This is a genomic window from Leptothrix ochracea (assembly GCF_041083635.1).
Lineage (GTDB): Bacteria > Pseudomonadota > Gammaproteobacteria > Burkholderiales > Burkholderiaceae_C > Sphaerotilus > Sphaerotilus ochraceus.
The window spans coordinates 1-53,397 of the sequence record NZ_JBFPHB010000022.1 but is presented as its reverse complement, the minus strand read 5'-3'; the positions used below and the strand labels follow the sequence as shown (position 1 = coordinate 53,397).

Sequence of the window (53,397 nt, the reverse complement as noted above, 5' to 3'; positions counted from 1 at the left end):
TCGCATCCCCCAGATCCACCGTTCGCAATTCCTCTGCTGCCCACGTCATCACCACACTCCTGCTGCCCTCTGTTCAGCTTAGACACTTCGCCACAGAGTTCAATCAACTTGTGGGTAATGGATAGCTCCCCCAAGGGGCGAGGGGCCTTCATGTCACCGCTCAAAGCGGCGATCAAACCTCTTTGGCCAACCACTGCTCCAGCGCCTGCGCCATCACGGCGTTGAGGCCACCGTCTTGGGTGACGGCGCGGTCGCGGACGCGGCTGAGGAGGTCGGCGGGCAGGCGGCAGGCCACGGGGATGAGCTTGGGCGCGGCGGGGCGCGGCTCACGTTTGTCGGCCGATGGGGCTGCTGCTTGGGCTGAGCCTTGGGCGAAGCGGTGGGGCACGCCCGTGGCCTTCATCTTGCCCTCAAGTTTTTTGGCGAGGTTTTTGACGAGGCCGGTGTTTTTTAAGCTCATGCGCTATCTCTTGAAGTTTTTGAAACGTGGGGCGCATTGTCCGCTTTATCCCCCACGCTATCCCTGCCACTACCCCCCACCCATCGCCTTCCACAGCGTCAGGCGGTTGAGCTGTTCGGCCAAACGGGTTTGGACGAGGGCTTGTTCGGCGGCGAGGAGGTTGCGCTGGGCGTCCTGGCGTTCGAGCTCGCTGGCGGCGCCCCGGCTGGCGCGCAGGTCGGTCAGGCGGGCGATCTCGCGGGTGGCGCGCAGTTGCAGCTCTTGAGCGCTGCGCTGATCGCGCCAACTGGCTTGGGCGGCCAAGGCGTCGGCTGTGTCACGGAAGGCGTTTTGCACCGCCTTTTCGTACTGCGCCACCGCGATCTCGCGGTTGATCTTGGCGATCTCTAGGTTGGACTGGTTGCGACCGGCATCGAAGATCGTCATCAAGGCCTGCGAGCTGAGCGTCCACGCGAAATGACCCGGCTGGAGCAGATCGCTGAAGACGTTGGCGACCTGACCGGCGCTGGCGGTCAAGGTGATGCGCGGGAAAAACGCCGCTCGGGCGGCACCGATGTTGGCGTGGGCCGCGATCAGGGCCTGCTCGGCTTGGACCACGTCGGGGCGGGCCAGCAAGGCCTCGGACGACAGTCCACCGGGCACTTCGGCCAAGCCGCCCACATCAGTGGCGTCGGTCGTGGCGTTAGCAGCATCTGCTGCCGCATCCATGCGCTCGGGGCTCGGCACCGGCGGCAAGGCATCGGTCGGCACCGGGCCGCCCACCAGCACGCTGAGGTTGTTCAGCTCTTGGGCACGCGCCCGGCTGAGTTGCGCGACCGCACTTTGGGCTTGGGCCACCAAGCTTTGGGCCGAGACCAGCTCAAGCTGGGTTGCTGCGCCCACATCGGCCTTGAGCTGCGTGAGCTTGAGCGTGTCGCTGCGGCTGCTCAAAGCACGCTCGGCCATGGCGAGCTGCTCGATGTTGGCGGCCAAGTTCAGGTAGCTCGTCACCACCGCAGCCACCAGCGTCAGCTCAGCACTGCGCCGACCGGCTTCGGTGGCGAGCAACTGGGCTTTGGCGGCTTCGCTCAAGTTGGCGATGCGGCCGAAGAAGTCCAGCTCCCAAGCGTTGAACTGCACCCCGGCGTTGATCAAGGTGACTTCCTTGCCCGTCACCAGACTCGGGCTGCGCGTGGCCGAGAGCCCCGCGCCCAAGGTCGGATAACGATCCGCCTGCACGACGCCCAACTGAGCACGGGCGCGCTCGACGCTCAGCAGCGCCACACGCACATCGCGGTTGTTCGCCAGCGCCTGCTGCACCAAGGGTCGCAACTGCGGTGAACGGATCAAAGCGTCCCAAGCCAGCGGGGCCGACGTTGTGTTGGCCGAAGCCGATGAAGCGGCAGGCTCAGCCGACATCACCACCGTGGAGGGCACAGCCGGGCGTTCGTAGCTCGGGGCCAGATGGGTACAACCCGCCAAACCGGCCAAGGTCACGGCGGTCAGGGCCGCGATCCAAGATGAGCCAAGGGCTTTTTTCATCAGTGTTCCCCTTCTTGCTGGGCCGGCTTCAACATCACCGCCACCGCATCGGTCGCGGGTGAGGACAGCGCCGTGGCGTGCGGTGCGACGTGCTTGCTCGGAAACAAGCGCCGAATGACGACAAAGAACACCGGCACCAAAAACACCGCCAGCACCGTGGCGGTGATCATGCCGCCCATCACGCCCGTGCCGATGGCCCGCTGACTCGCCGAGCCCGCGCCGGTGGCGATCGCCAGCGGCAGCACGCCCAAGATGAAGGCGAAGCTGGTCATGATGATCGGCCGAAAGCGCAGGTGGCAGGCTTCGAGCGTGGCTTCGAGCAAGCTCTTGCCCTCGGCCTGCAAGTCCTTGGCGAACTCGATGATCAGGATGGCGTTCTTGGCCGACAGACCAATGATGGTGATCAGCCCGACCTTGAAGTAAACGTCGTTGGGCATGTCGCGCAGCCAAACCCCCGTGAGTGAGCCCAGGATGCCCAGCGGCACCACCAGCAACACCGCCACCGGGATGCTCCAGCTCTCATAAAGCGCTGACAGACACAGAAACACCGCCAGCATCGAGAACGCCAGCAAGACCATCGCTTGCGCGCCCGAGAGCTTTTCTTCGCGCGATTGGCCGGTCCACTCATAGCCAAAGCCTTGCGGCAACTGCGCGGCCAAGCGTTCCATTTCCGCCATCGCATCCCCCGTGCTGAAGCCCTTGGCGGCGTCGCCAGCGATCTTCATGGCCGAGTAGCCGTTGTAGCGCACCGTCTGCACCGGGCCCTTGATCCAGCGCGTGCTGGCAAAGGCCGAGATCGGCACTTGCTGGCCCCGGTTGTTGGGCACGTGCAGCTTGAGCAGATCCTCGGGCTGGCTACGCAGTGCCTCATCGGCTTGCACCACCACGCGCTGCATGCGCCCGGCGTTGGGGAAGTCGTTGACGTAGGTCGAACCAAACGCCGTGGCCAGCGTGCCGGCGATGGCGTCAAACGACACCCCCAAAGCGGCGGCGCGTTCGCGGTCGATGTCGAGCTTGAGCTGCGGCGCGTCTTCCAGACCGTCCGGTCGCACCCCCGCCAGCACCTTGCTTTGGCTGGCCATGCCGAGCAACTGATTGCGCGCCGCCAGCAAAGCGTCATGGCCCAAACCGGCGCGGTCTTGGAGACGGAAGGTGAAGCCGGTGGCGGTGCCCAGTTCAGGAATCGGCGGCGGCGAGAGCGGGAAGATGAAGCCATCGCGCACTTGCATCATGGCGCCAAAGGCCCGGCCAGCCACGGCCTGCGCGGTGTGATCCGCACCCGGACGCAAGCTCCAGTCCTTCAACGGCACGAAGGCCAAGCCGGCGTTTTGGCCCGCACCGGCAAAGCTGAAGCCCATCACGCCGATGATCTTTTCGACCTCGGGCTGCTTCATGAAGTAGCCCTCGACTTGCTGCATGACCTTTTCGGTACGGTTGACCGACGCGCCCGGCGGCAGCTGCACGTTGACCAGCAAATAGCCTTGGTCTTCGTTGGGCAAGAAGGAGGTCGGCAGGCGGTTGTAGAGGAAGGCCACGGCGCCCAAGACCGCGGCGTAGATCACCAGATAGCGTCCCGCCTTGCGAATGATGCGCGCCACCAAGCCTTCGTAGCCGTGGGTGGTGCGCTTGAAGGCGCGGTTGAAGGCGCCAAAAAAGCCCTTCTTCGCGTGATGGCCCGGATCGACGGGTTTAAGCAGCGTGGCACAAAGCGCCGGCGTGAGCGACAAGGCCATCAGCGCTGAGAACAGCATCGACGACACCATCGAGAGCGAGAACTGGCGGTAGATGTTGCCCACCGAGCCGCTGAAAAACGCCATCGGCACGAACACCGACACCAGCACCACGGTGATACCGATGATGGCGCCGGTGATCTGGCCCATCGCCTTGACGGTGGCGTCACGCGGCGAGAGCCCTTCCTCGGCCATGATGCGTTCGACGTTTTCCACCACCACGATGGCGTCGTCCACCAAGATACCGATCGCCAGCACCATGCCAAAGAGCGTGAGCACGTTGATCGAAAAGCCGGCCGTCAGCATCACCGCAAAGGTACCCATCAGGGCCACCGGCACCACGATGGTCGGGATCAGCGTGTAGCGCAGGTTTTGCAGGAACAAGAACATCACCACAAAGACCAGCGCGATGGCTTCGAGCAGGGTGTGGATGACCTTCTCGATCGAGATGCTGACGAACTTGGAAGCGTCATAGGGCACTTCGAAGCTCACGCCTTCGGGAAAGTACTTCTGCAACTCAGCCAGCCGGGCCTTGATCGCGTTGGCCGTGGCCAGCGCGTTGCCGGTGGGCGAGAGCTGGATACCGATGCCGGTGGCGGTCACACCGTTCAGGCGTGATGACGTGGCATACGCCGCGCCGCCCATCTCGACCCGCGCCACGTCACGCACCCGCACAGCGGAGCCGTCGGGGTTGGTGCGCAGCTGGATCTGACCGAACTCAGCCGGGGTGCTGAACTGACCGGCCACGTTGACGGTGGCAAACATGCTCTGTTCACGCGGGCTGGGCGTGCCGCCCACCGTGCCGGCCGAGACTTGCAGGTTTTGCGCCCGGATCGCCGCCACCACGTCGTTCATCGACAGGCCATAACCCACCAACCGGGCCGGATCGACCCAGATGCGCAGCGCACGCTCAGTGCCAAACAGCGTGGCTTGACCGACACCGTCGATGCGCAGGATTTCAGGCTGGACGTTGCGCGCGGCGTAGTCACCCAAAGCAATCGGGTCAAAGGCCGGGTTGCGCGAGGTGATCATGGCGATCATCAAGAAGTTGGAGCGGGCTTTGTCCACCCGCACGCCCAGCTGCGTGACCACTGCGGGCAAGCGCGGCGTGGCACGGCTCAGGCGGTTTTGCACCTCGATCTGGGCAATCGCCACGTCGGTGCCGGGCTGGAAAGTCGCATTCAGCGTGCCCGAGCCGTTGGCGTCGGTGCTCGACTCCATGTAGATCAGGTTGGGCGCACCGTTCAACTCTTGCTCAATGACGGCGAGCACCGTGTCTTCCAGCACCTGCGCCGAAGCGCCGGGGTAGTTCATGCTGATGACGATCGAAGGCGGGGCCACCGTCGGGTACTGCGCCACCGGCAACTTGGTGATCGCAGCGGCGCCCAAGACAAGGATGAACAGCGCAATCACCCAGGCAAAAATCGGCCGGTCGATGAAAAAACGTGAGGACATGGCTCAGGCCTCCGGGTCAGCGGCTGGCAGCCGCAGAGGCTGAGGGGGCCGAGGCCGGTGCAACCGACGCAGCAGGGGCGGACGGTGCCGCGCCGCCCGGGGTCCACGGCACCGGGCGCACCGGCGACTTGGGCCGCATCTTCTGGAAACCGTCCACGATGACTTGCTCACCCGGCTTCAAGCCGTCCAGCACCACCCACTGCGAGCCTTGGGCAGAGCCGATCTTGACCGGACGCGGCATGGGCATGTTGCCCTCGCCCACCACCAGCACCGTGTCGCCCGTGGCGGCGCGGGTCACCGCTTGTTGCGGCACCAAGATGCCGGCATCGGTGCGCGCCAGCGCCAGCCGCACCTTGACGAACAGACCCGGCAGCAGCACGCCATCGGGGTTGGGCACTTCAGCGCGCAGGGTCACTTGGCCCGAGGTGGCATCGACCGTCAGATCAGAAAACAGCAGCTTGCCGGGGCGCGCATATTCGCTGCCATCGTCCAGCACCACCTTCAGTTCGGCCCCGCCGCCGCCCGCAGCGCCCACGCGCTTGAGCTGACCGGACTCGAAAGCGCGGCGCAGGCGCAGCACTTCAGAGGCGGGCTGGGTGAAGTTGACGTACATCAGGTCGGTCTGCTGGATCGTGGCCAGCAGCGTGGCCTCGCCCTGCCCCACCAGCGCCCCTTCGGTGACCAGCGAGCGGCCGATGCGGCCGTTGATGGGCGCTTGCACGGCGGCGTATTCAAGATTGAGCTTGGCGGTTTGCACGCTCGCCTTGGCGGTGGCCACGTCGGCCTCGGCCAGCTTCAACGCGGTTTGCGTGCCCACCCATTCGGTCTGGCTGATGGCCTTGGCCGCCACCAGCGGCTCGTTGCGCTCAAAGGTGGCGCGGGCCTGCGCCAGATTCGCTTCGGCCTTGGCCTGCGCGGCCTGCGCGCTGTCAAGCGTGGCGCGATAGAGCGAAGCATCCAACTGGAACAGCGACTGCCCGGCCTTGACCAACCCACCCTCATTGAACAAGCGCTTATGCACGATGCCCGGCACCCGAGCCCGCACCTGCGCCGTGCGCCAAGCCTCCAAGCGACCCGGCAGATCGGTCGCCAAGGCCACCGAGGTCGGCTGCACCGTGATCACGCCCACAGCGGGCGGCGGTGGCATGGCCGGTGCCGAAGCCCCCGCACCCATACCGGCAGCAGCCCCACTGGCCCCGGCCGATGCAGCACCCGCAGCACCACCGGCGGCCCCACCACCACCGTCACCACAAGCCGCCAAGATCAACGCCGACACCACCAGCAAGGCGCGCCCGGCGTAGGCCATTCGAAACGAAACGGGGAGATGAGACAGGGACATCGTGGGCCTCGACTGGGAAAACAGGGCTGGAAAGGGGTGGCATCTTACATACAATCGTGCATGTATGTTTGAAGGGCCTCCATGGTTCGCCGCACCAAAGAAGACGCCGCCGCCACCCGCGAGCAGTTGCTCGACACCGCTGAAACCCTTTTCTTGCACCAAGGCGTGGGCCGGACCTCGTTGCACGAGATCGCCAGCGCCGCCGGGCTGACACGCGGCGCCATCTACTGGCACTTCAAAGACAAGGCCGACCTGTACTGCGCCATGATGGACCGGGCCACCCTGCCCTGCGAACAAGCCGCTCAAGCCATCATCGGCCAACGCGCCAGCACCGACCCAGCCGCCGCACTGCGCGAACTGGCCCAAATGCCCCTGCAACGCCTGCGCAACGACGCACGCACCCGGCGCGTGTTCTGCATCGCCATGCACCGCACCGAACACAACGAAGAACTGGCCCCCTTGCGCCAACGCCAACTCGACGGCGTCGGCCGCTACACCCAGCGCCTGCGCCAACTGATGGCCGACATCCACCCCACCGCCCCGCCCGCAACCCTCGACGCCGCCGCCTTGGGCCTGTACGCCTTGGTCGATGGCTTGCTCAAACACGCCACCCAAATGGATCACCCCGACCTAGTCCTGACCGCCGGCGAACGAGCGCTGGAGATTTATGTGGCGGGGTTAACGGGTTACCTGCTGCTAGCCCGTTCGGGTTGAGCTTGTCGAAACCCGTGCTCGGTGCTGGCCGGCCCTTCGACAAGCTCAGGGCGAACGGGTCATCCACAGGGAATCGACAAGGCATCAACGGGGATAGGATCGCCCCCATGCCAACACGTCCTGCGCACACCCCCGCCCTCCTCGCCTCTTGGCTCTCCGAAGCTCAGTCCGTCGCTCGGCAGGCGCTGGCCGGTGGGCATCATCCGTTTGGGGCGGTGTTGATCGGGCCGGATGGGCGCACGGTGTTGTTGCGGCAGGGCAATGTGAGCACGGTCAATCATGCGGAGGCGGTGCTGGCACGGGCGGCGGCGGAGCGGTTTGAGGCAGACCTGCTTTGGCAATGCACGCTGGTGACCACGGTGGAGCCGTGCGCGATGTGTGCGGCCACGCAGTATTGGGCGCACATCGGCCGGGTGGTTTACGGCATGAGCGAGGCGCGCTTGCTGCAACTCACCGGCAACCACGCCGACAACCCGACGCTTGATCTGCCGTGCCGCGAGGTGTTTGCGCGCGGCCAAAAGGCCATTGAGGTGATCGGCCCGGTGGCGGCGATGGAAGAGGAGATCGCGGCGCTGCATGTTGATTTCTGGACGAATCGCCCCCAATCGGCGTAGTCTGGGCCTGTCTAAACCTAGGCTCTCTCATCATGATCAGTCCCGTCTCCAAGAGCAGTGCCCGTGCGACCCGTTCCCAGATCGCGATCCGCAACCTTGCCTTGGTTGGCCCGAGTGCGGCTGGCAAGACCACCTTGGCGGAGGCGCTTTTGCAGGCCGCCAGCATGATCGGCGCGGCGGGGTCGGTGGAACGGGGCAGCACCGTCAGCGACTTTGATGCGCTGGAGCAGCGCATGCAGCACTCGCTGCTCACCAGCGTGTTGCACCTCAGCCATCAAGACACCCGCATCCATTTGCTCGACACGCCCGGCAGCGCCGACGGCCTTGGCCAGTCGCTACCCGCGCTTGAAGCGGTGGAAACCGCCGCCATCGTCATCAACGCCGCCACCGGCATCGAGCCCATGGCGCTGCGCATGATGGCTTGGGCAGCAGAGCGCCAGCTCGACCGCCTCATCATCGTCAACCGCATCGACGCCGCCGGGGTGGATCTGCAAGCGCTGCTGGCCGACATCCAAGCCGCCTTTGGTCGTGAATGCCTGCCGCTGAACCTACCAGCGCGGCAAGGTCAGGAAGTGGTCGATGGCTGGTTTGCCCCTGAGGCCACCGCCGGTCACGAGGCCGATTTTTCCTCCGTCGCTGCCGCACACCGTGCGCTGGTGGAACAGGTGGTGGAAGTCGATAGCGCGGTGGTCGAGCGCTACCTCAACGAGGGCGACGTGCCCGCCACCGAACTGCACGCGCCGCTGGAGCAGGCGCTGCGCGAAGGCCACCTGATCCCCGTGGTGTTTGTGTCGGCCAAAACCGGGGCCGGCGTGAAGGCGCTGCTCGACGTGATCGTGCAGTTGCTGCCGGACCCGTCGGAAGGCAACCCGCCGGCCTTCCTCAAGGGCGAAGGCGAAGCCGCCACGCCGATGGTGGCGCGTGTCGATGCCGGCGCCCATGTGCTGGCCCATGTCTTCAAGGTCAGCATCGACCCCTACGTCGGCAAGCTCGGCGTCTTGCGCGTCCACCAAGGCACCGTGACACCGAACAGCCAGCTCTACATCGGTGATGGTCGCAAGCCCTTCAAGGTCGGGCACCTGTTCCGCCTTCAAGGCCGGGAGCATGTGGAGGTGAACCAAGCGGTTCCGGGCGACATCGTGGCCGTCGCCAAGGTCGATGAGATCGCCTTCGACGCGGTGCTGCACGACGCCGCCGAGGACGATCACATCCACTTGAAGCCCCTGCCCTTCCCGGTGCCGGTGCATGGTCTGGCGCTGAAACCCAAGCGCCACGGCGACGAGCAGCGTCTGGCGGAAGTGTTGGCCAAGCTGACCGCCGAAGACCCGTGCCTGAAAACCGAGCACGTCGCCAGCACGCACGAAACCGTGGTCTATGGCTTGGGGGAACTCCATCTGCGCGTGCTGCTGGAGCGCCTGCGCGAGACCTATCGCGTCGAAGTCGATACCGCACCGCCACGCATCGCCTACCGCGAGACCGTCACGGTGGCCGCGCAGGCGCAGTACCGCCACAAGAAGCAAAGCGGCGGCGCGGGCCAATTCGGCGAGGTCCACCTGCAAGTCGAGCCGTTGCCGCGCGGAGCGGGTTTCGAGTTCGTCAGCGCGGTCAAGGGCGGTGCCATTCCGGGGCAGTTCATGCCGTCGGTGGAAAAGGGCGTGCGCTTGGCGATGGCAGCCGGCGTCATCAGCGGTCACCCGGTGGTGGATGTGCGCGTCACGGTGCTCGACGGCAAACACCACAGCGTCGATAGCAAGGACATCGCTTTTGTGACCGCCGGCAAGAAAGCCTTCATCCAAGCCCTGCGTGAGGCCACACCCGTGGTGCTGGAGCCCATCGTCGATGTCGAAATCAGCGCCCCCGAAGCGGTGCTGGGCGACGTGACCGGCGACCTATCCTCGCGCCGTGGCGAGGTGCGCGCCACCGACGCCCTCCCCACCGGCCAAGCCGTGGTTCGCGCCCGCGTCCCCTTGGCTGAACTCACCAGCTACCAAACTCGCTTGAACGCCCTCACCCGTGGCGAAGGCCACTACACCGTGGCCCTATCGCACTTCGACGCCGTGCCGCCGAACGTGCAGGCAGAGATGGTGAAGGGGTATCAGGTGCGGGATGAGGATTGATTGGAGGAACAGTCGTAGCGGCATAAAGGGGTCAGCCGCTACACTTGCCCGGCATGAAAACGACCCTCCGACTGTTCGGCGCGCTGTTGATCACCGCCATCGTCGTCGGTGCTGCCTTGGCCATCAACGCACTGCGCAACAAGGACATTGAGGACTGGCGCCGCAACCTGCGGGGCATGACCTTCATCCTCTCAGAGCACACCGGTCAAACCGTCTTCGCTGCCCAGCAGGTTTTGAACACCCTCAGTGAACGGATTCAGCAGGCCCACATCCAAGATGAGGCCGACTTCCGGGCCAAGCTATCAACGCCCGAGGTGTATCAGCTGCTGCACGACAAGATTCAAGGCATGCCACAACTGGATGTGGCCACTTTGGTGGCAGCCAATGGCGACAACATCAATTTCAGCCGCTCTTACCCGGTCTCCGGCATCAATTTGGCGGAGCGTGATTACTTCAAGGCCCATCGCAACAATCCCGAACTTGGCGACTACATCAGCACCTCGGTACGCAACAAGGGCAACGGCAAATGGACCTTCTATGTCACCCGGCGCGTCAACAATGCTCAGGGCCAATTCATGGGGTTGATCCTGGTGGGGCTGTCGGTGGAGGCGATCACTGGGATCTATGACCGAGTCGTGGAGAGTTTCGGCGAAGGCGCGGGCATCACCCTGTTCCGATCGGATCGGACTGCGCTGGCGCGCTCCCCCAGACAAGACGAGGTGATCGGTCGCATCAGTCAGTCCGGCCCAGCGCACAACGTGCTGACCGGCAAGGCTTCCGGCGAGAACGTGATCTTGAGCAACGCCCCCCGCTTCACCACCGGAGAGCCGGAGCTGCGCTTGACGGCCGTGCAGCAAGTGGAGCGTTACCCCTTGGCGGTGGCCGTGATCGTGCCGGAAAGCATCTTCTTGGCCGATTGGCGGCGCACCGCATGGATGATCGGCGGGGTGGGGTTGATCAGCATCGCCTTTGTGGTGGCCGGGATTGGGGGGCTGACGCGCAGCATGACGCGGCGGGAACAGACCGAAGAGAACTTGCGCCTGAGCGAAACCAAGTTCCACACCATGCTCGATTGGGCCATCGACTGGGAATACTGGATCCGCGAGGATCAAAGCATCCATTACATGACCCCCTCGGCCAAAGCCTTCACGGGGTACTCCGTGACCGACTTCGTCCGTGATCCCCACCTCCTTGAAACGGTGATTCACCACGAAGACCTTGAGCGCTGGCAGCAACACACCCAGCAAGCCCATCACCACCGTCATCACCCCCGTGATCACCACCGCGATCATCCGATGGGTGAAGCCTTGGATCTGCGCATCGTGCACCGCGACGGCTCGCTGCGCTGGGTCAGTCACCTGGATCGGCCGGTTTACGGCGCGCAGGGGGACTACTTGGGTCGTCGGGTCACGATGCGTGACATCACCGAGCGCAAGGCCTCAGAGACTGAAATCCGCCAACTGGCGTACTACGACCCCTTGACCCATTTGCCCAATCGTCGGCTCTTCATGGATCGGCTCAGGCATGCGCTGATCGCCAGTGCCCGCAACCAGAGCTATGGCGCGTTGATGCTGTTGGACTTGGATCACTTCAAAAAGCTCAACGACACCCAAGGCCATGATGTGGGCGACCGGTTGCTGATCGAAGTCGGGCGACGCTTGGCACTCTCGGTCCGCGAGGCCGATACGGTGTCACGCCTCGGCGGCGACGAATTCGCGGTGATGATCGATGGGCTTGATGCGGACGAGACCGTGGCCGCTCGGCAGACTGAACAGGTGGCTGAAAAAATCCATGCCACGCTCCATCAACCCTACAACCTCAGTGTGCGCAGCGACATCCAGCCGGATCATCGCAGCAGCGCCAGCATCGGTGTGGCGCTGTTCAGCGGGGAAAACGTCTCCATCGAAACCCTGATCAAGCAAGCCGATGTGGCACTTTACCAAGCCAAGGATGCGGGTCGCAGCGCCATCCGGTTTTTCAATCCAGCCATGCAAGCGGCCATCAACACGCGTATCGCGATGGAGTTGGCGCTGCGCCAAGCGCTCAAGGACGGTGAATTCCGCATCCACTATCAGCCACAAGTCGATGCGCAGGGTCATGTGATCGGGGCTGAAGCCTTGATTCGCTGGGACCATCCCGTGCAAGGACTGCTGTTGCCCGATACCTTCATCCCGCTGGCCGAAGAAACGGGGCTGATCATTGACATCGGCCAGTGGGTCTTGGACAACGTCTGCGCGCAACTCAAGCTCTGGCAGGATGACCCTGCCCATCGGTGCGCACGCATCGCCGTCAATGTCAGCGCCCGCCAGTTTCATCAACCCGACTTTGTGGATCGGGTTCGTCGCAGCTTGGCTTCGAGCGGTGCCAACCCTCAAGGGCTCAAACTGGAACTGACCGAAACCATCGTGGTCGAGCGTATTGACGAAGTGGTGCAACGGATGGAGCAGTTGCATCTGCTGGGCGTGACGTTCTCTCTGGACGATTTCGGCATCGGCTATTCGTCGCTGTCTTATCTGAAACGCCTGCCCTTGGATGAAATCAAGATCGATCAAACCTTTGTCCGCGACGTGATGGATGACAGCAATGACGCGGCCATTGTTCAGGCCATCTTGGCGATGAGTACGTCGCTGGGACTGCGCGTCATTGCCGAGGGGGTGGAGAACACGGCGCAGCGCGATTTCCTCAAAGAACATGGCTGTCAAGGCTATCAAGGCCATTTGTACAGCCGCCCAGTGCCCATCGCTGACTGGAGCGACGCGGACTTCGCGTAAAGCTTGGGGTGCCTCTCCTTCGCCGTAACGACCCATGTACCTGCCGTCCTCCTTCCACGAAACACGCCTTGAGGTCTTGCACGCCCTGATGCGCGCCCACCCACTGGCAACACTCGTCACCGGCGGCGCTCTCGGCGTTGATCCCCTTGACGCCGATCACTTGCCGTTGTCGCTGATCACCCAGCCAGCGGCGAATACCGCAGCGGATGACCTAGGCGTGTTGCGTGCGCACGTGGCGCGGGCCAATCCCCTTTGGCACAAGGTCGCCCAAGCCCCGGCTGGGGTGATGGATGTTTTGGCGATCTTTCATGGCCCTGAGGCCTACGTCACGCCCTCGTGGTATCCCAGCAAGGCGGACACCGGCAAGGTGGTACCGACATGGAACTACGCGGTGGTCCACGCCCATGGGCAGGCGCGTGTCATCGACGACCCGGCGTGGGTTCGCGCCCAAATGCATACCCTGACTCACCACCAAGAGCAAGCTCGGCCCACACCATGGCAGATGCTGGATGCGCCCAGCGAGTACATCGAGCGCATGGTGTCGGCGGTGGTGGGCATCGAGATCACCATCACGCGACTCACCGGCAAGTTCAAGCTCAGCCAGAACCAGACCGCCTCCAACCGGGCCGGCGTGATCCACGGTCTGGAAGCCGAAACAGCGCCCACACAGGGCACGAACGAGGCCCTGACAAAGCTCATGCGCAACGCTGGGTAGCACTTACCAACATTTCGTATTACGGGAAATCCTTGAGGCGAACAAGGATGAGAGGCGGTTACGCTCGGGCCGCCTTCAGGGATCCATCACAAAAGACGTGGCCGCCACATCTCCACCAGCGAGACGCCGTGCCACCTCGGAGAGTCCGATGCTCAAGTTTTTCTTTCTCGTTTTGATGGTCGTCGTTGCGCTGTTGATCTACACCGCCACCCGACCGGATACCTTCCGCATCACCCGCGCCACCTTGGTCAAAGCCCAACCTGACACCCTCTTCGCACTGATCAATGACTTGCGCCGCCACGCTGCTTGGGGGCCGTGGGAATCGCTCGACCCGGCCATGAAACGGGTCTACAGCGAGAACAGCCGAGGCGTGGGTGCCAGTTATGCCTGGGTCGGCAACCACCAAGCCGGCACCGGACGCATCGAAATCACCGAGTCCGTGCCCGACGAGCGAGTGCGCATGAAGCTCGATTACCTCCAGCCTTTCGAAGCCCACAACAGCGTCGAATTCACCCTCGACCGCCAAGGCGAGACCACCTTGGTGACGTGGTCCATGCAGGGCACAAACAACTTCATGGGCAAGTTGATGGGTCTGCTGTTCAGTGATCGCCTGATCGGCGGCATGTTTGAAAAGGGCCTGAGCAACCTCAAAGCGCTGGCCGAGAGTGCGACGCCTGCAGTGCTTGCGCCGTGAGTTGAAGGGCTCGTGATAGATTCAATCGATTCATGAATCTATTCATCGAGCTATTCACTCGCCCCGGCCAAGCGTGACAACCCACGACGACCACCTTCGACGATATCTGGCACAAGGGCCGACCAGCCCACGCCAACTCCTTGAAAAAACAGGGATCAGCCAGCCGACGCTCTCACGAGCGATATCGGTGATGGGCGATGCCGTCGTGCGCATCGGTGCGGCCAGATCCATTCAATACGCTCTGCGCGACCCACAACGCGGACTCAACGACATCCCCGTCTACCGCGTCGGTACGGACGGCAAGATCCGGCTGCTGGGGGAACTGATCCCCGTTCGCCCCGATGGCTTCGTCATGCGCCAAGCCGACGGCAAAACGCTGCATACCGACAGCCTGCCGTGGTGGCTGCTCGACATGCGCCCCCAAGGCTTCCTTGGACGAGCCTACGCGGCACAACATGCCGACATGCTGGGCCTGCCGACCAAACTATCCGACTGGAGCGATGCCGACGCGTTGCGCGCCCTGATCGCACATGGTCACGATGCAGTGGGCAACGTGCTGCTGGGCAACCGCGCCCGTGACCACTTCCTGAGCACACTGCCCCCGGCAGCAATACCGACGCGTCAAAAGGGTGCGACCTACGCCCGTCTGGCCCAAGAAGCCACCAGCAGTGATCGGCCCGGTTCATCCGCTGGTGGCGAACAACCCAAGTTCACCGCCTTGGTTCAAACCCCCACGAACCCGTGCCATGTGTTGGTCAAGTTCACCTTGCCAGAAGCCAACCCCGTGACCGAACGGTGGCGTGATCTGCTGTTGGCTGAACACCATGCCCTTGAGACGCTGCGCGCCGCAGGCTTGCCGGCGGCCCGCTCTGGCGTCATCGACCACGCCGGCCAGCGCTTTTTGGAGCTTGAACGCTTTGATCGGGTCGGCACCCACGGGCGGTGCGGTCTGTGCTCCCTCAGTGCCCTCGAAGCCGAGTTCGTCGGCGACGCCACCGCACCGTGGCCCGCCCTCGCGGCACGACTGGCAGCCGGCCGGCACATCCGGCACGCAGCGGTCCACGATGCAGCGCGGCTCTACGCTTTTGGGACGCTGATTGGCAACACCGACATGCACAACGGCAACCTCTCCTTCGTCAGCGACCACGGTCGCCCCTACGCGCTGGCCCCGGCCTACGACATGCTGCCCATGGCCTTCGCCCCCCGGGCGAGCGGCGGCATGCCTCATGATGTGCCGGCGGCCCACCTCCACGCCAGCGTCCCCCACCCCATTTGGGGCCAAACGCTGGGTTGGGCCAGCGATTTTCTGGCTCGCCTTCGGGCTGATTCCCGGTGCTCAGCCAACTTCCAGCCTTGCCTCCAAAGCCTCGCCCAACATCTTGACGTCGCCAGCACAACCATCGCCCGTCTCGGGTGATCTCCCCGCCACAACCCCATGACCCCATGACCCCATGAGCCGATTGCAGACCGAATTTCAGCGCCTCTACCGTCCTCTTCGACCCACCACGGTTGAGACCCTCGGTCAAGGATCGGTGGCCGTCGCCCGCGCCATGGTGTTCGAGCTGGCCCGACCGGCGGACTGGGAACAGCTTTCGACGGTTTGGCGCGGGGTGCAGCGTGATCTGGATCTGCCCGCACCCGCCATCGCCGCCTCCGGCCTCGACGGCCTGCAACTGTGGTTCTCGCTCAGCGAGCCGGTGAGCCTGGCGCAGGTTCAAAGCTTCCTCGACCATCTGCGCCGCCGCTACCTGCCCGAGGTCGCGGCCCGGCGCATCAAGCTGATGCCCACCGTGGACAACCCCTTGGACGACACCACCAGCGTGCCGGCGCTTCAAGCGGCCACCGGCAACTGGTCCACCTTCGTCGCCCCCGACTTGGCGCCGCTGTTTGCCGAAACCCCTTGGCTCGACATTCCCCCTGGCCGCGACGGCCAAGCGCACCTGCTCAGCGCCCTGAAAAGCATCCAGCCCGCCGCCTTCAGCACCGCCTTGGCCCAACTTCAAGCCGATCTCCAAGCCAATGAAGCTGCCGAGACCGCCGCTGCACAGCCCCCTGAGCCGCCTGAACCGCCGCACACCGCGCCAGCGATCACGACCACCGCAACCCAACCCCGCGACTACGGCCCCAACCTCGCTCCCCAAACCTTCTTGCTGGCCGTCATGAACGACCCCACCGCGCCCTTGGCACTGCGGATCGAGGCGGCGAAGGCGTTGCTGCCTGCGGAGAATACGGCCACAATCACCGCATGAAATGCGGCGATAACACGGGTAACACATACATTTGGCAGGCCAGCGACTGGCCAAGTTGGCGCTTCGACGTGGCGGCTTTGGCCCAGCCCTTGGCCAACGTCAGCCGCGCTCAGGGCCTGTTGATGGGCCGACTGGCCGATGTCGGCATGGCCTTGCGCGATCAAACCAGTCTGTCCGCACTCACCGATGACGTCATCAAAACCAGCGAGATGGAGGGTGAGCAACTCGACGTCTTGTCTGTACGCTCCTCCATCGCCCGCCGCCTTGGCGTGGACATCGGTGCCTTGGCTCCGGTGGATCGACACGTTGAAGGTGTGGTCGAAATGGTGCTCGACGCCACAGCGCACTGCGATGCCCCCATCACGCGGGAGCGCTTGTTCGGGTGGCATGCCGCGCTCTTCCCCACAGGCTATGCGGGCTTGGTCCGCATCAACGTGGGCTGCTGGCGTGACGACGCCACCGGACCAATGCAGGTGATCTCTGGCCCTCTGGGTCACCCAAGTCGGCAGCGTGTGCATTTTGAAGCGCCCCCCGCTGACCGACTGGCCACCGAGATCGACCGTTTTCTGGCCTGGGCCAACAGCACGTCGGGCGAACCGGCCCTGATCAAAGCCGGCCTGGCCCACTTGTGGCTCGTCACCTTGCATCCGTTTGATGACGGCAACGGCCGCATCGCCCGCGCTATCGGCGACCTGTTTTTAGCCCGTGCTGACGGCAGTACCCAGCGCTTTTACAGCTTATCAGCGCAAATCCAGCGCGAGCGCAAGGCCTACTACGACATCCTAGAGCGGACCCAGAAAACCTCGCTGGATGTCACCGAGTGGTTGGCTTGGTTCCTCCACACACTCCATTTGGCCGTCGATCAGGCACAGCACACGCTCAACGCGGTACTTGCCAAGGCCCAGTTCTGGCAACGCTGGGCGACACCCGATTCGGCACCGCCCAACGAGCGACAGGCGAAGCTGATCCATCGACTGCTCGACGGCTTCGACGGCAAACTCACCAGCAGCAAATGGGCCGCCATCGCCAAATGCTCACCCGACACCGCCCTGCGCGACATCACCGATTTACTGGCTCGTGGCGTCTTGCAAAAATCAGAAGCAGGTGGGCGTAGTACAAGCTACGAACTGAGCGGCTTGGGCGGGGCATCGCCTTCAGTCTCAAAGATCGGATAGTGCCGCCACCCTCACAAACCCAAACCGCTGCGGCAGCTCTGCGCTGTGCAGGGTGGTGAAGGGCCACGCCAAGGTTTCCAAGGCGTCCAAGGCGGCGTGCATGTCCATGGAGCGGACGAGGCCGAGGCCGTGTTCGGTGTGGAGGTAGAGGCGGCCTTGTTCGTCTTGGATGGCTTGGTGGACGTGGGCCACAGTCAAGCCGGTGTGGGTCTGGATGAGGGTGTGGCTTGGTTGCTGCTGCACGCCCAGCACCCACGGCGCGGCTTCGAGGGTGACGTAGACCCGTTGCGGGCCGTTTTGGAAGAACCATGCGCCCTCGGCATCGACGCTGTAGTTGCGTTCGATGAAACCAAGCAGCTTCTCGTGGCGGATCAGGCTGCCTTTGACCTGCGGAAAAGGCCCTGCCGCTTGGGTGGCGTCGTCACGCATCCACCACTGGCCGCGCATGTCCAGCGCCAACCAACCGTAGCAGGCCGGCACGTGGGGCCATTTGCGCAAAGCGGCTTCAACGATCTCATCCATGGCGCGATCTTGCCATCCCCATGGGGTGAGCCCACCCCACCCAATCCATCACCGCCTGCGGCAGCGCTTGGGTATCACGCGGGAAACGCGCTGCCGGAAAGCCCACATGGCCGCCGTGGCGCGGCTGGCAAAGCGTGACTGCGGAGCTGACATCCATCGGCTTGGGCAAACAGGCCGCTGGCACAAAGGGATCGTTGAGCGGGTTGAGCACCAACGTCGGCACGTGGATGCGGTGCAAATGCGGCTTGGCCGAAGAGCGGCGCCAGTAATCGAGGGCATCGGCAAAACCGTGCAAGGGTGCGGTGAACACGTCGTCGAACTCGCCCAAAGTGCGCGCCGAGCGCAGCCGCTGAGCGTCGAAAAGCCCGGGGTACTGCACCAGCTTGGCCAAGGCCTTGGGTTTCATGCTGCGCAGGAACATCGGGGTGTAGGTCCAGCGCCCCAAGCCCCGGCTGATGGCGCCCGCGCTGGCAGCCAGATCAAGCGGTGCACAGATGGCGGCCACCGCGTCCACCCGCTCAGTCGCCGCTAAACCGGCCTCAGCGGCCCAGCGCAGCAAGGCATTGCCACCCAGCGACACCCCCACCGCCACCACCCTGGACACGCCCGCGCTTTGACAGGCGTGCGCCAGCAAAGCACCGATCTCGGCATGATCGCCCGAGTGATAGGCCCGGGGCGCGCGATTGAGCTCCCCCGAGCAACCCCGGAAATGGGGCACCACCAAGGCCCAGCCGTGGCTTTGGGCCCAAGCGGCAAAAGCGCGGGCGTAGTGGCTGCCAGATGAGCCTTCCAAGCCGTGAAACAGCACCAAGCAGCGCGCAGCAGCTGCGTTTGCCGAGCTTGCTGAACTGATTGCGGGCGGATCGAGCCAATCGGCATCGACGAAATCGCCGTCAGCCAAGGTCCAGCGCTCGCGCCGCCAAGCCAAGGCGTGGGCGGGACCCAGCAGCGCGGGGATGATGGTTTGGGCGTGGCCCCCGGGCAGCCACCACGGGGCTGCCGAGGTCAGCGGGATCAATGCAAGGTGGACGGCGCTTCGCCGCCTTCATGATGCTCACGGCCCGAGCCGGGGCTGGCGTGATGCACCATCAGGCGCCAACCTTCGGGGGTCTTGAGGTAGAGATGCGTGGCCAGCACCCAGATCAGGCGTGGGCCCTCGGCGGTATTGACCTGCACCCGCTCGACCACATGGTGCAACACCGTGCCGCCACCGGGCAGTGTGACGCGCTGCACCGACATCGGCCGCACATCAATGCCCTGCCCTTGGCTGAAGAGCTGTTCGTAAGCGGCGCGAATCGCACGCTTGCCGCTCAATCGCCCGGAGCCGGGGTGGATGCAGCAAGCGGCTTCATCGTCGTCCAGCCAGACCGCCATCATGCGTTCCAAGTCGCCATGCTGAAGGGCTTCGTAGAACTGAGCTTCGGTTTCGTCGGGCGTGGCCATCAAAACGGCCTGGAGATGGGTCTTGGGCATGTTCATCGCAGCACCACCGTTTTGCGGCCATTGAGCAGCACCCGGTGCTCAATGTGCCAGCGCACCGCGCGCGCCAGCACCACACATTCGACATCCCGCCCCACGGCGGTGAAGTCTTCGGGACTGAGGGTGTGGTCCACACGCTCCACGTCTTGCTCGATGATCGGACCTTCGTCCAGATCGGCGGTGACGTAATGCGCGGTGGCGCCAATCAGCTTCACCCCGCGCTCGTGCGCTTGGTAGTAGGGCTTGGCGCCCTTGAAGCTCGGCAAAAAGCTGTGGTGGATGTTGATCGCCCTGCCCGCCAAGAACTTGCAGAACTCGGGGCTCAAGATCTGCATGTAGCGCGCCAGCACCACCAAATCGATGGCTTCAGCGTCGATCAACGCTTCAATCTGCTGCTCTTGGGCCCGCTTGGCCTCGGCGGAGCTGCCGGTCGGCAAAGGCAGATGGTGGAAAGGGATGCCGTAGCTGGCGGCCAGTTCGGCAAAGTCAGGGTGATTGGAGACGATGGCCGGAATATCCAGATCCAGCTGCCCGCTGCGCCAGCGAAACAGCAGATCGTTCAGGCAATGCCCATGCTTGCTGACCATCAAGAGCAGGCGCGGCTTGCGGGCCAGATCGTGAATCTGCAAACGCATCTCGAACTGATCGCGCACCGAGACGAACAAGCGCTCCAGCGTCTGACGATCCGAGAGGTGCACCGGCGCTTCGAAGTGCACCCGCATGAAAAACAGACCGGTCGCATCGTCGCTTTGCACATCACCAAACTGCTGCGAGTCGATGATGTTGCAGCCCGCTTGGTAAAGCAGACCGGAGACGGCGTAGACGATGCCTTTGGCATCGCGACAGGACAGGCTAAGGACGAATTGACGTTGACTGGGCATGGTGGCGCGGATTCTACGCAGGCCCACCCGTTCCGACTGTGGCCTGTTACCGGATCTGACCCTCTGCCATCAACGTGAGGGCTTTGAGAGCGACGGATCTAAGGCTGTCTCCAGCGCCGACAACACCCGCTCAGGGGCGACTTCGGTCAGGCAGCGGTAGTGGCCGAACTTGCAGGTGCGCTCAAAACATGGGGCGCAATCGAGTTGCAATTCGTCTTTGAGCCACAGCACCCGGGCGCGCTCGTTGATGGGTGGCGTGTGGTGCGGGCTGGTGGAGCCAAACACCGCCACTTGCGGCAACCCAAAGGCAGCGGCCACGTGCATCAGGCCAGAATCGTTGCTCACCACCCCGCGTGCGCCGGCAATCAAAGCCATGGCCACATCGAGCGAGGTGCGCCCGGCCAAGGCGATGCAGGCCTCGGGGGCTTCGGCGGCGATGCCGTCGATCAAGGCCGCTTCCTTGCCAGAGCCCAGCAAGACCACTTTGGCGCCGTCACGGGCATGCAGACTGCGCGCCAAAGCCGCGTAATGGGTCGCCGGCCAGCATTTGGCCGGACCATATTCCGCACCTGGCGCAAACACCCAATATGGCGTAGGCGGCGTGTTCAAACCCTGTTCGCCATCCGCCAAGGAGGCCAACAGAGCCGCAGCCTCGGCCCGGCGCTCAGCCGACACTTGCATCTGCGGACGCAAGACACCGGGATCGAGCGCCGATTCGGTCAGATCTGCCCGAGGTCCGAGCGAAGCCAACGTGGCATAAAACGGCACCATCGGTGGCCGCCCTTGCGGACTGGGCAGACGCCGATTCAGCAAGCCCCAACGGCCTTCACCGTGATAGCCAATGCGCACCGGCACCGCCGCGAACCAAGGCAGCAAAGCCGCTTTGATCGAGTTGGGTAGCACGTAGGCCACATGGAAGCGACCCCGCAGGGATTGCCCCAAGACGCGCCGCGCCGACCAGTCGAGCCGGCCGTGGGCGAAGGGCAAGGCGATCACCTCGGCCACCTCGGGCATGGCGCGGTACACCGGCGCCACCCACGGCAAGGCGGCCACGGTGATCACCTCACCGCGCTCGGCAAGGATCGCCATCAGGGGTTGAGTCATCACCGCATCACCAATCCATTGCGGCGCGATGACCAGCGTTTGCTTGCGACTCATCCGCGATGATCCGAACAACAACTCAGTGATGACCGGCGATCTTCTCACCGGCCTTGAGGTGGTAGCCGGTACCGCAGTAGGGGCAGCGCCCCTCGCCGTGATGGCTCAAGTCGATGAACACCTTGGGGTGCGAACTCCACTGGGTCATCTTCGGATTGGGACAGAAGACCACGCCGGGGCCTTGCAAATCAGCCGCAGTCACTTCGATCGAAGCGATCGAAGCGATCGAAGCAGCAGCGCGGTCAGCGGAGACGGAAGAGGTGCTCATCGGACGAGATCCTTTAAACGGCGGTCAGCCAATCGGCGTACTTGGGATTGCGGCCGTTGACGATGTCAAAGAAGGCCGCTTGAATTTTCTCGGTGATCGGGCCCCGTGAACCGATCCCGATTTCGATGCGATCGAGTTCGCGGATCGGCGTGACTTCAGCGGCGGTGCCGGTGAAGAACGCTTCGTCAGCGATATAGATCTCGTCGCGGGTGATGCGCTTTTCCACCACCTTCAGGCCCAGATCGGACGCGATGGCGAAGATCGTGTTGCGGGTGATGCCGTTCAAAGCGCCGGCCGACAAGTCGGGGGTGTAGACCACGCCGTTCTTGACGATGAACAAGTTCTCGCCCGCACCTTCGGAGACAAAGCCGGAGGCGTCGAGCAGCATGGCTTCGTCGTAGCCGTCATCGGTGGCTTCGAGGTTGGCCAGAATCGAGTTGGTGTAGTTGCTCACCGTCTTGGCCTGCGTCATCGTGATGTTGACGTGGTGACGGGTGAAGCTGCTGGTCTTGACGCGGATACCGCGCTTCATGCCTTCTTCGCCCAGGTAAGCACCCCAGGTCCAAGCCGCGACCATCAGATGCACCTTGGCACCCTTGGGGCTGACGCCGAGCTTTTCCGAGCCCAGCCAAACCAGCGGACGGATGTAGCCGCTTTCGAGCTTGTTTTCACGCACCACGGTGCGCTGCGCTTCCATCACCTCGTCAAAGGCGAAGGGGATCTTCATGCGCAAAATCTTGGCGCTGTTGAAGAGGCGCTCGGTGTGCTCACGCAGACGAAAAATCGCCGGACCCTTCTCGGTGTTGTAGGCCCGCACGCCTTCGAAGGCGCCGCAACCATAGTGCAGTGTGTGGGTCAGAACATGGATCTTGGCATCACGCCAATCCACCAGTTGACCATCCATCCAGATCGTGCCGTCACGGTCGTCCATCGACATGAGAAACCTCGGTATTGCTAGCTTGCAAAGGGGCGAATTCTAGTTCGGCCACGCTAAGCGCGGTTGAAGAACACATCCATCACGTCAAACCACGGTCCTGCCACTGCTTGATGACCAACACCGCTTGCGTGCGTGTCTTGACCCCAAGCACTCGCAAGATGGTCGCCACGTGGTCTTTGACGGTTTCGACCGAGATGGCCAGTTCTGTGGCGATGATTTTGTTGGTCGCTCCTTGGAGCAACAAGCGCATCACGTCTTTCTGACGCGGCGTCAACCCCAAGGTTTCAAAGGCCCACCCTTGCGATGTGGCCGCCTCCGTTGAGCTGGCTGGTTCACGACTGTTGATCGAAGCTGGCAAAGCCACGCTACGCAGCCGGGCGGAATACGACACCAAGGAGAGCGGGTGATCCAAGGGATCGTCCGCACTGCCCAACGGCATGGGCGGTACATACACCCCCCCGGACATCACCAGATGCAGGGCTTCAAACAAAATTTCGTTGCTGGCTCGCTTGGGCACAAAGCCTGCGGCCCCGGCATCAAGCACTCGAATCACATCGCTGACCCGATCTGAGGCCGAAACCACAACCACCGGCAACTCGGGATAATCGCGACGCATTTCGACCAACAGATCAAAACCATCCGCATCGCCCAGTTGCAAGTCCAGCAGCACCAGATCAAGTTCCGCCTTGCACCGCAGCAGCTCCCGCGCTTCATACGCCGTTTCAACGCCCTGCACCGTCTGAACCCCCTCCAAACCACCCACAATATTTTTCATGGCAGAGAGGATCAGTGGGTGGTCGTCAATAAGAAGCACATTCATGGCTGTCCCCATTTTTTTATTGAACGCCTGTGATCCTACCGCTTCGCCATCGATTTCCAGTCGATACCCATGCGCCCACTGAAAGGCTTTTTATACTCGACCGTATGAAACATCTTGCTGACATGCGAAAGAGCTACGAAGCCGGAGCCTTGGACGAAACGCTCGCGGCGTCCGAGCCGCTGCGCCAATTCCAGACTTGGTTTGATGAGGCGATGGCCGCCAAGGTGCCCGAACCCAACGCCATGACCTTGGCCACGGTCAGCGCCGAAGGTCGGCCCTCGACCCGCGTGGTGCTGATCAAGGATTTCGATGCCCACGGCTTCGTCTGGTACACCAATTACGCCAGCCGCAAGGGTCAAGAGTTGGCGCAAAACCCGTGGGCGGCGCTGCAATTTCACTGGGTTCTTCAAGAACGGGTGGTGCGCATCGAAGGCCGGGTCGAGAAAACCTCCGCCGAAGCATCTGACCTCTACTACGCCTCACGCCCGCTTGACTCGCGTCTTGGCGCCTGGGCCTCGCCCCAAAGCCAAGCCATCAGCTCCCGTGCCGTCCTCGTCACCAACGCCGCCAAGGCAGCGGTGACCCACGGCTTGCACCCGCCCCGCCCGCCGCACTGGGGCGGCTACCGCCTGATCCCCGATCGTTTCGAATTCTGGCAAGGCCGCCCCTCACGCCTCCACGACCGCCTCGTCTATCAGCTCGACGACCAAGGTGTGTGGCACAGGGAGCGGTTGGCGCCTTGACAAGGGCGACCCCCTTATTCACAAAGTCACTCGCATCCCCACCGCCAAAGATCGCCCAGGCAAAGGGGCAAGGCTACGGACGGCGGGGACGGAGGCGGCGTTCCAAGCCAAAACGTTGCCAAGGTTGTTGAGCCGCAGGAAGAACAGCCCGGTGCCGGCGCTGCTGGTCTCGAAGCGACGCGTGAACCCCACGTGGAGCAGGCCATGGCCGGGGGTGGCTGTGTCGTCTTGGGGAACTTGGGTTTGGCGAGCCGCCCAGTCGAGTTCGAGACGAGCGCTCCAGACTGACGCGGACAACACGGTCGCCACGTTGCCGTGCCAAGGTGCCAAGCGCGGCAGGGGTTGGCCGTCGCTGAGGTTGAGGCCGCGCAGGCCCTCGGCGCAGGCTTCGGTGTCCAGCGCCAGCCCACCGAAACGCACCCGCCGGTGGCCGCTGAGTTCCACCCCACTGAGCTGGGCAGACACCGCCGAGAAAGCAGACTCCGGCAAGCTGTAGCTCGAACCGCTGGCATTCACCAGCAACACCGAGCGGCCCGTGGCGCCCAAGACCAAGTAGTTGGCGAAGGCGCTGTGCCAAAGCCCCAGCTTGATGCTGGCATCGCGACTGCGCTGTTCCAGCGCAGCAGAAACGTGGCCCCCTTGTTCCTTGGGCAACTGGCTATCACCGCGCTCAAACATCGCCGTGGCCACATGCACCCCGTTGGCAAACAGCTCGGCATGCGTGGGTGCGCGCTCGCTGTGTGCCAACTCAAGCCGACTTTGCCAGCCGCTCCACAGCTTGTCGGTACGCTCTAGCGAGGCACTCAACAGCTCAAAGCGGCGCTCGCTGGCCGAACCGAATCGCCCCACCGTAAGACCTTGATCCCCATCCGAGGCGATCTGAGCCTGCTCGACACGCAAGCCGGCCGACCACAGGCCCCCGGCTGTGGGCAAGCGCTCAACCATGAACAGGGCTTGCTGCTTGCTCTGGGTGCTGGGCACAAAGGCTTCGCTGCCCAAGGCTGAAAAGGCCGAACTTTCCCACTGCACCCCCAACACGCCCTCAGCACCGGCAAAGAGGGGGCGATGCTCCACCTCGATACGCGCAGCGTGCCCGGCGTTGTGAAACACCGTGCCAACATTCGCCCCGGCGATCTCCTCGTGCTGGTAGTGCGATTCATCAAGCCGCGCCCGGATCTTGTCCACCACGGGGAGCACCTCACGCCACTCGCCCGCCAACGCTGAGCTGGTGCGCTGCATGTGGATGGTGACGTCGGGCTCGACCACCGTGCCGTAACGGCTCTCCCACTGATCCACACTCAGCCCCAGCCAATGATGTTCCCCCAACCAACTGCCCCCCACCGAACCGCCCTGTGAGTTGCTGGCGGCATTGACGACTCGGTCGGTCGAGGCCGTCCCTAGCTGTGGGTTGAAACGCGGCACCTGCAAATCGTCCGTGACGCGGCGCATGGCATCGACGTGCAAGGCCCAGTGCTCGCTGCCCTGCTCCAGCACCGCCACCCCAGCACGCTCTTGAGTAGCGCCACCCAGACGCACCTCAGCCCGACCAGAGAACCCATCAGCCACCTCATGCGGGATGCGTTGATCCGAGCTATTGATCACCCCGCCAATGCTGTTGCTGCCGTAACGCAAGGCGTTCGGGCCGCGCAGCACTTCGATGCGATCCGCCACCAGCGGATCCACCGGCACCGCGTGATCGGCGGAAAGGCTCGCAGCGTCCAGCGAGGCCCCAGCGTTGCTCAGCGTCTTGACGCGGTCCCCGTCTTGGCCACGCAAGGCCGGGCGATTGGCGTTCGGGCCAAACCAGCTCTGCGCCACCCCGGGCACGCCGGCAAGGGTTTCGGCCAAGGTGGCACCCCGTCGCAACACCAAAGCATCGCCACTGAGGCTTTCACTGGCTGCGCCTGCGAGGGGTGACGCCGGCTGAGCCGTGATCACCACGGTGTCCAAGGAGGGTGTGCTTTGGGCCCACACGGCGACAACAGGAGACATCGCCCAAGCCAAGCCCACAACCCAAGGCCGAGAAGTTTTTTTCATGATGGAGATCCACGCCAACAACACACCAACGACATACCCAAGACACACCGACCTTCGCGCGGTGTCGTCACAGGCGAAGGGTCTTCAACGAGCGTGGAAGGGGCGTGGGGGTGCGCGGGCTTGGGCGTGATAGCTCGGCGCGCCGAAGTGCTTCACCCTTGAAAAACCTTGCGGTGGATGGAACCCGAGGCGCAGCAAGCCAAACAACACCGGGATCGTCCACACCCCCAAGGCGGCGGTGGTCAAGGCGTCGAACAGCCGGCAATCGCTGCCGTCCTCGTGGTGATCATCAAACGGGTTTGGGGTTGGGGTCGAGGTCTGCGACCAACCCGTTGGGGCACCGGGGTGATCGGCATGAACCACACGGTGCCAAAACCCCAACGCCTGAACCGTAAGCAAGGCGCCGAGCAGCACCCAAGTCCAAAAGCGCCTCCCTGGGCGACAAAACTCAAGGCGCGACGGCTGCATCGCTCAGGCGGTAGTAAAGCCCGGTCGGATCAGTGCTGAGCAGTTGCAGGCGCCCTTCCAACACGATCCCTTCGATGCCGACTTTGATCGCCGTCTTGCTGTGCACTTCGATCAATCCTTCCGGGCCGGCTGGGATGCAAAAGGCGCAAGAAGTCGGCACCGAAGAGAGCAAGAAATGCTTCTGTGTGGTGCCCGGATCCAGCGGCATCACAAAACCTTGGACCTTGACGCGAGCGTTGTTGAAGGCTTGCAACTCCGCCGGGAACTGCGGCACCACCCGGTTTTTCTCGATCTTGGGCCGGACTTGGCCAAAGAGCCGCCAGCTCAGCACCCCGGCTTTTTCAGACAAGGGCGGCACGGCACTGCGCGGGTCGTGATAACCCGGCATGCCGGGGCCCGCCACACCGGTCGAGGCGTTGCTGCCCACGGTGCCAAAGGCGGGTGGTCCAGGCGGTGCGGCCCAACTCAACGGCCCTGAAACCCACACAAGCCCCCCCAACAACCCGGTCAGGATCGTGCGGCAGCAAAGCGTGGGGATCTGCGTGGGGAGGGTCTTCATGCGGTCGCCATTGTGCGGTAACAAAAGTGCGGTGACCAAAAGCCAACCTCAACGCGGGGTTTGCAGCAGCACGGTCACATCGAGCCGATAGGCGGTGCGTGCTGGCAGCGCGGCAGCGATCAAGGCGACCAAGCCGGCGCCAGGGATCAACCAAAGCAACTCGGGGGGCCAGACCCCAGCCATCACGCTCAAAGAGCGGCTCTGCGCCAACCAAAACCCCAGCAAAGCGGTGAGCCCCTGCGCCAAGGTCAAGCCCAGCACCAACCCCATACCGACCAAGAGCTGCGCCTCGGCCAGCACCAAAGCCGCCACCCGACGCGGCGAGGCGCCGAGCATGCGCAGCATGGCCAGATCGGGCAAACGCTCACGCACGGCATGGATCAAACCCACCAACACCGACAAGGCCGCCACCGCCAGCAAAGCCAGGCTAAAGCCGCGCATCACTTCGGTGCCCACGCCGATCAACCGCCCCAAGCGCATCAACTCGACCGCCGGTGAAGCCGCCTGCCAAGGCGTCTGAGTCTGGATATAGCGCGGCAAACTCACCGCTGCCAACGGACTGCGGTACTTGAGCAGCAAGAGGGTGACTTCGCGCTCATCGTGGTCGGCAGCCTCATCGCGATGGTGGTGCGCCTCATGCACCGCCCAGACCGATTCAAGCCCGGTCAGCACCAGCCGGTCCAACACCGTGCCGGTGCGCGGCAAAAGCCCGACCACCGTGTAAGGCGCGTCCTCGTGCTCTGTGCCACCAGCGCCCAAACCATGCGCGCCGGCGAAATGCTGGCCCACGCCCAAGCCGGTCTGACGCGCCACATCCACGCCCAGCACCGCTTCCAGCGGCTTTTGCCACAAACGCCCTTGCCCTGGGGCCACCTCAGCCCCGTAATGCGCCACATAGGCCGCCTCGGTGCCGACGATACGAAACCCCTGCACGCTGTCACCCAAGGACATCGGGATCACCTCACGCACCAAAGGCTGGGCGCGCATCGCCGCCAAGGCACTTAACGGGATGTTGCCCGTGGGCACATCCAAGTGATAGACCCCGGCCAACATCAACTGCAACGGGCTGCCCTTGGCCCCCACCACCAAGTCAATGCCTTGGACGTCGCGCTGCAAGCCGTCCTCGATCTGGCGACTCACCAAGGTCACGAAAGCCACGGCCGCCAAACCCAAGCTCAGCAACGTGAGATTCAACAGACTCACCCCCGGCCGAGCCCAGAGCTGGGCCCAGACCAGCGGCCAAAAACCGATCGACGGGTGACTCTTCATAGCTGGATCTCTCGAGCGCGGGCACCGAAAGCTGCACCCACCCGGGCATCGTGGGTCGCAATCAACAAGGTGGCGCCGTAGCGGGTGGATGCTTGATCCAAGGCCGACAAGGCCGCCGCAGCAGCAGCGTCATCCAGACTGGCGGTCGGTTCATCCACCAACAGCAACGACGGCTGCGTCACCAAAGCCCGCGCAAGCGCTGCGCGCTGCGCCTGACCGCCACTGAGCTGATGGGGCCGCCGCTGTGCAAGCTCGGTCAACCCCAAAGCCGCCAACAAGGCGCGCACACGGACCTCGTCCGGCGGCAAACCCGCTGCCCACAAGGCCAAAGCCACATTGCGCTCAACGCTCAAGGCATCGACCCAGTGCAAGCGCTGCGGCAAGAAACCCACGTTGCGACCACGCCAACGATCGCGCGCCGCACCCGTTAAAGCACTGACGACGACACCATCGACATGGATCTGGCCCGCTGAAGGGCTGAGCAGCCCGGCCAACAGCGCCAGCAAGGTTGATTTGCCCCGCCCAGAAGCCGCACGCAGCACCAAAACCGAGCCCCGCTCAACGCTCAGATCCGGAAACCGAATCTCCGTTGCGTTGCCGGGCCAGACATAGCTCAAGGCGTGCAAGGCAATCAAGGGACGTGGATTCATACCATGAGCAACTGGGGCAAGGTCAAGCCCAACTTGTCGAGCTTGGGGCGAATCACCAAGGCGCAATAGCCTTGGTCCGGATGTCGTTCGTAGTACCGCTGGTGATAGGCCTCGGCGGGCCAGTAATTGGACAGCGGCGCGACCTCCGTGACGATAGGCCGGCCAAACGACTTGGCCTGTTCAACAAGGACCTGACGGATCACTTTTTCTTGGGCCGGGGTCTCGAAATAGATCCCCGAGCGGTACTGCGAACCGATGTCATCGCCTTGGCGATTGAGGGTGGTCGGATCATGCAAAGCAAAGAAGATGCGCAGCAGCGAAGCCAGATCAATCTGGTTGGGATCAAAGCCGACTTGGACCACTTCGGCATGACCCGAAGCCCCACCACACACCGAGTCGTAATCCGGCTCTGGCTCATGGCCATTGCTGTAGCCGCTTTCGCAATGCACCACCCCAGGCACAGACCGATACGCAGCCTCTAGACACCAGAAACACCCTCCAGCCAAAGTGATCAGCGCTGCGGCATTCTCTGGAAGGTCGGGTAGGGCGATTTCAAGGGATTCTGGGCTCATGTCTTTCTCCTGTCTGCCGACGGATACAACGCGCATTATTGCCGTCCTGCCCCAGACGTAATAAAGCCCAGTACAAGAGTTGCTCCGGCAGAATCAAGGCCTTGGGTGGTCTGCCACCCTCTGCTTGCGCCTCATTGATCGAGGTCTTGCCTACAACATGCTCGATTTGGCCAGTTGCAAACCTTTTCTTAGTGCTCTTGTGCTCCCTCCTGTACCGCTGATGGGCTGGCTGTTCGCCGGTGCCTTGATCGCCAGAAAGCATCCCCGCACCGGCATGGGGCTGAGTGTGTCAGGGCTGATACTGCTTTGGCTGTCATGCAGCCTCGCCCCCGCCGTTCTGATCCAAGATTGGCTTCTCAAGCCCCCAGCAGCCCTGAGTCCAGCCACACTGGATACTTTAAGCCGCCGCTCCACCGCTGAACATCCCGTGGCCATCGTCATGCTTGGTGGCGGTCGAGACCCCATGGCCGCAGATTACGGTCAGGCCAATTTGAGTGAAGTCTCGATGACGCGGCTGCGCTACGGTGTGTGGCTGGCACGCCACAGCCACTTGCCCATGGCCTACAGCGGTGGCGTGGGCTGGGCTCAAGCTGGCGAAACCAGCGAAGCCGTGATCGCCGACCGCATCCTGCGCGAAGAGTACAGCTTAGAGCCCCGCTGGCTCGAACCCCGCTCGCGCGACACCGAAGAAAACGCCCGTCTCATGGTGCCGCTGCTGATGCGGGACGGCGTGGAACACATCATTCTGGTCACCCACGCCCTGCATATGCCGCGCGCACTGCGCCAATTTGAAACCGCTGCGGCAGGGCAGATTCAAATCACCCCGGCCCCGGTGAGCGAACTTTCGCTCGACGACATCCCGCTGCTGAACTGGATGCCCAGCGGCTCGGGCATGAAAGCCATGCACGCCGCCTTGCATGAACTCATCGGTTTATGGGTGACGACCTGACGTACTCTGCGGACTCAGCCGAGTCCACAGATCCTCCATCCTTCGAGTCACCTCGGCATCCATGGTGATGGTCTGCCCCCACTCGCGATCGGTTTCCCCCGGCCACTTGTTGGTGGCATCCAACCCCATCTTGCCCCCCAGACCCGATACCGGCGAGGCGAAATCAAGGTAATCGATCGGCGTGTTTTGCACCAACGTGGTGTCACGCCCAGGGTCCACCCGGGTGGTGATCGCCCAGATCACGTCGGCCCAAGAGCGGATGTTCACGTCCTCATCGACCACCACGATGAACTTGGTGTACATGAACTGGCGCAAGTAACTCCACAGCCCGAACATCAAGCGCTTGGCATGCCCGGGGTAGCTTTTCTTCATGCTGATGATCGCCATCCGGTAACTGCACCCTTCAGGCGGCAGGTAGAAATCAACGATCTCGGGGAACTGCCGGCGCAGGATCGGCACGAACACTTCATTGAGCGCGACACCCAGCACGGCGGGTTCATCGGGCGGCTTGCCGGTATAGGTCGAGTGATAGATCGGGTTCTGACGCAAGGTCATGCGTGAGACCTCAAACACCGGGAACCAGTCTTGCTCGTTGTAGTAGCCGGTGTGATCACCGTAAGGCCCTTCAAGCGCGTGCAAATAGCCACCACGCTCGCACAGGGGCACGCCCAACTCCGAGCGACCTTCAAAACCTTTGGGTGCGACCGGGATGTGCCCTTCGAGCACCATCTCAGCGCTGGCCGGCACCTGCAATCTCAAAGCCCCCTCACCCACGCCACTTCCGGCCAGTTCGGTGCGTGAGCCGCGCAGCAAGCCAGCGAATTGGTACTCCGACAAACTATCCGGCACGGGCGTCACCGCACCCAAAATCGTGGCCGGATCGGCGCCCAGAGCCACCGCAATCGGGAACGCTTGACCCGGATTGGCTTGCGCAAATTCGCGGAAATCCAACGCCCCACCCCGATGCGCCAGCCAACGCATGATGAGTTGGCGTCGCCCGATGAGTTGTTGGCGGTAGATGCCCAAGTTCTGCCGGGTGCGTGGCCGAGGCACCGACTGCGGTCCGCGTGTCACCACCAACCCCCAAGTCAGCAACGGTGCCACATCGCCCGGCCAGCAATGCTGGATCGGCAGCTGCGTCAGATCAATGTCGGTACCCACCACGATGTCGTGCTGACACAACGGTTTACGAACCTGGGTCGGTTTCATGTCCCACACCGTTTTGGCCAAGGTCCAGAGCCGACCGGCGTCCTTCAGGCCACGCGGTGGTTCGGGCTCTTTGAGGCTGGCCAGCAACTCACCGATCTCGCGCAGTTGGCTCACATCCGTGGCCCCCATGCCCAGTGCGACGCGACGCGGCGTCCCAAATAAATTGGTCAGCACGGGCATGAATGCGGGTTTACCCTTATGCTGTGCGGCAGTGAAAAGCAAAGCGGGCCCCTCACTGCGCAACACCCGGTCGGACAGAGCAGTCATTTCCAAGTGGGTCGAGACAGGCTCCGACACCCTCAGAAGCTCGTTCTGTTGGGCCAAGGCTTCGATAAATTCGCGCAAATCGGTGTATCTCATCACGAAACAAAATATAACAAGCAGGCCGTTAGGTTGACCAGTTATTTGCCACCCCCTAAAATAGGGGCCTAGCTCTTGACAACCGGGGGGTTGTCTACTCTCTCTTTACGGATCCTTAAATCCCGATCTTTTCTCGCCCAACAAGAGGCGTGATCGCGGATTTCGCCAAAAAAGTCACAAACGACACCACAGGACCGATTGAGAGCAGTGCAGGAGCATTATCGAGGCGCCGGACGTTACACCCTGGCGCCGCTCCAGTAACTGGATAGGAAAGGGTGTCATGGACACATTCCAATCGTGGACTCGAGCACCGTGGGCAGCTGTAACGTCAACTCGAGACTCTTTATCAGCTCGCGGGCGACAGCTGCTCGCACTCAGTCATCATTCCATGGCCCTTCTGGGCGTGGGCGTTTTCACCGTCGCTTTGATCGTCTTCGGTCGATCTGACTTGGGCACCGAATTTGAGGCCGAAGCCCTGACTTGGCTGCAACAGCGTCAAGCCGCGCGCACTTTGGCCGATGCTGGCAGCAGCACCGAACTGAATGCGCTGGATGCATCTTGGGGGGACTTGAACGCGGTTGATCGCGCCACAGCCGCTGATCCGGCCAAGCTCAGCCGCCAACAGGCTTCCGTGGCCAAGTGGTTGTCGCACCGTTACCGCGTGGCCCCTGAACCCGTCAGCCGACTGGTGCAGGAAGCGTGGCGCATGGGTCATCGCGAAAAACTTGAACCCACGCTGATCTTGGCGGTCATGGCCATCGAGTCGGGCTTCAATCCGTTTGCACAAAGCGCCGTCGGCGCTCAAGGGCTGATGCAAGTCATGACCCGGGTGCATGACGCCAAGTACGAGGTCTTCGGTGGCAACCACGCTGCGTTTGACCCGGTGACCAATTTGCGCGTGGGCGTGCAAGTGCTCAAAGAGTGCATCACCCGTGCGGGCGGGTCACTCGAAGGCGGCTTGCGCCGTTATGTGGGCGCCACCAACTTGACCGATGACGGTGGCTACGCCAACAAGGTACTGGCCGAGCACAAGTACCTGCACCAGATCGCCCAAGGCCTATCGGTGCCGGTCACAGCGCATCTGCCAAGCCCAACAGTCGCTCCCGAAGCGCCGGCCACCGGTCAGCGCAACACCCGGTTGGCCCTGCGCTGACCATGATCGGGGCCCACCCACGGCCCCGATCCGCTACACTCGCGCCGCCGCGCAACTGGCGATCCAGAGGGGATGCTTGGCACTTTTTGCCATCCCAAACCCCTCCGAGGTGGTCAACCACCGGGGAGCGCGGCTGCCGACCCGCCGAGACGGGATCTTGCATGACGCCGTGCGCCTGGGCAGTCGATGCAACCTTAGCCATGATCCACAGGACCGCCCATGTTTGACCGCGCCACCCATACCCTGGCCCATATCGATCCCGAACTCAACCGTGCTATCGACGCCGAAGTGCGCCGCCAAGAAGAGCACATTGAGCTGATCGCCTCTGAGAACTACACCTCTCCGGCCGTGATGGCCGCGCAGGGCTCACAGCTGACCAACAAGTACGCTGAAGGCTATCCCGGCAAGCGCTACTACGGTGGCTGCGAACACGTCGATGTGGTCGAGCAGCTCGCCATCGACCGCGCCAAGCAGCTCTTCGGCGCCGAATACGCCAACGTGCAGCCCAACTCCGGCTCGCAAGCCAACCAAGCGGTGTTCTTCGGTCTGTTGCAGCCCGGCGACACCATCATGGGTCTGAGCTTGGCCGAAGGCGGTCACCTGACCCACGGCATGCCGCTGAACATGTCGGGCAAGTGGTTCAAGGTCGTCAGCTACGGCCTGAACGCCGCTGAAGACATCGACTACGACGCCATGGAAGCACTGGCGCACGCACACAAGCCGAAATTGATCATCGCCGGCGCTTCGGCCTTTGCGCTGCGCATCGACTTCGAGCGCTTCGCCAAGGTTGCCAAGGCCGTGGGTGCTTATTTCATGGTGGACATGGCGCACTATGCGGGCCTGATCGCTGCCGGCGTCTACCCCAACCCGGTGCCGCATGCGGACGTGGTGACCACCACCACGCACAAGACCCTGCGCGGCCCGCGCGGCGGTCTGATCCTGATGCGCAGCGAAGAAATCGCCAAGAAGATCAACTCGGCCATCTTCCCCGGCATCCAGGGCGGCCCGCTGATGCATGTGATCGCCGGCAAGGCGGTGGCCTTCCAGGAGGCGCTGCAACCCGCCTTCAAGGCCTACCAGGAACAGGTGGTCAAGAACGCCGCCGTGATGGCTGACACGCTGATCGAGCGCGGTCTGCGCATCGTCAGCGGTCGCACCGAAAGCCACGTGATGCTGGTCGACCTGCGCCCGAAGAACCTGACCGGCAAGGAAGCCGAAGCCCTCTTGGGTCGTGCCCACATCACCTGCAACAAAAACGGCATCCCCAATGACCCGCAAAAGCCGTTCGTGACCAGCGGGATTCGTTTGGGCTCGCCGGCGATGACCACCCGCGGCTTCAAGGAAGAGCAGTCGCGTCAGGTGGCCAACTTGATCGCGGACGTGCTCGAAGCCCCGAACGACGAGGCCGTGATCGAACGCGTCAAGGCCCAAGTGGCGCAACTGACGCGCGACTTCCCGGTCTACCGCTGATCCTGACCAACCGTGCGCTGCCCCTTTTGCAATCACCCCGAAACCCAGGTCGTCGAGACCCGGGAATCGGACGAAGGGGACACCGTGCGGCGTCGCCGCCGTTGCCTTCAGTGCGACAAACGCTTCACGACCTACGAGCGGGCTGAACTGAGCCTGCCGGCGGTGGTGAAGAAAAACGGCGACCGGGTGGACTACGACCGCAGCAAGCTGCGGGCTTCGATGGGTTTGGCGCTGCGCAAACGCAACGTCAGCGTGGACCGCATCGACGCGGCCCTCGAACGCATCGAAGACCAACTTCGCTCCAGCGGCAGCAGCGAAGTCTCCACCGCTGAACTCGGCGAGCGCGTCTTGCTTGAGCTCAAACACCTCGACAAAGTGGCCTACGTCCGCTTCGCCTCCGTCTACCGCCAATTCGAAGACGTGGACGAGTTCAAACGGCTGATTCAGGACATCTGAGCGCCAAACATCCACCCCCCCTCGACCCCATCTAAAGAGGGATAGCAACGACTGAACTTGTCGGCCTAGAGTGCGTTCAACGCATCAAGGACACGGGAGGACAGCGTGAACACACCGGACCGGGGTTGGACCTTGGTGGAGGCGCTGGTGGTGGTGAGCATCGGCGCCCTTTTGCTGGGGCAGGCTTTGCCCGCGCTCAGCAGCTTTCTCAGCCGTCGCCAGCTCGAAGGACTCTCGATGCAGTTGCAAGCCGACATGCACGAGTGGCGCGCCCGCAGTGTGGCCAGTGGTCAAGGTCTGCGCCTGAGCTTACCCACCACGCCCGCTGGCGGCAGCTGTTATGTGGTCCACACGGGTGATGCCGATGCCTGCACCTGCACGGACACGGGTCAAGCGGTATGCCAGAGCGGCACGCTGCGACTGCGCAGTGTGTTTATGCCAGACACCCCCCGCGTGCAGTTAAGCGCCAACGTCAAATCGCTGCGGGTCGATCCGCGCCAAGGCACCGTGAGCCCAGCCGGCAGCCTGGATCTGAGCAACGCCGATGGCAGCCTGCGCCTGCGCCATGTCGTCAACATCATGGGCCGGGTGCGCGTATGCATGGCGGCCGGCAAGATGAGCGGCGTGCCCGCCTGTTGATGGAGAACGCGATGCACGGCCACCACACGCACCGCACGCATCACATCCCACGCGGCTGGACGTTGCTCGAACTGGTGGTGGTGTGCGGCCTCATCGCCTTGCTCAGCACGCTGGCCCTGCCCAGCTACCGCGACCACGTGCTGCGCAGCCGGCGCATGGAAGCCCTCAGCGCCTTGATGCAGATCGAGCAAGCCCAAGAGCGGCGGCGCTCGTTCCAGCCCAGCTACACCGACATCCTTGGCGCTGGCGGCTTGGACTTGCCAGCCACCACGCCGAACGGTCTTTATCAATTCAACCTAAGCACCGTGGTCGGCACCGAAAGCAGCGCCTACAGCATCACGGCCATCGCCCAAGGGGCACAAGCGGACGACAGCCCGTGCCAACGACTGGGCGTGACGCTGAGCGCCGGCAGCCGGCAGATGGTGTCTGGGCCCGATGCCCAGCTCAGCAACACCGCCGCCATCAACCGGCGCTGCTGGGGACAGCCATGAGGAGACTCAGACCTCCCTTCATACAAGCAGGCTTCAGCCTGATCGAGATGCTGGTGGCGTTGGCCTTGAACATGTTGATCATGATCAGCGCCAGCAGCTTGGTGTTGATGCACTTGGCCGAGCAAAAACGCCTGCACGCTGAAACCCGACTGCATCAGACGCTGCGCCACAGCGTCGATCTGATCGCGCGCGATCTGCGCCGCGCTGGTTACTGGGGCGCTTCCGGGGACGAACCGGGCCGAGCCAACCCTTATGGCGGCTTGTTTCCGGTGGATCAGAACCCCGCAGGCGTGAGTTCCCACATCGGCTACAGCTACAGCCGCGACCCCAAAGAGGATTCACTCGCCAGCAACCAAGAGCGCTTCGGCTTTCGGCTCAACACCAGCCAACGGGGTACAGACATCCGACTCTCAGGCGGCGCACTGGCCTTGGCCAGCAACGACAACTGGCAGGCCCTGACCGATCCCGCTGCGGTCCACATCACCCGGTTGGAGATGACCCCCACTGTCCAAGTCGTGTCTTTGATCGCGCAATGCCGCGTCCAAAGCTGTGCGGCCAGCGACTTGCAATGCCCCCCACGCTTGCTGCGCCGGGGTGTGCAGATCGACATCGACGGCGTGGATACCAAAGACCCCAGCGTGCGGCGCAGCCTGAGCGCCTACACCCTGCTGCGCAACGACGAGGCGCTTGGGCGTTGCCCGTCATGACCACAGCACCACGCTCTCACGGCTCAGCCACGCTCGGCTTGGTCTTGGTGCTGCTCACCAGCTTGGCGCTGATGATCGTTTATGCCCACCAAGCACAGTGGGCCGAGATGCGCGGTGCAGCACACGGCGTGCGTGGCCTCATGGCCTTTGAAGCCGCCGAAGCCGGTCGCGCTTGGGGCAGCGCCATGTTGGCAGCCTCCACACGGTTGAACAGCGCCTGTCAGCCAGAGACCACCGCCGGTGCAACCGCTCTCAGCTTCAGGCAACGCTTGCTGCGCTTCAACCCAGCGACCGGACGCCACCAAGCGGCCCAAACCAACCCCTCGCAGCCCGCCTGCTTGATGCAAGGGGGCTCGTGGCAGTGTGCATGTCCCGATCAAGGCTCGGCCACCTTGGCCCTGCCCGACCCCAACTTGCAAGACGGGGATCATCCTGCCTTCAGCGTGCGCATCGCAGCCCTCGCATCGCCCGCGCCGGCCGGTCAGATCGAACTGATCAGCACCGGCTGCGCCAACCCAGCTTTGGGCTGCGGCGGCGATCAAACCGCCGAGGCTCAAGCCCAAGTGAAGATCGTCTTGGCCCCGGTCGGCTCTTTGCGCTCGCCCCCGCAAGCCACCTTGAGTGCCGGCGGCATGATTGAGGCCCACGGCCCAGCGGCGGTCATCAACACCGATCCGCAAAGCATGGGCTTGACGCTCGATGCCGGCGGCAACATCCAGTTTGATACCAGCGTGCAGCTCATGGGTCTGCCCGGCAGCCCACCACAGGCGTCGGTCTTGGCCTTCGACTCCGGCTTGCAAAATCCAGCAGCGGGCACCACCCCCACCCCACCCCCGAATCTGTTGACCTCCGACTGGCCGCTGCACCTTTTCGGGCTGCCCGGCGGCAGCTTGGTCAAGCTGCCGCACTGGAGCCTGCCCGCTTGTGCTGGCGGGATCTGTGACGCAAGCGCCACCCAAACCGCACTCGACCAAGGGGCCAGCGCCTTGTGGCTGCGGGGCGATGTGCGTCTCACGGGCCCGCTGACCGTGGGCCGAGCCGATCAGCCGGTGATCTTGGTCGTGGACGGCCACCTGCAACTGCAAGGCGAGGTCCACATCCACGGTTTTATCCTCACGCAACGCCTGAGCTGGCGCCATCCCGGCACCCCGACCAGTACACCGGCCACCTTGGACGGAGCCGCCGTGGTGCAGAGCGACGCCCTGATCGACGGTCGCATCGTCATGAGCCGCGACCCCACCGTGCTGCAACGCTTGCAACTCGACGCCGGCACATGGGTGATGCTGCCCGGCCGCTGGCGCGATCACGAACCATGAAAGGTGTTGATCATGACCACCTTGAGGCCCCGATGTCGTTCATGGACTGGGTTTTCGCTGCTCGAAACCCTGATCGCCACCTTGGTGCTAAGCATCGGCATCGTCGGTCTGATGCGCTTCCAAGCGGTGTTGCGCAGCAGTGGTGATTTGGCCCGCCAACGCATCCAAGCCGCCCGCTTGGCCAGCCATGAGCTGGAGCGTTTACGCAGTGCATGGGGCGCGGCCCTATCCACCAACACCAGCGCCACACTGCTCCAGTCCGATACCCGCTATGAGCAAATCGGCAGCCTCCAGCCTTGGGCAACGGGCACAGGACTGTCGCAACTCATCCATGCCGACATCCGCTTGACTTGGATCCCCGCGCAAGCCGCACCCCAAAGTCTGACGCTGAACACCTTGCTCAACGAGATGCCCCCCGAGGTCCTTGGTGCGGTGATGCTGGCCCCTGACGTCGCTTCATGGCGTGGCCCGAGCGCAGATCGACCGCTCAAGCGTCATCCAAGCATCCCCCTTCAGGCCAAGGATTTGGGCGATGGCAGCATCGCCTTCAAGCCGCGCATGGACGGGCCTGTGGTCTGGCTGTTCGATGCCAGAAGCGGCCTCGTCACCAGCCGCTGCAACAGCGACCCAAGCCTGAACAACAGCCAGCTTACCCGCAGCAGCTTGAGCGGCTGCACGTTGATCAGCGGTTTTTTACTCGCAGGCTACGTGCGCTTTGCCACCAACAGCGACAATCCCAGCGCCGCCGATGTGGCCAACCCTCCAAGCCCCGCCCTTGATCTCGACATGCAGCTCAGCCTCACCAGCACCGGGCACCCCAACCCGGCCGTCGAATGCCTCGACGATGCCCCGGCCGTGGCCACCCCAACGCAGATCCTCCAAACCATCGTGAGTTACAACTGCTTGGTCCAACCCGCAGGCAACCCGGCGCGCTGGTCGGGTCGGTTGGATGTGTTGGGACGCGGCTGGAGCTTGCGCGTCTGTCGCTACAGCCAAGATCGCAACGGCAACGGACGCATCGATAACGCCGAACATCCCCTGAGCTACACCGATGTCAGCGGCTCCTTGGCCGATCAGAATTTTCTGGTGGTCCGCGCCGCCACCCCTTGCCCAGCCTACAACCTCAGCCCTGATCCAAGCGGCGTGCTGCCGCCTCTGCCCTTGGTGACGCAGGCCCATCAACCCTAGCCCAACATCCTGCCGTGCCGCACGCTTCGCACCCACCGTTGACCCCTGACCACCTGGCCATGCAGCGCGCTTTGGCGCTGGCCCAACACGCCATCGGCTTGTCCGACCCCAACCCCCGGGTGGGCTGCGTGCTGGTCCGACAAGACGGTCAAACCCTCGGTGAGGGTCACACCCAACAAGCGGGCGGTCCCCACGCTGAAGTCATGGCCCTGCGCGACGCGAGGCAGCAAGGCCACGACCCCAGAGGAGCCACCGCCTACGTCACGCTGGAGCCCTGCGCACACCACGGTCGCACCCCGCCGTGCTGTGACGCGCTCATCGAAGCGGGTGTGGGCCGCGTGGTGGTGGCCATCCGTGACCCCAATCCGCTGGTCGCTGGCCAAGGTCTGGCCCGGCTGCGCGCCGCCGGTATCACGGTCGATGTCGGCTTGCTGGCTCACGAAGCACGCGAGCTGAACATCGGCTTTTTCTCGCGCATGGTGCGCCAGCGCCCTTGGGTACGACTCAAAGTCGCCGCCAGTTTGGATGGCCGGACCGCCCTGCCCGACGGCCGCAGCCAATGGATCACCAGCGCCGCCGCACGCACCGATGGCCATGCGTGGCGCAAGCGCGCTGGGGCGGTGCTGACCGGCATCGGCACCGTGCTGGCCGACGATCCACGCCTTGATGTTCGGCTGGTCGCCACCACCCATCAGCCCCTGCGGGTGGTGGTGGACGGTGGTCTGCGTCTGGAGCCCCAGGCCCGCATCTTGGCCGCCCCAGGACGGGTGCGGATCTACACCGGCGTGGGTGATCCGCTGCGTCTGGCCCATGCCCGCAGCTTTCTGGGTGAAACCCAAGAGCCCGAACGCATCCGCATCGTCTCGCTCCCCGCACGGCGGTCAGAAGAACAGGGCCGAGACCCCATGAGCGAGCATGTTGACTTGGCCGCTTTGCTGGACGACTTGGCCGGAGAAGGCATCAATGAGGTGCATGTCGAAGCCGGGGCCGGACTCAACGGCGCTTGGGTGCGTGCTGGGCTGGTGGATGAATACCTCGTCTACCTCGCGCCGAAGCTGATCGGCGCAGGGCTGCCCATGGCCGCGCTCGGCCCCCTTGAAAGCCTCGCCCACGCCCCGTTGCTTGAATGGGTCGAAGTCAGCCCCGTGGCGGGTGGGCCGGACCTGCGTTTGCGAGCTCGTCCCCTGTGATCACCCACCTTGACGCCCCCACCGCTTGGCAGCGGATCGATTTGATCTCCGACGTGCATCTGTGCGACGCCACACCTGCGTCGCTCGAAGTCTTGCTGCAACACCTGCGCCACACCCCCGCTCAAGCCGTCTTGTTGCTGGGCGATATGTTCGAAGCGTGGATCGGCGATGACGCTGCCTTCCTCAAAGACGCACCCGAACACGCCTTGATGCAAGCGCTGGCCGAGGCCAGCCAAGGTCGCTGGGTTGGTTTTCTGCACGGCAACCGCGATTTTCTGGTCGGGTCTCACCTGTTGGGTGCCTTGGGTTGGCACGCCTTGGACGATCCTTGCGTGCTCAGCACCGCTTGGGGTGAACGCTTCTTGCTCAGCCACGGCGATCAGCTCTGCACCCAAGACAGCGATTACCAACGCTTTCGCGCCATGGTGCGCAGCCCGGACTGGCAACAGGCTTTTCTGGCGCGACCCTTGACTGAACGGCGCGAGATCGCACGCGCCATGCGCCAAGCCAGCATGGCCAACCACCAAGATGCACATCACACGGTGGATCCCACCGATGACGGTGTCGATCTGGTCGCCGCACTGGCGCTGCTGCACACACACGACTGCCCCGTTTTGATCCACGGCCACACCCATCGTCCGCAAACCCAAGCGTTGGGGGCAAGCCACGGGCGTCACGTGCTCTCGGATTGGGATCTGGACCACCCGCCCTTGCGCAGCGAAGTGCTTTGCCTCACGGCCCAAGGCTGGCAACGTCAAAAACCATCACGCCCCTCCTTCCAAAACCCGTAGAGGTCCCCCATCCTTCACATGCTGGGGCAAGAATATGCAGCCTCACCATCAGCAAGACGCCGATCCAGTGACAGCATGGCAACGCTGATCACACTTCCAACGACGAAATATCGAGCCCCTGAATTGTTATGAAGATCTTGCCCGCCCTTGTTTGTCTCACCGCCCTTGGTTTGCTGGGTGCCTGTGCCACATCCACCCAACCACCAGCAGCAGCACCGCTGCTCATGGCCAGCGATCTGCGTGCGCATAGCGATGCCTTAGCCGTGGCTTTGCAAACCGACAACCCAGCTCAACCTTCGCCCCAGTTCGGCGACTACACCACCCACCATCTTGAAGCCCGCTGGTCTCGCGAGCGAGACTTCATGGTGGTCAATCCGACGCAATTGACCCAAGCGCGCCAAAAATTCAGCTTTACCCAGCAAGGTCCCCAAGAACAGCGCGCCGAAGTGCTGGGCATGACCATCCTGCGCAACGCAAGTTTTCACTGGGTCAACGGGGCCTTCACCAGCGATTTCAATCAGTCCAACTCGTTTGCGGGCAGCATCACCCCCCTTCGACCCAACACGCCGGCCCCGACCTTCAAATCCCTCAGTGGCATCCTCAATTACGGTGAGTTTGCATGGGAGTTCATCGTCTACAACCCCGATGGCAACGAAGGCTCAGCGCTCGAAAGCGGCATGATTCAAGACATCCGTGGCAACCAAATCCTGATCCGGGCACTGCGCCAATTTGAGAATCAACCACCAAGTCCGCGCAATTTGGGGTTTGAATTCCTGCAAAACGACGTGCATATCGGTGCCGTATCGCTCCTGCCATCGCCACAAGTGTGGCTGCGGAGGGATCTCAGTCCAGACCTCAAACTGGTGCTGAGTAGCTTGTCGAGTGCGTTGTTGATCCGTCGAAGCATGCAGACGGCAACACCGCACTGACACCCCCTTTCACGCGTCCCGATCCTGACATCATGGTCAAGCCTGCATCGACAGAACCCCAGCGGTGGCTCCACCGCTTGGCGGTCTCCGCAGGGATCTTGATGTTCTGGGTGCTGCTTGCGTGGTTTCTTGCGAACACCTACCGCGATCGACAAATCGCCGAGGTGATCCGCACCGAGCAGCAACAAATCCATCAGCACAGTCAAGGCACCGCCACCAGCGTGCGGCGCATCCTCTCACTGCGGGGCACAGGTGTGGCCATCACGATGGCGCAAAACGGCTTCATCCGCGACAGCGTCCTTGCACTCCTGCGTGATCGACAACGGATGTCGTCATCGATCAACACCTTGGAGCAACGCCAAGAGCGGCTGTTGCGCCATCCCGTGACCCAAAAGCTGCGGCAATATCTCGTGCTTGCCGCCAGTCAATTCCAACTGTCTTCGCTCTGGGTCGGCGATGCCAATGGCGACTGCCTCGCCTCAGGCCGGCAGGATGTCAGCCACGGTTGCGTTGGGACGAACTATGCCGATCGGTTCATCTTTCAAGAGGCTCGTGCAGGCCGGAGTAACTACCAATTCGCCGTGGGCCGACTCACGGGTGTTGGTGGCCTGTTTTTTGGGGCGCCCATCGAAGAACAAGGTCGTTTCATCGGCTTTGTGGTCGCGAAAATCGATATGCCAGATTTGTCGTCATGGATCAACCAAGCCCATGCTTTTCTTTCAGATCGCTATGGGGTGGTTGTGCTTGCGTACGACAAAAGTCTGGAAATGCATACCCTCCCCGGGGCAGCGATTCATCATCTGACCGCCATACAGCGTCAGCAAACCTACAAGCGCGATGCCTTCCCCCCCTTGGCGCTAGAGCCTTGGAATACACCGATCTTTGGTGAGGCCAACCACACGCTGTGGCGCATCCATCAAGAACCGCATCCTTACCTGCGCAGCGACGTTGCTTTGCAGGAGTACGACCTCCATCTCACGGTCATGGCGCCCTTGCCCCAATTGGCCATCCTGCAACAGCAGGGGCAAACCTTTTTCGCGCTCTTGGTGCTGATCGGTACCTTGATCGTCGGGATCGGCGCCAGCTTGAGCTCGTACCTCGGGTCGATTCGACACTCACGAGGCGTGCTTTTGCAGCAAAAAGAGCGCTTGGATGAAGCCCAACACTTGGCCCATCTGGGCAGCTGGGAACTCGATCTGCACACCGATTTGCTCAGTTGGTCCCAAGAAACAGGCCATATTTGCGAGATCGATGCCCTGCCAAGCACGGCTGGATATGCCTTCTTTCTCTCGCTGATCCATCCAGACGATCGCCCCAGTGTCGATCAGTCTTACCAAGAGGCCTTGGCGCAGCGAACCCCATACCATCAAACACACCGACTCTTGCTGGCCGACGGTCGCACGCGTTTTGTCGAAACGCGTTGTGAGACCCGTTTTGATGCGGATGGTCGTGCCCTGCGTTCGATCGGGACGATGCAAGACGTTTCCGAACGCAAAGCCGCAGAGGAAGAAATCCATACCTTGGCTTTTTTCGACCCGCTCACCAAACTGCCCAATCGCCGCTTGCTGTTGGATCGTTTGCGCCAATGTGTCAGCCATCCAGCCCCAGCACCCGGTGCATACCAAGCCCTGCTTTTCTTGGATCTGGACAACTTCAAAACGCTCAACGACACCTTGGGCCACGATGTCGGCGATCGCATGCTCATGGAAGTCGCTGATCGCCTGCGTCAAAGCGTGCATGCCAGCGACACCATCTCGCGCCTTGGGGGCGATGAATTCGTGATTTTGCTGGGTCACTTGAGCGAATCGGTCGAAGACGCTGCTGCGCAAGCGGCCGTGATTGGTGATCAGCTCATCAGCAGCTTGGCAGAACCCTACGTCCTCGGAAGCCACATCCATCGCAGCAGCGCCAGCTTAGGGATCACGCTGTTTTGTGGCAATACCGTGTCGGTCGATGAAATTCTCAAGCGTGCTGACATGGCCATGTATCAAGCCAAATCAGCCGGACGCAACACCCTGCGCTTCTTTGATCCCACCCTTCAAGCAGGACTCAACGCCCGCTTGCGCATGGAACAAGATCTCTATCGCGACTTGGCTCAACGCGAATTCTCACTGCACTACCAACCGCAGGTGGATGCCCAAGGGCACTGCTTGGGCGTCGAGGCGCTGGTGCGCTGGAACCACCCGCAGCGTGGCTGGATCTCGCCGCTTGATTTCATCCCCATCGCCGAAGACAGCGGCCTGATTCAGCCTTTGGGAGCGTGGATCATGGAAACCGCCTGTCAGCAGTTGGTGGCGTGGCAAGCCCATCCGTTGACCGCAGGACTCTCCGTCTCGGTGAACGTGTCACCACGCCAGTTCATGCGGCCCTCGTTCGTCAGCGACATGATCCATCTGCTGCACACCATCCCACTGGACCCCAACAAGTTGGTGATTGAAATCACCGAGAGCATCTTTCTGGACAACTTGGATGCGGTTGTCCAGAAAATGGCCGCGCTGCAAAAATATGGACTGCGTTTTTCGCTGGATGATTTCGGCACGGGCTATTCGTCGCTGTCTTACCTTAAGCGCTTGCCGCTGGAGCGGGTGAAGATTGATGCCGCTTTTGTGCACGACATCCTGACCGACCCCACCGATGCGGCCATCAGTCAAGCCATCATCGTCTTGGGTCGCAGCTTGAGACTGACCTTGGTGGCAGAGGGGGTCGAAACCACGGGCCAGTGGCAACTGCTCCAGGAACAGGGTTGCCACCTTGGCCAGGGCTACTTGTTTGCCAAGCCCATGCCCGCCCCCGCGCTGCAAGCTTGGCTGATGGCACAAGCCCCAGCTTCGCTCACGGCAGGGTCCGCACCAGTCTGAAACCCACCAACTGCCCCCGCACAGTCGCGGGAGCTCGATTGCGGCTGGCGGCACGCAAAAAGCTCGGTCCATCGAACCAACTACCGCCGCGCACGATACGCCGCTCGTCGGCACAGCCATGCAACCACGCACTGCCATCGGCGGGAGCATCGCGATAGTCTGGATGCCAGCAATCCTGCACCCATTCCCAGACGTTGCCATGCATGTCAAAAAGGCCAACACCGTTGGGCTTGTAGCTTTTAGCCGGGGCGGTGTAGGGATGGCTGTCGTTGCATTCAGCCGTCGGGATCTTCCAGTCCGGCACGCTTTCGCGAATGCTTCGATCCCCGACGTTGGCGTACTCGCACAACTGCGCTGGGCTATCGCCCTCGAAGCCGTAGCTATCACGGTGCCCCGCACGCGCCATGTATTCCCACTCCGCCTCGCTGGGTAAGCGGTAAGTGTGATCGGTGAGCTTGCTCAGCCAACCAGCAAACGCTTGGGCGTCTTCCCAACTCACACAAACCACCGGGTCTTGATCGGTCTGATCAAACCCCGGCTGACGCCAATCGCGCGCCGGATCTTGCTCCACCTTGGTGCCATTCCACACCCAGCACCCGCCTTGGGATTCGTGATGGGTATCTTCGACAAAGGCCGCAAACTGGGCCCGGGTCACCTCGGTTTCCATCGCCCCCATGCGGTAGTTGATGGTGACCGGATGCTGGGGACTTTCATCCGAGCTGCGGCCCAACTCATCAAGCGATGACCCCATCCGGAAATGGCTGGCCGGAATTTCAACCAACCACGGGCAGTCGTTGTCTTCGCAATCGCGAAAACGCCGCCCTTGCGTCATCAAAGGTGCTTGGGGCGGCATTTTCAAGGGCACTGCTGCCTTGGCACCCTTGCCTCGACCGGATTTTTTAGATCCCTTGGATGCAGCCTTGCTCTTGCTCTTGGGCTTGGCATGGGCCACCGGTGCGGTGCAAACCAGCGCCAACGCCCCCAAAGCCATGCTCAAACCCATGAGCAAAGGCCGCAGACGCTTTCTGATTTTCTGGAGGTTCGTCATCACAAGGCGACCTTTCATCCAAGGGTAGGAAACCGATCAAAGAGCCGCTGTCATGCCCAGCTTGTCCAGCAACGCGCGGTCACGATCAGCATCAGGATTGCCCGTGACCAACAATTTTTCCCCGTAGAAGATCGAATTCGCTCCGGCCAAGAAACACAAGGCCTGGACGGCTTCACTCATTTGCTGGCGTCCCGCTGACAGCCGCACCCGTGCGGTCGGCATGGTGATCCGTGCCACAGCAATGGTGCGCACAAATTCGAACGGATCCAAGGCCTCGGTACCGTGCAACGGTGTGCCTTCAACCTGCACCAACTCATTGATCGGCACCGACTCGGGATAAGGCTCTAGGTTCGCCAGCTGGGCCACCAAGCCAGCGCGATCACGCCGGTTTTCACCCATACCCACAATGCCCCCACTGCACACGGACAACCCCACATCGCGCACATGGGCCAAGGTATCAAGCCGGTCTTGATAATCGCGCGTGGTGATGATGTTGCCGTAGGTTTCAGGGGCGGTATCAAGGTTGTGGTTGTAGTAATCAAGGCCCGCCTCTTTGAGGCTACGAGCCTGCTCACCATTGAGCATCCCCAAAGTGCAGCACGCTTCCATGCCCAAGGACTTGATGCCGCGCACCATGTCGGCCACCTTTTCGATGTCCCGATCCTTGGGCGCACGCCAAGCCGCTCCCATGCAAAAACGGGTCGCCCCCAAAGCCTGAGCACTGCGCGCGGCATCCATCACCGCATCGCGCTCCATCATCTTGCTGGCTTCGACCCCGGTTTCGTGATGCACCGATTGCGGGCAGTAACCGCAATCCTCTGGACAGCCCCCGGTCTTGATCGACAGCAGCGTGGAGAGTTGCACTTCATTGGCGTTGAAGTGTTCGCGATGCACCTGCTGCGCCCGATACATCAAGTCATTGAAGGGCAGATTGAACAACGCTTCAACGGCATCCACGCTCCAACGCTGCGTTGCAGCACGCTCGGGAGACGGTGTCAGTGGCTTGGCCACGGACTTACCCAGGTGAAGCTGGATCGGTTGGAGAGCTTGGTGCTGTGGATTGGCATTCATCGGTTCGGATCGCAGTCGAAAAACATCATCGGTGGCCCCATCCAACAAAAGCCGACGTGGGCACCCCAGAGGCGTGAGTGTGCCCGAAGACGGATTGCACACGACTGACAAGACCTCACACGGCCCCCATGAGGCGCCCGCCTACAATGGCGGCCCTTGCATGCACCGCAGCGGGCATCCCGACTGATCATGGCTGTCTTTACCCAAGTTTCCTCTGAAGAAGCCCAAACCCTGGTCACCCGACTGGGGCTTGGACGCTTGATTGATCTGCGCGGCATCCAAGCCGGCATCGAGAACACCAATTACTTTCTCAACACGGAATGTGATGGGCAGCGTCATGCTTGGGTGCTGACCATCTTTGAACGCCTGGGTTTCGAGCAACTGCCGTTTTATCTGCACTTGATGAAGCACCTGGCGGAGCGCGGCATCCCCGTACCCAAGCCCCAGGCAGAGACCAACGGTGACGTGCTGCTGCGCTTGCGTGACAAACCCGCCGCTGTGGTGAACCGGCTCGCCGGCCAACATCAACTGGCACCGGCGGTGTCGCACTGCGAACAAGTCGGAGCCATGTTGGCTCGCATGCATGTGGCCGGACAAAACTACGCGCAACACCAACCCAATTTGCGGGGCTTGGGTTGGTGGGATGAAACGATCCCCACACTGCTACCGTTCCTCGATGAGCATCAGCACGCTTTGATCACGACCGAGTTGGCCTTTCAACACAGTTTGGCAGCTTCTGCCGCCTACCAAGCCCTGCCCCGGGGTCCGATCCATGCCGACTTGTTTCGCGACAACGTGATGTTCGACGGACCCGTCGGCCATGAGCGCCTGAGCGGCTTTTTCGATTTCTACTTTGCCGGGGTCGATGCGTGGCTCTTCGATATCGCCGTCTGCCTGAACGACTGGTGCATCGACCTCGACAGCGGACGCTTGGATGAAACCCGTGCACAGGCATTCATCAGCGCTTACGACCAAGAACGCCCCTTGAGCCACGACGAGATCCGCTTGCTGCCCAGCATGCTGCGCGCGGGCGCCTTGCGTTTTTGGACTTCGCGACTTTGGGACTTTCACATGCCCCGGGAGGCCCGTTTGCTCAAACCCCATGATCCACGCCATTTCGAACGCATCTTGCGTGAGCGGATCCAAAACCCTTGGCATTGGTTGCGCTGAGATGCATCTGCGTACTGCTCCTGCGCTGGAAGGTGTGGCATGGATGCGCGCTGGCGTGACCTTGCTGCTGCGCCAGCCCATGGCCCATTTGGCCTTGATGGGTTTCATGTTTTTTGCCTTCGGCATGTTGCTCGGTATCCAGAAAATCGGCCCCATCGTGGTCCTGATTCTGGTGCCCAGCTTGAATGCGGGTTGGGTTGCCTGCAACGCCGCTTTGAGCATCGGTCAACCCGTCTCTCCCTTGACATTGCTGGCACCTTTGCGCTCAGCCAGCCGCTCAAAATTGCTCGTTCTGGGTTGTCTTCATGCCGTGGCGAGCATTGCCATGCTGGTGCTGGCGGACCTGATTGATCCCGATTTCCATCAGCATTGGCGTGCCGCGCTGCGCGAGCAACCGGCCAGCGACGACACTTTGAGCGAAGCCGCTTTCCATGGACTGCAATCCGGCATGCTGCTGCGACTGCTTTGCCTTTTACCGGTCGCCTTGTTGTTTTGGCATGCCCCAGTCATCCTGCACCGGCTGCCTGGTACGAGCGTGGCCAAAGCACTTTTCGCCAGCGGACTGGCGAGCCTGCGGAACATCAAGCCCTTTGTCATCTATCTGGTTTCGTGGGTCTTGGCCGATCTCATTTTGTCGCTGCTGATCGGTGTCTTGCTGTCGCTCTTCGGCGCAGGGGGGGGACTCGCCGTGTTTGTTTTGGTACCCGTGATGCTGCTATTCGCCGGTGCGTTCTACACATCCATGCACGCCAGCGTGCACGGGTGCCTGTTGTTTGACGACATCCCCGTCGAAACAACCGTTTAAGCCCCCATTTGCACGGCATGGCTCGGTGGATGGCACTTATTAAGATCGTGGCAATGCACAAGACGCATCATGTCGCGCATGCTTGACTTGGGCATGTGCCTGCTGCCGTTCATCTTTCTATCGACCGCACCATGAAATCTCGCTCCCTTCGAACTGTTGCCGGACTGAGTGTCCTTGGCTTATCTCTGGGTCTTGGCGGATGCTCCACCATGGGCGTCTCGCCTTGGGAGCGTGACTTGATGGCCAAACCGTCGATGGCCCTCACGACCTCAGCGTTGGACGCTGCGGCGGATGACCACAGCTACTTCAGCAAGGAAGCCGCCACCGGTGGGCGTGGATTTGGTGGTGGAGGTTGCGGATGCAACTGACCATCCCATCATCGAAGGTGCCCGTACGTCGGGCCTTGGCCACGGCAACAGCAGGCTTGCTCGGTGCGAGCGGCGGCGTTGAAGCTTCGGGCCTGACTGTGCCGAATGCACCATGGCAAGCCGATACAGCCCTGTACGTTTATCACGAAGATCATGGCGGTGTCTCCGCGTATGAACCCATGCTGTCGATGCATCGCACCGATGCTTATGACCGCACGGTGTCCCTCAAATTGACGTTCGACGCTGTCAGCGGCGCATCACCGACTGGCGGTGTTCCACAAAGAACAGCGGTCACCCACACCGGTGCCTCAGGTCAAAGCAGCTACGTCACACCCGCCAACAGCATTCCAGTCGATCCCAACTTCAAAGACCACCGCGTTTCTCTGTCAGGGGGTCTGGATCGCCCTTGGGGACGGGATCAACGTTTGAGTCTTGGCGGTGGACTCTCGGTGGAAGGAGATTTCTTCTCCGTCTCAGGCAATGCCGCCGTCGCCCGTGAATTCAATGACAAGAACACCACGCTCAGCTACGGTGTCGGTTTGGAATACGACCAAATCAGTCCGAAGGGTGGTCCACCGAACGCCCTGCAATCACCCAACGCCACCCCAGCCACCCCCGTCGTTGCCCAAACATGTACCTCGGCCTCAGGCCGACCCGTCAGTTGCAGCAGTAGCGCAAGCACATCCGCATCACGCACGGTCCTCAGTGGCTTGGTCGGTGTGACCCAAGTGATGACGCGGCGTTGGCTCACCCAAGTCAATCTGGGCTTGGAAGTCGGTTCGGGCTATTTCACCGATCCTTACAAGATCGTTTCAGTGATTAACCCCGTGACAGGCAATCCAGTGGGCGATGCTTTTGTCACGGAAGGCCGCCCTTCCAGTCGGACACGGGCCAGCTTGTTTTGGCAAAACAAAATCCATCCTTTCAGCGAGGATGTGATTGATGTGTCCTACCGCTTGTACCGAGATGACTGGGGCATTACCTCACACACGGTGGACGCGCATTACCGCTTCGAAGTCCCTTCAGCAGGGTTCTACATCGAACCTCATTGGCGCTCTTACCGCCAAGGAGCTGCCAATTTCTACCGCCCATGGTTGGTGGATGGCGTCGATTACAACCAGACAACCCACAGCACCACCATGGCATATGCCTCAGCCGATCGACGCTTGGGGACGCTGAAGGCCCAAACTGTCGGCGCCAAACTGGCTTTTACCTTGGGCCATGAGGAGGAGCTGGGATTGCGGTTGGAGCGCTACACGCAAACCTCCCAACAGCCTACGGGCGGTCCAGCCTATTTTGACAGCGTGCAAGTTGTACCCGATTTGAGCGCCACCATGCTGATGGTGACGTACTCCTTCAACTACTGATCACAACAAAAAAGGCCCCACAAGGGGCCTTTTTCAATACCGCAGCGTCTGCACGCCCTGCGCGGTCCCCATCAAACAAACGCCAGCCTTGTGGCGCGCAAAAATGCCACAAGTGACCACCCCAGGCCATTGATTGATCTCCTGCTCCATGCTGAGCGGATCCGTAATCTTCAGTCCCCGAACATCCAGAATCAGATTGCCGTTGTCCGTGACCACACCTTCACGCCATGTCGGCTCACCCCCAAGCTGACGCAAACGACGCGCCACTTGAGCCCGAGCCATGGGGATCACTTCGACGGGCAGCGGAAAGCGCCCCAGAACATCCACTTGCTTGGAGGCATCCACAATACACACGAATTGCGCGGCCATATCAGCGACGATTTTCTCGCGTGTCAGGGCCGCACCACCGCCTTTGATCATGTGACCGCGATGATCGATTTCATCAGCGCCATCGATATAGACACTCAGGGTTTCCACCTCGTTGGCATCCAAGACGGGAATACCGTGTGCACGCAAACGCTCCGTGCTTTGAATCGAACTCGACACCGTGCCGGCAATGCGATCTTTGACCAAGGCTAGAGCGTCGATGAAATGATTGACCGTCGAGCCCGTTCCCACACCAATGATGGTGCCGGTACCAACGTAATCGATCGCAGCCTTGGCCACCAAAGCTTTAAGTTCGTCTTGTGTCATGGGTAAACAGTCTGAAAAAAAGGACAATCAGGATTATGAGTCTCATTCCCTACGCCCTGACCCGCCCCTTTTTGTTTGGTCTTGATCCCGAACATGCCCATGAAATCACGCTCAACACCTTGGAGCGTTTCCAAAACACCCCTTTGCAACGTTTTTGGGCCTGCGCCCGTGACCAAGCTCCGATCAAGCTCGCTGGATTGACCTTTCCAAACCGCGTCGGCTTGGCGGCTGGATTGGATAAAAATGGCCGGGCCATCGATGGTTTAGGGGCCATGGGCTTCGGCTTTATTGAAGTTGGTACCGTCACACCCAAGCCGCAACCGGGTAATCCCAAACCTCGGATTTTTCGTTTACCCGAAGCTGAAGCGCTGATCAATCGCCTTGGGTTCAACAATGAAGGTCTGGCTAGTTTTTTGAGCAATGTTCAAAAAGCTTATAGTTTTCGCGCCCAAGGTGGACTGATTGGCCTCAACATCGGTAAAAATGCCACGACACCGATTGAACGGGCGACCGATGACTATCTGATCGGTCTGACGGGGGTTTATCCCCACGCTGACTACATCACGATCAATATCTCCAGTCCCAATACGGCCAATCTACGGCAACTACAAAGCGATGAGGCCCTTGATCAGTTGCTGGGAGCTCTGCAAGAACGCCGAGGGTTGCTGGAACAGCAATACAAACGCCGCGTCCCCATTTTCGTCAAAATCGCACCCGATCTTGATGAAACCCAGATTGCCGTGATTGCCCAAACCCTGCTGAAAAATCAAATCGACGGCGTCATTGCTACCAACACCACCATCAGTCGCAAGGCCGTGACGGGCCTTCAACATGCTGATGAAACCGGGGGGTTATCGGGCCGACCTGTTTTTGAAGCCAGCAATCTTGTGATCCGACAATTACGCAGCCATTTAGGCGCAGCCTTTCCAATCATGGGTGTCGGTGGCATATTGAGCGCTGAAGATGCCCTGAGTAAACGAGCTGCAGGCGCAGATTTGGTACAGGTTTACACCGGTCTGATCTACAAGGGGCCTCAATTGGTGAAAGACATCACCAAGGTCTTGATGGATTAACTGCAGGTCGATGAGCCACATCGTTGGCTCATTTATATCAACCGATCAATTATCCAAAAGCACAAAGCCTAAAGCCCTCACGAGGAGGGCTTTGGGTGTTTCTTCTTAGAAGAGGGGTGCCTGACGATGACCTACTTTCACATGCGAATGCACACTATCATCGGCGCTGAGGTGTTTCA

50 protein-coding genes and 1 riboswitch are annotated in these 53,397 nt (G+C 62.2%); of the genes, 28 read left to right on the top strand and 22 right to left on the bottom strand.

The window, feature by feature from the left end; translation table 11 throughout:
- Positions 1 to 172 precede the first annotated feature (172 nt).
- The 4 genes from AB3X39_RS09185 to AB3X39_RS09170 form a co-directional block, all read right to left on the bottom strand.
- Positions 173 to 460, bottom strand: coding sequence for a hypothetical protein (locus AB3X39_RS09185; RefSeq protein ID WP_369417069.1), 288 nt, complete (start codon positions 458 to 460; stop codon positions 173 to 175).
- A gap of 69 nt (positions 461 to 529) precedes the next feature.
- On the bottom strand, positions 530 to 1,981 hold the full coding sequence (locus AB3X39_RS09180) for an efflux transporter outer membrane subunit (RefSeq protein ID WP_369417068.1): 1,452 nt from the start codon (positions 1,979 to 1,981) through the stop codon (positions 530 to 532).
- Positions 1,981 to 5,166, bottom strand: coding sequence for an efflux RND transporter permease subunit (locus tag AB3X39_RS09175; RefSeq protein WP_369417067.1), 3,186 nt, complete (start codon positions 5,164 to 5,166; stop codon positions 1,981 to 1,983). The genes AB3X39_RS09180 and AB3X39_RS09175 overlap by 1 nt, the downstream gene beginning before the upstream one ends.
- A 16-nt stretch (positions 5,167 to 5,182) precedes the next feature.
- Positions 5,183 to 6,505, bottom strand: coding sequence for an efflux RND transporter periplasmic adaptor subunit (locus AB3X39_RS09170; protein WP_369417066.1), 1,323 nt, complete (start codon positions 6,503 to 6,505; stop codon positions 5,183 to 5,185).
- 81 nt (positions 6,506 to 6,586) lie between these two features.
- Between AB3X39_RS09170 and AB3X39_RS09165 the strand changes: the two genes are divergently transcribed.
- The 9 genes from AB3X39_RS09165 to AB3X39_RS09125 all read left to right on the top strand — a co-directional run bounded on the left by AB3X39_RS09165 (position 6,587) and on the right by AB3X39_RS09125 (position 17,554).
- Entirely contained in the window at positions 6,587 to 7,219 is a 633-nt protein-coding gene (locus AB3X39_RS09165; protein ID WP_369417065.1) for a TetR family transcriptional regulator, read from the top strand.
- A gap of 107 nt (positions 7,220 to 7,326) precedes the next feature.
- On the top strand, positions 7,327 to 7,833 hold the full coding sequence (locus AB3X39_RS09160; protein WP_369417064.1) for a nucleoside deaminase: 507 nt from the start codon (positions 7,327 to 7,329) through the stop codon (positions 7,831 to 7,833).
- A gap of 32 nt (positions 7,834 to 7,865) precedes the next feature.
- Entirely contained in the window at positions 7,866 to 9,950 is a 2,085-nt protein-coding gene (gene fusA, locus AB3X39_RS09155) for an elongation factor G (protein WP_369417063.1), read from the top strand.
- A gap of 53 nt (positions 9,951 to 10,003) precedes the next feature.
- Entirely contained in the window at positions 10,004 to 12,721 is a 2,718-nt protein-coding gene (locus AB3X39_RS09150) for a bifunctional diguanylate cyclase/phosphodiesterase (RefSeq protein WP_369417062.1), read from the top strand.
- Between the two features lie 34 nt (positions 12,722 to 12,755).
- Positions 12,756 to 13,436 (top strand): FMN-binding negative transcriptional regulator, encoded by a 681-nt coding sequence (locus AB3X39_RS09145; RefSeq protein ID WP_369417061.1) that lies wholly within the window; start codon positions 12,756 to 12,758, stop codon positions 13,434 to 13,436.
- Between the two features lie 148 nt (positions 13,437 to 13,584).
- Entirely contained in the window at positions 13,585 to 14,130 is a 546-nt protein-coding gene (locus AB3X39_RS09140) for an SRPBCC family protein (RefSeq protein WP_369417060.1), read from the top strand.
- Positions 14,131 to 14,203: 73 nt separating this feature from the next.
- A complete protein-coding gene (gene yjjJ / locus AB3X39_RS09135; protein WP_369417058.1) occupies positions 14,204 to 15,547 on the top strand; it encodes a type II toxin-antitoxin system HipA family toxin YjjJ in 1,344 nt (447 codons plus the stop codon).
- Between the two features lie 34 nt (positions 15,548 to 15,581).
- The gene (locus AB3X39_RS09130; protein WP_369417057.1) at positions 15,582 to 16,379 is read left to right on the top strand and encodes a hypothetical protein; all 798 of its coding nucleotides are present in this window, start codon (positions 15,582 to 15,584) and stop codon (positions 16,377 to 16,379) included.
- Positions 16,376 to 17,554 (top strand): Fic family protein, encoded by a 1,179-nt coding sequence (locus tag AB3X39_RS09125; protein WP_369417056.1) that lies wholly within the window; start codon positions 16,376 to 16,378, stop codon positions 17,552 to 17,554. Before AB3X39_RS09130 ends, AB3X39_RS09125 begins: the two co-directional genes overlap by 4 nt.
- On the opposite strand, the gene AB3X39_RS09120 is transcribed toward AB3X39_RS09125, so the two are convergent.
- The 8 genes from AB3X39_RS09120 to AB3X39_RS09085 all read right to left on the bottom strand — a co-directional run bounded on the left by AB3X39_RS09120 (position 17,540) and on the right by AB3X39_RS09085 (position 23,619).
- The gene (locus AB3X39_RS09120) at positions 17,540 to 18,076 is read right to left on the bottom strand and encodes a DUF2946 family protein (RefSeq protein ID WP_369417055.1); all 537 of its coding nucleotides are present in this window, start codon (positions 18,074 to 18,076) and stop codon (positions 17,540 to 17,542) included. The two genes, AB3X39_RS09125 and AB3X39_RS09120, sit on opposite strands and share 15 nt — an antisense overlap.
- Positions 18,069 to 19,085, bottom strand: a complete 1,017-nt coding sequence (locus AB3X39_RS09115) for a YheT family hydrolase (RefSeq protein WP_369417072.1) — start codon at positions 19,083 to 19,085, stop codon at positions 18,069 to 18,071. The genes AB3X39_RS09120 and AB3X39_RS09115 overlap by 8 nt, the downstream gene beginning before the upstream one ends.
- Before the next feature lie 5 nt (positions 19,086 to 19,090).
- Positions 19,091 to 19,549 carry a YybH family protein gene (locus tag AB3X39_RS09110; RefSeq protein ID WP_369417054.1) on the bottom strand — a complete coding sequence of 153 codons (459 nt, stop codon included), beginning with the start codon at positions 19,547 to 19,549 and terminating at the stop codon, positions 19,091 to 19,093.
- A 2-nt stretch (positions 19,550 to 19,551) separates the two neighbouring features.
- Positions 19,552 to 20,436 carry a formyltetrahydrofolate deformylase gene (gene purU, locus AB3X39_RS09105; RefSeq protein WP_369417053.1) on the bottom strand — a complete coding sequence of 295 codons (885 nt, stop codon included), beginning with the start codon at positions 20,434 to 20,436 and terminating at the stop codon, positions 19,552 to 19,554.
- Between the two features lie 69 nt (positions 20,437 to 20,505).
- A complete protein-coding gene (gene waaF / locus AB3X39_RS09100) occupies positions 20,506 to 21,594 on the bottom strand; it encodes a lipopolysaccharide heptosyltransferase II (RefSeq protein WP_369417052.1) in 1,089 nt (362 codons plus the stop codon).
- Positions 21,595 to 21,616: 22 nt separating this feature from the next.
- On the bottom strand, positions 21,617 to 21,862 hold the full coding sequence (locus AB3X39_RS09095) for a zinc-finger domain-containing protein (protein ID WP_369417051.1): 246 nt from the start codon (positions 21,860 to 21,862) through the stop codon (positions 21,617 to 21,619).
- Between the two features lie 13 nt (positions 21,863 to 21,875).
- Positions 21,876 to 22,799 carry a branched-chain amino acid transaminase gene (locus AB3X39_RS09090; RefSeq protein ID WP_369417050.1) on the bottom strand — a complete coding sequence of 308 codons (924 nt, stop codon included), beginning with the start codon at positions 22,797 to 22,799 and terminating at the stop codon, positions 21,876 to 21,878.
- Between the two features lie 79 nt (positions 22,800 to 22,878).
- Positions 22,879 to 23,619, bottom strand: coding sequence for a response regulator (locus AB3X39_RS09085; RefSeq protein WP_369417049.1), 741 nt, complete (start codon positions 23,617 to 23,619; stop codon positions 22,879 to 22,881).
- A gap of 104 nt (positions 23,620 to 23,723) precedes the next feature.
- Here AB3X39_RS09085 and pdxH point away from each other — a divergent pair, with 104 nt between their 5' ends.
- A complete protein-coding gene (gene pdxH / locus AB3X39_RS09080; protein ID WP_369417048.1) occupies positions 23,724 to 24,362 on the top strand; it encodes a pyridoxamine 5'-phosphate oxidase in 639 nt (212 codons plus the stop codon).
- Positions 24,363 to 24,380: 18 nt separating this feature from the next.
- Here the strand turns inward: pdxH and AB3X39_RS09075 are convergent, their stop codons facing one another.
- The 6 genes from AB3X39_RS09075 to msrA all read right to left on the bottom strand — a co-directional run bounded on the left by AB3X39_RS09075 (position 24,381) and on the right by msrA (position 29,917).
- Positions 24,381 to 26,399 (bottom strand): TonB-dependent receptor, encoded by a 2,019-nt coding sequence (locus AB3X39_RS09075; protein ID WP_369417047.1) that lies wholly within the window; start codon positions 26,397 to 26,399, stop codon positions 24,381 to 24,383.
- Between the two features lie 84 nt (positions 26,400 to 26,483).
- Positions 26,484 to 26,867 carry a hypothetical protein gene (locus AB3X39_RS09070; RefSeq protein ID WP_369417046.1) on the bottom strand — a complete coding sequence of 128 codons (384 nt, stop codon included), beginning with the start codon at positions 26,865 to 26,867 and terminating at the stop codon, positions 26,484 to 26,486.
- Positions 26,848 to 27,426: a hypothetical protein gene (locus tag AB3X39_RS09065; protein WP_369417045.1), complete on the bottom strand. Its 579-nt coding sequence runs from the start codon at positions 27,424 to 27,426 to the stop codon at positions 26,848 to 26,850. Before AB3X39_RS09065 ends, AB3X39_RS09070 begins: the two co-directional genes overlap by 20 nt.
- A gap of 48 nt (positions 27,427 to 27,474) precedes the next feature.
- Positions 27,475 to 28,695 carry an ABC transporter permease gene (locus AB3X39_RS09060; RefSeq protein WP_369417044.1) on the bottom strand — a complete coding sequence of 407 codons (1,221 nt, stop codon included), beginning with the start codon at positions 28,693 to 28,695 and terminating at the stop codon, positions 27,475 to 27,477.
- Positions 28,692 to 29,345, bottom strand: a complete 654-nt coding sequence (locus tag AB3X39_RS09055; protein ID WP_369417043.1) for an ATP-binding cassette domain-containing protein — start codon at positions 29,343 to 29,345, stop codon at positions 28,692 to 28,694. The genes AB3X39_RS09060 and AB3X39_RS09055 overlap by 4 nt, the downstream gene beginning before the upstream one ends.
- A complete protein-coding gene (msrA, locus tag AB3X39_RS09050) occupies positions 29,342 to 29,917 on the bottom strand; it encodes a peptide-methionine (S)-S-oxide reductase MsrA (RefSeq protein WP_369417042.1) in 576 nt (191 codons plus the stop codon). The genes AB3X39_RS09055 and msrA overlap by 4 nt, the downstream gene beginning before the upstream one ends.
- A 199-nt stretch (positions 29,918 to 30,116) precedes the next feature.
- Here msrA and AB3X39_RS09045 point away from each other — a divergent pair, with 199 nt between their 5' ends.
- Positions 30,117 to 30,866, top strand: a complete 750-nt coding sequence (locus AB3X39_RS09045; RefSeq protein WP_369417041.1) for a YdcF family protein — start codon at positions 30,117 to 30,119, stop codon at positions 30,864 to 30,866.
- On the opposite strand, the gene AB3X39_RS09040 is transcribed toward AB3X39_RS09045, so the two are convergent.
- On the bottom strand, positions 30,849 to 32,435 hold the full coding sequence (locus AB3X39_RS09040) for a UbiD family decarboxylase domain-containing protein (protein ID WP_369417040.1): 1,587 nt from the start codon (positions 32,433 to 32,435) through the stop codon (positions 30,849 to 30,851). The two genes, AB3X39_RS09045 and AB3X39_RS09040, sit on opposite strands and share 18 nt — an antisense overlap.
- 388 nt (positions 32,436 to 32,823) lie before the next feature.
- Here AB3X39_RS09040 and AB3X39_RS09035 point away from each other — a divergent pair, with 388 nt between their 5' ends.
- The 12 genes from AB3X39_RS09035 to AB3X39_RS08980 all read left to right on the top strand — a co-directional run bounded on the left by AB3X39_RS09035 (position 32,824) and on the right by AB3X39_RS08980 (position 45,623).
- A complete protein-coding gene (locus AB3X39_RS09035; protein ID WP_369417039.1) occupies positions 32,824 to 33,588 on the top strand; it encodes a lytic transglycosylase domain-containing protein in 765 nt (254 codons plus the stop codon).
- A 41-nt stretch (positions 33,589 to 33,629) separates the two neighbouring features.
- A riboswitch (ZMP/ZTP riboswitch) is annotated at positions 33,630 to 33,776 on the top strand.
- Positions 33,777 to 33,807: 31 nt separating this feature from the next.
- Positions 33,808 to 35,058: a serine hydroxymethyltransferase gene (glyA, locus tag AB3X39_RS09030; protein WP_369417038.1), complete on the top strand. Its 1,251-nt coding sequence runs from the start codon at positions 33,808 to 33,810 to the stop codon at positions 35,056 to 35,058.
- Positions 35,059 to 35,070: 12 nt separating this feature from the next.
- Positions 35,071 to 35,514 (top strand): transcriptional regulator NrdR, encoded by a 444-nt coding sequence (nrdR, locus tag AB3X39_RS09025; protein ID WP_369417037.1) that lies wholly within the window; start codon positions 35,071 to 35,073, stop codon positions 35,512 to 35,514.
- 105 nt (positions 35,515 to 35,619) lie between these two features.
- Positions 35,620 to 36,153 carry a Tfp pilus assembly protein FimT/FimU gene (locus tag AB3X39_RS09020; RefSeq protein WP_369417036.1) on the top strand — a complete coding sequence of 178 codons (534 nt, stop codon included), beginning with the start codon at positions 35,620 to 35,622 and terminating at the stop codon, positions 36,151 to 36,153.
- Between the two features lie 11 nt (positions 36,154 to 36,164).
- Positions 36,165 to 36,644 carry a type IV pilin protein gene (locus AB3X39_RS09015; protein ID WP_369417035.1) on the top strand — a complete coding sequence of 160 codons (480 nt, stop codon included), beginning with the start codon at positions 36,165 to 36,167 and terminating at the stop codon, positions 36,642 to 36,644.
- Positions 36,641 to 37,351 carry a PilW family protein gene (locus tag AB3X39_RS09010; protein WP_369417034.1) on the top strand — a complete coding sequence of 237 codons (711 nt, stop codon included), beginning with the start codon at positions 36,641 to 36,643 and terminating at the stop codon, positions 37,349 to 37,351. Before AB3X39_RS09015 ends, AB3X39_RS09010 begins: the two co-directional genes overlap by 4 nt.
- A complete protein-coding gene (locus AB3X39_RS09005; protein ID WP_369417033.1) occupies positions 37,348 to 38,667 on the top strand; it encodes a hypothetical protein in 1,320 nt (439 codons plus the stop codon). The genes AB3X39_RS09010 and AB3X39_RS09005 overlap by 4 nt, the downstream gene beginning before the upstream one ends.
- 12 nt (positions 38,668 to 38,679) lie before the next feature.
- The gene (locus tag AB3X39_RS09000; RefSeq protein WP_369417032.1) at positions 38,680 to 39,855 is read left to right on the top strand and encodes a type IV pilus modification PilV family protein; all 1,176 of its coding nucleotides are present in this window, start codon (positions 38,680 to 38,682) and stop codon (positions 39,853 to 39,855) included.
- A gap of 59 nt (positions 39,856 to 39,914) precedes the next feature.
- Positions 39,915 to 41,045 carry a bifunctional diaminohydroxyphosphoribosylaminopyrimidine deaminase/5-amino-6-(5-phosphoribosylamino)uracil reductase RibD gene (gene ribD, locus AB3X39_RS08995; protein WP_369417071.1) on the top strand — a complete coding sequence of 377 codons (1,131 nt, stop codon included), beginning with the start codon at positions 39,915 to 39,917 and terminating at the stop codon, positions 41,043 to 41,045.
- Positions 41,042 to 41,836 (top strand): UDP-2,3-diacylglucosamine diphosphatase, encoded by a 795-nt coding sequence (locus AB3X39_RS08990; protein WP_369417031.1) that lies wholly within the window; start codon positions 41,042 to 41,044, stop codon positions 41,834 to 41,836. Before ribD ends, AB3X39_RS08990 begins: the two co-directional genes overlap by 4 nt.
- A 128-nt stretch (positions 41,837 to 41,964) precedes the next feature.
- The gene (locus AB3X39_RS08985) at positions 41,965 to 42,765 is read left to right on the top strand and encodes a hypothetical protein (protein ID WP_369417030.1); all 801 of its coding nucleotides are present in this window, start codon (positions 41,965 to 41,967) and stop codon (positions 42,763 to 42,765) included.
- A 32-nt stretch (positions 42,766 to 42,797) separates the two neighbouring features.
- Complete coding sequence (locus AB3X39_RS08980) at positions 42,798 to 45,623, top strand: bifunctional diguanylate cyclase/phosphodiesterase (RefSeq protein WP_369417029.1); 2,826 nt, start codon at positions 42,798 to 42,800, stop codon at positions 45,621 to 45,623.
- Here AB3X39_RS08980 and AB3X39_RS08975 read toward each other — a convergent pair.
- Entirely contained in the window at positions 45,598 to 46,671 is a 1,074-nt protein-coding gene (locus tag AB3X39_RS08975; protein ID WP_369417028.1) for a formylglycine-generating enzyme family protein, read from the bottom strand. The genes AB3X39_RS08980 and AB3X39_RS08975 overlap by 26 nt on opposite strands.
- A 36-nt stretch (positions 46,672 to 46,707) precedes the next feature.
- Complete coding sequence (gene bioB / locus AB3X39_RS08970) at positions 46,708 to 47,742, bottom strand: biotin synthase BioB (RefSeq protein ID WP_369417027.1); 1,035 nt, start codon at positions 47,740 to 47,742, stop codon at positions 46,708 to 46,710.
- A gap of 189 nt (positions 47,743 to 47,931) precedes the next feature.
- Between bioB and AB3X39_RS08965 the strand changes: the two genes are divergently transcribed.
- From AB3X39_RS08965 to AB3X39_RS08950, 4 genes are all read left to right on the top strand, one after another.
- Positions 47,932 to 48,912, top strand: coding sequence for a homoserine kinase (locus AB3X39_RS08965; protein WP_369417026.1), 981 nt, complete (start codon positions 47,932 to 47,934; stop codon positions 48,910 to 48,912).
- A gap of 1 nt (position 48,913) precedes the next feature.
- The gene (locus AB3X39_RS08960; RefSeq protein ID WP_369417025.1) at positions 48,914 to 49,717 is read left to right on the top strand and encodes a BPSS1780 family membrane protein; all 804 of its coding nucleotides are present in this window, start codon (positions 48,914 to 48,916) and stop codon (positions 49,715 to 49,717) included.
- Positions 49,718 to 49,848: 131 nt separating this feature from the next.
- Complete coding sequence (locus tag AB3X39_RS08955; RefSeq protein ID WP_043909546.1) at positions 49,849 to 50,085, top strand: DUF4266 domain-containing protein; 237 nt, start codon at positions 49,849 to 49,851, stop codon at positions 50,083 to 50,085.
- Complete coding sequence (locus tag AB3X39_RS08950) at positions 50,076 to 51,452, top strand: DUF3570 domain-containing protein (RefSeq protein WP_369417024.1); 1,377 nt, start codon at positions 50,076 to 50,078, stop codon at positions 51,450 to 51,452. The genes AB3X39_RS08955 and AB3X39_RS08950 overlap by 10 nt, the downstream gene beginning before the upstream one ends.
- 33 nt (positions 51,453 to 51,485) lie before the next feature.
- Here AB3X39_RS08950 and rpiA read toward each other — a convergent pair whose 3' ends face one another.
- Entirely contained in the window at positions 51,486 to 52,145 is a 660-nt protein-coding gene (gene rpiA / locus AB3X39_RS08945; protein WP_369417023.1) for a ribose-5-phosphate isomerase RpiA, read from the bottom strand.
- Positions 52,146 to 52,180: 35 nt separating this feature from the next.
- Between rpiA and AB3X39_RS08940 the strand changes: the two genes are divergently transcribed.
- Positions 52,181 to 53,218 (top strand): quinone-dependent dihydroorotate dehydrogenase, encoded by a 1,038-nt coding sequence (locus AB3X39_RS08940; protein ID WP_369417070.1) that lies wholly within the window; start codon positions 52,181 to 52,183, stop codon positions 53,216 to 53,218.
- Positions 53,219 to 53,397: the final 179 nt, after the last annotated feature.

What these genes read in the sequence shown, in the direction of transcription:
- AB3X39_RS09110 (WP_369417054.1), bottom strand. Translation starts at nt 19,549, where the DNA reads ATGCCCAAGACCCATCTCCAGGCCGTTTTGATGGCCACGCCCGACGAA.
- ribD (WP_369417071.1), top strand. Translation starts at nt 39,915, where the DNA reads ATGCAGCGCGCTTTGGCGCTGGCCCAACACGCCATCGGCTTGTCCGAC.
- AB3X39_RS09125 (WP_369417056.1), top strand. Translation starts at nt 16,376, where the DNA reads ATGAAATGCGGCGATAACACGGGTAACACATACATTTGGCAGGCCAGC.
- AB3X39_RS09120 (WP_369417055.1), bottom strand. Translation starts at nt 18,076, where the DNA reads ATGGATGAGATCGTTGAAGCCGCTTTGCGCAAATGGCCCCACGTGCCG.
- AB3X39_RS09065 (WP_369417045.1), bottom strand. Translation starts at nt 27,426, where the DNA reads ATGAAGACCCTCCCCACGCAGATCCCCACGCTTTGCTGCCGCACGATC.
- AB3X39_RS09035 (WP_369417039.1), top strand. Translation starts at nt 32,824, where the DNA reads ATGGCCCTTCTGGGCGTGGGCGTTTTCACCGTCGCTTTGATCGTCTTC.
- AB3X39_RS08975 (WP_369417028.1), bottom strand. Translation starts at nt 46,671, where the DNA reads ATGACGAACCTCCAGAAAATCAGAAAGCGTCTGCGGCCTTTGCTCATG.
- AB3X39_RS08965 (WP_369417026.1), top strand. Translation starts at nt 47,932, where the DNA reads ATGGCTGTCTTTACCCAAGTTTCCTCTGAAGAAGCCCAAACCCTGGTC.
- AB3X39_RS08955 (WP_043909546.1), top strand. Translation starts at nt 49,849, where the DNA reads ATGAAATCTCGCTCCCTTCGAACTGTTGCCGGACTGAGTGTCCTTGGC.
- AB3X39_RS08960 (WP_369417025.1), top strand. Translation starts at nt 48,914, where the DNA reads ATGCATCTGCGTACTGCTCCTGCGCTGGAAGGTGTGGCATGGATGCGC.
- AB3X39_RS09015 (WP_369417035.1), top strand. Translation starts at nt 36,165, where the DNA reads ATGCACGGCCACCACACGCACCGCACGCATCACATCCCACGCGGCTGG.
- AB3X39_RS09160 (WP_369417064.1), top strand. Translation starts at nt 7,327, where the DNA reads ATGCCAACACGTCCTGCGCACACCCCCGCCCTCCTCGCCTCTTGGCTC.
- AB3X39_RS09185 (WP_369417069.1), bottom strand. Translation starts at nt 460, where the DNA reads ATGAGCTTAAAAAACACCGGCCTCGTCAAAAACCTCGCCAAAAAACTT.
- pdxH (WP_369417048.1), top strand. Translation starts at nt 23,724, where the DNA reads ATGAAACATCTTGCTGACATGCGAAAGAGCTACGAAGCCGGAGCCTTG.
- AB3X39_RS09075 (WP_369417047.1), bottom strand. Translation starts at nt 26,399, where the DNA reads ATGAAAAAAACTTCTCGGCCTTGGGTTGTGGGCTTGGCTTGGGCGATG.
- msrA (WP_369417042.1), bottom strand. Translation starts at nt 29,917, where the DNA reads ATGAGCCCAGAATCCCTTGAAATCGCCCTACCCGACCTTCCAGAGAAT.
- AB3X39_RS09180 (WP_369417068.1), bottom strand. Translation starts at nt 1,981, where the DNA reads ATGAAAAAAGCCCTTGGCTCATCTTGGATCGCGGCCCTGACCGCCGTG.
- AB3X39_RS09170 (WP_369417066.1), bottom strand. Translation starts at nt 6,505, where the DNA reads ATGTCCCTGTCTCATCTCCCCGTTTCGTTTCGAATGGCCTACGCCGGG.
- AB3X39_RS09070 (WP_369417046.1), bottom strand. Translation starts at nt 26,867, where the DNA reads ATGCAGCCGTCGCGCCTTGAGTTTTGTCGCCCAGGGAGGCGCTTTTGG.
- purU (WP_369417053.1), bottom strand. Translation starts at nt 20,436, where the DNA reads ATGCCCAGTCAACGTCAATTCGTCCTTAGCCTGTCCTGTCGCGATGCC.
- waaF (WP_369417052.1), bottom strand. Translation starts at nt 21,594, where the DNA reads ATGAGTCGCAAGCAAACGCTGGTCATCGCGCCGCAATGGATTGGTGAT.
- AB3X39_RS09140 (WP_369417060.1), top strand. Translation starts at nt 13,585, where the DNA reads ATGCTCAAGTTTTTCTTTCTCGTTTTGATGGTCGTCGTTGCGCTGTTG.
- AB3X39_RS09175 (WP_369417067.1), bottom strand. Translation starts at nt 5,166, where the DNA reads ATGTCCTCACGTTTTTTCATCGACCGGCCGATTTTTGCCTGGGTGATT.
- AB3X39_RS09165 (WP_369417065.1), top strand. Translation starts at nt 6,587, where the DNA reads ATGGTTCGCCGCACCAAAGAAGACGCCGCCGCCACCCGCGAGCAGTTG.
- AB3X39_RS09090 (WP_369417050.1), bottom strand. Translation starts at nt 22,799, where the DNA reads ATGTCGATGGACGACCGTGACGGCACGATCTGGATGGATGGTCAACTG.
- AB3X39_RS09010 (WP_369417034.1), top strand. Translation starts at nt 36,641, where the DNA reads ATGAGGAGACTCAGACCTCCCTTCATACAAGCAGGCTTCAGCCTGATC.
- AB3X39_RS09145 (WP_369417061.1), top strand. Translation starts at nt 12,756, where the DNA reads ATGTACCTGCCGTCCTCCTTCCACGAAACACGCCTTGAGGTCTTGCAC.
- AB3X39_RS08940 (WP_369417070.1), top strand. Translation starts at nt 52,181, where the DNA reads ATGAGTCTCATTCCCTACGCCCTGACCCGCCCCTTTTTGTTTGGTCTT.
- AB3X39_RS09040 (WP_369417040.1), bottom strand. Translation starts at nt 32,435, where the DNA reads ATGAGATACACCGATTTGCGCGAATTTATCGAAGCCTTGGCCCAACAG.
- AB3X39_RS09055 (WP_369417043.1), bottom strand. Translation starts at nt 29,345, where the DNA reads ATGAATCCACGTCCCTTGATTGCCTTGCACGCCTTGAGCTATGTCTGG.
- AB3X39_RS08980 (WP_369417029.1), top strand. Translation starts at nt 42,798, where the DNA reads ATGGTCAAGCCTGCATCGACAGAACCCCAGCGGTGGCTCCACCGCTTG.
- rpiA (WP_369417023.1), bottom strand. Translation starts at nt 52,145, where the DNA reads ATGACACAAGACGAACTTAAAGCTTTGGTGGCCAAGGCTGCGATCGAT.
- AB3X39_RS09060 (WP_369417044.1), bottom strand. Translation starts at nt 28,695, where the DNA reads ATGAAGAGTCACCCGTCGATCGGTTTTTGGCCGCTGGTCTGGGCCCAG.
- AB3X39_RS09095 (WP_369417051.1), bottom strand. Translation starts at nt 21,862, where the DNA reads ATGAGCACCTCTTCCGTCTCCGCTGACCGCGCTGCTGCTTCGATCGCT.
- AB3X39_RS09150 (WP_369417062.1), top strand. Translation starts at nt 10,004, where the DNA reads ATGAAAACGACCCTCCGACTGTTCGGCGCGCTGTTGATCACCGCCATC.
- AB3X39_RS09000 (WP_369417032.1), top strand. Translation starts at nt 38,680, where the DNA reads ATGACCACCTTGAGGCCCCGATGTCGTTCATGGACTGGGTTTTCGCTG.
- AB3X39_RS09005 (WP_369417033.1), top strand. Translation starts at nt 37,348, where the DNA reads ATGACCACAGCACCACGCTCTCACGGCTCAGCCACGCTCGGCTTGGTC.
- AB3X39_RS08950 (WP_369417024.1), top strand. Translation starts at nt 50,076, where the DNA reads ATGCAACTGACCATCCCATCATCGAAGGTGCCCGTACGTCGGGCCTTG.
- glyA (WP_369417038.1), top strand. Translation starts at nt 33,808, where the DNA reads ATGTTTGACCGCGCCACCCATACCCTGGCCCATATCGATCCCGAACTC.
- AB3X39_RS08985 (WP_369417030.1), top strand. Translation starts at nt 41,965, where the DNA reads ATGAAGATCTTGCCCGCCCTTGTTTGTCTCACCGCCCTTGGTTTGCTG.
- AB3X39_RS09130 (WP_369417057.1), top strand. Translation starts at nt 15,582, where the DNA reads ATGAGCCGATTGCAGACCGAATTTCAGCGCCTCTACCGTCCTCTTCGA.
- fusA (WP_369417063.1), top strand. Translation starts at nt 7,866, where the DNA reads ATGATCAGTCCCGTCTCCAAGAGCAGTGCCCGTGCGACCCGTTCCCAG.
- bioB (WP_369417027.1), bottom strand. Translation starts at nt 47,742, where the DNA reads ATGAATGCCAATCCACAGCACCAAGCTCTCCAACCGATCCAGCTTCAC.
- AB3X39_RS09085 (WP_369417049.1), bottom strand. Translation starts at nt 23,619, where the DNA reads ATGAATGTGCTTCTTATTGACGACCACCCACTGATCCTCTCTGCCATG.